Genomic DNA, 57,671 nt, shown 5'->3' with positions numbered 1-57,671 from the left:
AAGTTGCAGGAGTGAGGGGAGAGCCTCACGGTTCCCTGCAAGGCACTGGAGTGCCCGCTGCCCTTGCGCTTGGCGTCGGTGCCGATCGGCTAACAGCGGTAGAATGGCTGTAGCCAAGGCTGTGGGCTCTTGAACTAGGGTGAGGCCTCCTGCTTGCTGCAGCTGTTGACAGATCACCTTAAAGTTAACATAGTGGGGCCCCATCAAGATGGGTAGGGCATGGGCTGCGGGCTCTAGTGGGTTATGTCCCCCTTGTGCGACAAAGCTGCCGCCGACAAAGGCCAGATCGGCAACACCATAGAGTAGCATCAACTCTCCAAGGGTGTCTGCCAACACCACCTGTGTTTCTGCAGTCGCGGTGCTGCCACTGCTGCGCGTGATCATCGGTAGCCCACAGCGTTGGATGAGACGCTGGATGGCTAGAAAGCGCTCAGGGTGTCGGGGGGCCAAAATCAGTAACAGAGAAGGCACTGTGGTCAATAGCTGCTGATGGGCAGTGATGATGATCTGCTCTTCACCGGCATGGGTGCTGGCAGCCATCCAGACCGGCCGTTGCCCCGCCCAGGATTTTTTTAGCGCGGCGGCTTGCAATTTTAAGGTGGGCGCTAATGCCAGCTCAAATTTCAAATTACCCAGAAGCACAAGCCGTTGTGGCGGGAGGCCCAAGGCCTTAAAGCGCTCTGCCGAGGCTGGATCTTGGGCCGCGACTAAAGAGAGCTGTTGCATCATGGCGCTCCCTAATCCGCCCAGTCGCCGATAGCCCTTAAAAGAGCGCTCAGAGAGTGCGGCATTGGCAACGACCACTGAGATGTGCCGTTGCTGCAGCGCCTGCAGTAAATTGGGCCAGAGCTCTTTCTCTAGCAAAATCACTAATCGGGGCCGCAGGTGATCCAGGAAACGGTTCAGGGCTCCAGGAAGATCATAGGGAAGATAACTGTGGTAGACGCTGTGGCCTAATAGGGAACGGACCTGTTCAGAGCCTGTGGGCGTCGTGGTGGTTACGGTGATCGCTAACTGTGGATAAGTGTGACAGAGGGCTTGGATCAACGGCAGAGCAGCTCGGGTCTCTCCCACTGACACACAGTGGATCAACAGCCCGCCAGGGGGAATCCGATCAGGGATAAACCCATATCGCTCCAGCCATCGTTGGCGATAAGCGGGCATTCGATAACTGCGCCACAATAACCGCAGTATGATCAGCGGTTGCAGTAAATAAAACCCTAGCGTGTAAAGATGACGCACGTTAATCAAAGTCGGTGAGAAACTCTGGAGAATAAGGGATGGTCGGACCGGCAATGACCTTTTTCTCGCTGGCCCATTCACCCAGATCGATTAATTGGCAGCGTTGGCAACAAAAAGGTCGGTAAGGGTTTTGGGGGCTCCACGTCACCGATTCATGGCAAATCGGACAGTGCACTACCGTCAATGCGATCATCATCGGTCTCTTTATTTCAGATCCTGAAGAGAAGAGGGGTTAACAACAGGCTAGGCCGAAAGAGAGCTGTTCCGGAATTTTTTCGGTGTTGCCTGGGGCGGCGAAAAAAGAGATTGCAAAACAATTTTTATGCGCAGAAATTTGTGGAAATAGCTTCTGTTGGCACTCTAATTGTAGCCGGAGCAAAATACCCACTTCCGTTTTATTTTTATAGAACCCTTGAGTCGCTTGTTGTTGGCGAAAGGGAACGGCTTGGCGTAACAGATTTAGATACAATTTTAGGGCACGCTGCAGGGGTTGTAGGGTTGCTAACCAGGCAGTGATCTGCTGCTCATGGTCTCCTGCTGGTGGTTGGTGTAGCCAGTAGTGCAGCATGGGAAGATCAAAGGAGTAGCCATTGCCTGGGGTGATCAAACGTTGGCGTATCGTACTGAGCAGCGGATCTTCTCGCAATGCCTGTCCTAATCGCGATGCCGCTAGCAACTCACTCCGACAGTGGCTGAGCTGCTGCTGTAGCTGGCTGAGGCGGGGCATATCAACCCCAGGTAGATTCGCCCATTGAGAGAGCTTTTGTTGTTGAATTTCTAGGGCTTTGAGTAAATCACTCCGGCTATCGTAGCGCTCAAGAATATCCAATAAACTACTCAGCATCTGCAGAAAAAACAGCAACTGGGAGTGTCCAACTAATGGCGTATTATTGAAAAGATGTCGTAATATAGACTCTAGTCGCAACCATGTCCGCATTTTTTCATTGAGCGGGTATTCAAAAATAATCATTGTGGAGAGCATATTCATCGGTTTTCAACTTTGCTAACGTGGGTTGCCGCCAACTGCAGATACCGTTGATGTAGGCCAAGCACTTGTGGTAGTAACTCCGTGCGTGGACCGTGGTTATCGATAACATCGTCTGCTGCTGCCAGGCGGCGGTGGCGATCACACTGTAGTGCTAATAGTGCTTGTGCCTGCTCGGGTGAAACCTGATCACGCTCGATTAATCGAGCCAGTTGCTGCGCTGAGCTACTGTCGACCACTGTGGTGCGTTCGGTCCCTGCCTGCCATCCTTGCTCAACCAACAGTGGAACTACCCACAGAGCATAGGGTCTCTTCACCGCTTTCAGCTGCTGCCAGCTCTCTTGGTAGATTAAGGGATGTAACAGCTCTTCTAACCACGCTTTTGTCGTAGGATGGTTGAACAGGAGCTGGCGCAAGTAAGCGCGGTCTAATTGACCATTGGCACGCACTACACGGGGCCCAAAGTGGTTTACTATCGCTGTAAAAGCGGGCATTCCAATGTCTACTAACTGACGAGCGATCTGATCACTCTCGATAACAGGAACACCCAGTGCTGAGAAAAGCGCTGCAACGGTACTTTTCCCGCTGCTGATGCCACCGGTTATTGCAATAATAATAGCCATTGTCTAGTTAACGTGCTCAACGATGTTTTGATGATAACCTGTTTGTCAAGCAATGCAAGGCCTCTCACCCATTCTATTGAGATAGGCTTAGGGTGCTGTCACAATCAACGTTATTGAGTCCATGATCCTCAATGAATCACCTCCCCTAATTGAAAAATGGGTAGATACAGCGCTAGCACCACCGCACCAACCACCAGCCCTATGATGGTGATCATCAGCGGCTCTAATAATTTTATCAGATAAGCCGCCTGCTCGTGAGCTTGTTGTTCATAAAAATCGGCCAGTGGGGCTAAGGTTCGTTCTAAAGCCCCGGTACTCTCTCCCACTGCGATCATTTGCTGTAATAGCGGCGAAAACAGGGTGTGACGATTAAAAGCTTGTTTCAGTGAAGTGCCGTTCTGGATAGCCTGAGCAATAGTGGCTGCAGCTTGTTGATAGCAACCATTGCCGCTGCTGTCGCCCGCCGCTTGTAGACTGGTCAGCAGTGGAAGCCCTGCCGCCTGGGTCATGGCCAAGGTTCTAGTAAAGCGCGCACAGCAGTGCTGTTGGAGCAGTGCTCCCAGCCAGGGTAGTTGTAGTACGAGGTTTTGTTCGTGAGCCCGCCAAGCGGGGTGAAGCTGGCGACCTACGGCATAGCCAGTGAGTAGCAGCATGATAACGATCAATAGGGTTAAGCCGTGCTCCGTGAACAGGTGAGAGAGTGCGACGATGCCGCGAGTCAACAGCGGTAGCGGCGTATTAAAACGCTGGTAAATCACTTGAAACTGCGGGATGACGACCATCAGCATGAACAGGGTGACTATCAAGGTGATAGCTAGCGTGAATACTGGGTAGAACAGCGCCTTGTGTAAACACTGCTGCAGCTGTAACTGTTTCTCTTGTTGTTGTGCGAGTTGTAGACAACACTGGTCCAGCTGCCCGCTCCACTCACCCACGCGGATCAGCGAGCAATAGAGCGGTGTAAAGAGCGTTGGGTAGCGCTGTAGCGCTTGCGAGAAAGGGCTACCGGTGGCGATTTCTTGAGCAATTTGTTGTAATAACCAGCGCCAGGCGGCTTTCTTTTCGCTCGTCTTGAGCAACAAGAGTGCCTCTTGTAGCGTCACCCCACTGTGGAGCAGCAAGCCTAGTTGCCGGGTAAAAAAGAGCAGTGCCGTTTTATGGCCAAAGGAGGGTGGTAACCGTGCGATTCGTCGCACGGTTAAAGGGAATTGACCTTGTAGCAGCAAATAGTGTTGTGCCTGCTGTCGAGAGTGTGCTGCAATTTCTCCCAGGATAATCGTTCCATCGAGCGTTTGAGCTGACCACTGATATAGGTGGGAAGGGCTCATAATCTCTGGCCCAAGACGCGCTGAAGTTCAGCGGTCGTCGTCACCCCTGCCAGGATCAACGGGTGAGCAGCCTCTGCTAATGTCTGCATGCCCTGTTGTCGCGCGAGCTGCATGATGGCAGCATCACTAGCCCCCTGTAATAAGGCGGCGGTGATCTCAGGGGTGATCACTAGGGCTTCATAGAGCCCCAGCCGACCTTGATAGCCCCCATGGCAGTGTGGGCAGATCTGACTGGCTTCAGCAGGCAGGAGCGGTGGCAGGGGTTGCTCTCGATGGTGTGCTGCTGCCGAATGGCAGTGGGGGCATAATCGACGCAGCAGGCGCTGTGCAATAATCAAGGTGAGGGCAGCGGCCAGTTGATAGCGTGCTATTCCCAACTGGAGCAAGCGCGTCAGCGCCGCAGTAGCTGAATGCGTATGCAGGGTTGAGAGGACCAAATGGCCAGTCTGCGCGGCTTTGATGGCCATTTCAGCGGTCGTTCGATCACGGATTTCACCCAGCATGATAACATCGGGATCTTGCCGCAACAGGGCACGCAGTACCGTATCAAAGGTGAGGCCCGCCTTGGGATGGATCTGTACCTGATTAATACCCGACAGGGGAATTTCAATCGGATCCTCCGCGGTGCAGAGATTGTTTTCTGGTCGATTCAACTGCTGTAAACCGCTGTAGAGGGTGATCGTTTTGCCGCTGCCGGTGGGTCCGGTGACTAAAATCAGTCCCTGCGGAGACGCTAGTGCAGCACGGTACTGCTGTTCCACTGTCGGTGGCATGCCCAGTTGCTCAATGGTCAAAGTTCGCTGGTGGCCATCGAGCAGCCGTAACACCACTTTTTCTCCCCAGCGGGTGGGGAGTGTTGCCACCCGCAGCGCTACTGTTTGGTGGGTACCCGGTAGCAGCACAGTGAATCGACCATCTTGGGGGAGACGGCACTCCGCAATGTTTAGACCACTGATAATTTTTAATCGGGCAGCAATTCTGGGCGCTAGTGCTGGTGGGGGCTGATCTTGCTACCCTTTAACGGACACAACGAAGAGGAACAAAGCGTATAATTTTTTGTTACTTTTTGAGGTGAAGTTATGAATCAAGGGGAATCAAGGAGCTATGATAAGGAATTCAAGCTGAATGCGGTAAAGCTGTATCACAGCACTGGTAAAACGCTCTGTCAATTGAGCGAGGAATTGGGAGTTCCCAAGAGTACATTGGCAGGGTGGGTCCATCAGCATAACAAGGATGGTGCAGAGGCTTTCCCGGGCAAAGGATACCTGAAAGCGTCTGATGCTGAGCTCAGTCAATTGCGGAAAGAATTGGCGATAGCACGCGAAGAGAGGGATATCCTAAAAAAAGCCTTGGGCATCTTCTCAGTGGCCCGCAAGTAAAATACCAGTTTATGCAAAAGCATGCTGGGGAATTCAGCGTAGAGAGGATGTCCAACGTGTTAGGTGTATCCCGCAGTGGCTATTATCAGTTTATCAAGGCTGAGCCATCCAAGCGCTATTGTGAGGATGAGCGTTTAATATCTGAAATTAAAGAGGTTTATACCATAAGCAACCAAATTTACGGTAGCCCACGTATCCATGCTGAGTTACGAGCTAGAGGTGAGCGCTGTTCACGCAAACGGGTTTGTCGGCTAATGAAAGCAGCCCATATTGCGGCTAAGATGAAAAAACGATTTAAGGTAACCACAATAGTCGATCCAAAGGCCGCAGTGGCGCCTAATTTACTCAAGCAGAAGTTCACAGCCACTCGCCCTGATCAATACTGGGCAGCAGATATTACCTATATTCCGACCCAAGAGGGATGGTTGTATGTTGCTATCGTACTGGACCTGTTCTCTCGTAGTATCGTGGGGATGGATATGCAAGCTCACATGACCACCGAGTTAGTAGCCGCAGCATTACGCCAGGCAATAACACGGAGGAAGCCTGCTGCAGGTCTCATCCACCACTCCGACCGAGGCAGCCAGTATACCAGCAAAGGATTCAAGGCTGTATCGGCGCATCACCAGATAACGCTTAGCATGAGTAGTACGGGCAATTGTTATGACAATGCAGTAGCAGAGAGTTTTTTCCATACCTTAAAAACAGAGCACACCCACTTTGAACGTTTTGAGAGCAGAGAACAAGCCAAATTGAGCATTTTTGAATACGTAGAAGTGTTTTATAACCGACAGAGACGGCACTCAACGCTAGGCTATCTGTCTCCTGTAAATTTTGAAAAAAATTGGTTATCCCAGGTCGCTTAAGGTTTCTCTTCTCTGTGTCTAAAAAAAGGTGGCAAGATCAGGCTGCCACGAAGGGTTTTTCCATCGATAGCAATCTGCTTTCTAGCCAGTTCTGGCAAGCCTGAGCTCACCCACTCACTGAAAACAGCCGCAAAAGCCGCTCGATCAATGCGACCTATCACATCGCTCAACGTATCATGAGAAGGTATACCATTGGGTAGCTCTAAAAAACCCCGTAACCACGCTTCATTTTCACAGCCAAAGTCCTCTATACTGACCCAGTCCTCACAACCGCTTAATACAGACACTACTGTGAGCATCACAATATCTACCAATTTATGCAGCTTATTGCGAGTTTCTCGCCGTGGATCGATTAATTGAGCAAAGTATGGCTGCGGATCAGATAGCATCGCCTCAGTTCCTTCAGGGAAAAAGGGACGTCTACCTTATCCGCTTGAAATTTACAACCAGTTTATAGCGCGATTGCCCTGAAGGAGATCACTGGTTCCTTTACAACCCGCGTATTCATCCTGTACTATAGGGGGCCACCCATTGTTGATTATTAACCATATTTGAAGAGGAATTTATAAACTGTGTTCAGAATGAATGAAATGGTTCCAGAATCTGTATTTAAAAAATCCAGAAATATCCAAAGATTTTTTGGAAACCCTGATGATAATCCAACAAGGTTCGAATGTTTATACGATATAAATATAAATGATCTTGAAATTTCACCATTAGAGAGGACGCTTATCATTGCAGGTATTAAATCTTATTTGAAGCAAAATGACTTTAAATTAAGTGATACTACCTTAGAAACATTACATATCCAGGGTATTACTGAAAATGAACTGAGGGCAGCTCCAAATTTACGTTGCGGTTATGAACAAGCCCGTGCGTCACCTCAGTGCATGAGCATTGAAAGTCCTATTGTTCACGCGATATTAGATCATACAATGACATTTATTGGCCTTGATTCAAGTAAATATTTAAGTAGCCTTTTGTTGGGAAAAGCTCGTATCAGCAGAGAAGGTTCTAAGTTCTTAGGGCAAGTCGTCTTACAGGAACCTAATTTGTTACTTAGGATTTTTCACTCCGGTAGTATACCTAGTGATACTATTTTTAAAGAAATCACTGAAGATCATATTATTCAATCACTTAAATTAAATCCTGAACTCAAAAAAGATTACATATTTAAAGTATTTAATGTTAAAGATTTAGAGGGTTTAGTCAATGTGGTAATAAGAAAAATTTCTCAAAGAACTAGAAAAGAAGAGGATGAATTCTTGCTAGAGGCTGCAGTTGATGTTTTGCAACTTAAAAATAAAATTGCGAAAATTATTAACATCAACACAAATATAAAAAATGATACAAAACCCATCTGGCTTAATCAGGATGTTAACCTAATTTTATTAGACTATTTACCTAGTCAAGATATAATTTCTCTTATTGAAATAGCCATTGAAGCAGTAGTGGCAAGTCAATCTCTTAACCTTATCAATACGCCCCTTTCCAGTCGTCAGGATGTCAGAAATTTAGAACACCAGATGAGCGCACTAGGCCTAGAAGATCAAGAAAGTAGCCGTGGCAGCAGCAATAGACTGTCGGTAGAGCCTCTGATGGACGGTTCTGTTAAGTGCTCTATAAAAATGAAATGCAATGAGTTATGCTAAAGATATGAATTTTCACTCTGCATGCTGTTGCCCAATGAAATTGTCCATAAAATTGACAGAAACTGAGCGCTTTACATTACAACAACTATCTTTAAACCATCATTATAGAGAGACCAGGATGCGAGGAGCTGGACTGTTACTACTAGCCAAGGGACTCAAACCGGTTGAAGTTTCCAAGGAGCTTTTGGTTAGTTTTCGAGCGGTGTATAACTGGATCCATAGGTGGCGCCGAGCAGGTATTTGTGGCCTGCTTTGTCAATATAACGGCGGCCGACCACGAGCGCTGTCGCCAGAAATGGTTGCCAGTGCTGTCGACGCTGCATGCTCGGAATCATTGAGTTTAGCAGGCATAGCCAAACGAGTGGAAGCTGAACATGGTGCCTTACCTTGCACGCTAGAAACACTCGCTTCGGCGCTTAAAGAGCAAGGGCTCTCCTATAAAAGATCACGTTATTCACTTAAAAAAAACGTGATGAAGCCTGTTACATTGCAAAATCAGCTGTACTCTCAAGGCTCAAATTGCTCTCCCGTGAAGACAACAAATATCGTTTGATCTATTTTGATGAAAGTGGTTTTTCCTCTACCCCTCCTGTTCAGAATGGTTGGGGACCTAGAGGGCAGCCGCATCGGGTAGAACCAAAACCACACTGCAGACGTTCGGTACTGGGGGCTTTAGATTTTTCAGCTAACACCTTGTCCCATAAGATTATTGAGCAAAATGTGACAAGAAAAGAGGTCGTTGACTTTTTAGAGGATATTGCCCAGAAGGGTGAGCAACGCTATACCTTTGTGGTATTAGATAATGCCAGTATTCATCATGGCATTGAGCAAGAGACATTGAAACGGTGGTTCGTGGAGAACAATATGGTACTTCTTTATCTTCCCGCTTATAGTCCAGAGCTTAATTTGATTGAGATAGTTTGGAAACAAGCTAAGTATCATTGGCGCCGCTTGGTAACCTGGAGTAAACAAACTATCAATACAGAAATTAACCGCTTGTTGAGCTCTTATGGCAATATTTTTGCAGTTAATTTTTCGCGATAACTTAAGATAGTGGCTGAAACCAGGCAATTTTCATAGCAGGATGGCTATGGTCATCAGCGGCTTCAGGGCAATCGCGCTATGAATTTTCTGTAACAGATTGGCCAAACAAGAGCGTCTCCCGATAAGCTAAATTGGAGAACGCCCGCCTTTTACGACGCCGGATACTTCGTTTATCACTACTATTATCCTGTTGCAATAGATTCAAAGCAGTACGGCGAATGAGTTCAAGGTTAGCGGCTGAGTGATCTTTGCGTCCACGGTGAGCATCCTCGGGAAATGGTACATCTAATATCCAATGTTGCTGGTTTTCAATAGACCCATGACGACGGATAGTCTCTGCAATAGAGGCCACCTTGGTGATTGAGCAGAGGTAATCGCGTCTCTGCTCACTCGTTTTCCCGTCAATTTCACGTGTGGATGCAACCATGGCTACTGCTTTTAGCCCAGGCCATAGCCCCTTCTGTTCTAGGTAGTGTTCTATAATGACTGATAGTGAAATTTTTCGATAGAGGAACCGATCACCTTTTCATGGCTTTCTATGGATTTGGAAAAACAAATTGTTCGTCTAGCCAAGCGCTTACTATGCGTTCGGGTGGTGGGTTTCATGAACTATTCAAATATCATCAAATTGTAGGTTCGTTTCCAACAGGTCTAATTGGAAATGAGCTCAAAAGCGGGAATGATCTCAAACATTGATGGCTTTTGGATAGACGTCTTGGGGCATGCTCTTGTGTCTCTATATTTAATGAAATAGTAGTACCCAAAAATTTTGTACTCATAGAAGCCATCTGTTGAATGAGTGGGTGTTCTCTAATTTCCTGAGGACTGGTTCCAAAAATGGGTGTTAACCATCGGCTACTAAGATCTGTAGATCCCTGATTATGACTAGTTAACACCTCAACTTTTACCCCAGATTGTAATAAATCAGCCATTGCTGAAAAGTTATTTACGTAGTAATTCAAACCAAGGCAATCAATAAACTGCAGATCAGTTAGTTTTGGCAAACCCATAAAAATAGACAAGTCGATGGGGCTTTCTACACCGGTGAATTTCGCCTGTTTTAGACCAGGATGTATCATATCCTTTAATCCATGGATGATTTTAAAGCTTATCTCTAAGCTAGGTGCTAAAATACTATCACCAGTGGCGTCTAAGTACTGACCACTCAGTATTATTTTTTTGCCTTCTATAATCATAAAAACCTCGTTTTGATAGCAATCATAACACATCAGTCAAGAGAGGACACCACCGACCAAGCGCTGGTTTTGCTTGGAAAGCTCAATGAATTGGCTTTAGATGATCAAGCTGATGCCTGTGAGCAGCTCCATGAGCAAGCCGAACGCTTGTATCAAAATCTTGCCGAATCCTTGTCGGAGTAGCTAGATGTCTAAAAAAGATGACCTATCATCAGAAACCCAAGAGTCTTCAGAGCTTTCACAGCCTTACGATACCTGGTTTAAACGCTCGATGCAGGAAAAGAAGGTTGCTATCGATCTGCTGCGATCAAAATTGCCTGAGGCATTATTAGCCCGGATGGATTTGTCGACGCTGACGCTAGTCAATGGCACTTCTATTCTGAAGGGATTAGAGGTTGTGCATTCCGATTGTGTTTACCGCTGCACTATCGGAGATAGTGATGGTTACATTATCATCGCATCGGAGCACCAGAGCAGGGCGGAGAAGTTGATGGCTTTTCGTGTTTTTCAATACACGGTAGGCATCATGGATAATCATCTGTCGCAGGGCCATGAAAAGTTACCGGTTGTAATCTCCTTGGTGATCTACCACGGGATTCAGTCACCTTATCCTTACCCAACCGAGATATGGGACTGTTTTGAACAGCCAGAGCTAGCCAAGCAGTGGGCACTGAAGCCCTTTCAGTTGATTGATTTGACTGTAATGAATGATGAAGAAATTAATCATCATGGACTGGCCTCGATGATGGAGCTGTTACTTAAGCACGCCAGAGAGGAGCAAGTCCTCGCTTGGGTGAAAAAGATGCTTAAGGAAGGCAATTTGGCTATAATTTACTCAGAAATTGGTCCTGGGTATATTCAAGAGGGCTGGAAGTATATCGTCAAGGCATGCGGCTCTGATAAGCATCCAGAGGAACGAGATCGGGTCGTGCTAGCATTAGCCAGTGCTTTCCCGGAAATAGGAGAAGAGATTATGACGTTTGCTCAACAATTCAAGCAAGAAGGTATACAACAGGGTATACAACAGGGCTTACAGCAAGGTCTACAACAAACCGCTCTACGGATGTTGAAAAAAGGAACACCATTAAATGAAATTGAAGAAATCACCGGCCTTTCGAAAAAAGAGCTGTTGCACCTACATTAAGTCCCTAATTCCTGCTTAAAAAGGGCCTCTCTGGGCCTTTTTTGACCATCATTCCAAATTTTTAAAAAAGTGTAACAGTGGTTGTTTTTCACTATTTGACGCTGATTTGTGAGATGGATGAACAATGGGGGTGGGTTGGCAACAAACGTCAACAGCACTGGCTTTTTGATGGTTTTGATATTAAGCGTAAAAAGGTGCTTGCTCCTGTTTTTGGGCCAAGAACCACTGAAACCTTACGACGCTGACTACAACTGCTTAAGAGATTTTCAATGGGGAGGTTCACTACCGATGGTTGGCCAAATTATCAGCAACAGCTTTCCCAATGGAAGCACCTAGTTGGCAAGGTTTTGACTCAACGCATCGAACGCCATCATCTAACGCTGCGTGCGCATATCAAACGCTTGGCTAGACGAACTATTGGCTTCTCTAAATCTGTAGAACTTCATGAAAAAGTTATCGGTGCTTCTATTGATAACTTTCACTGTCGGTCATTATGACCCACTACCCTCAATTTTTATCATCTAATCCATAGTGATGTAGGGCTCGGTTGAGGATCACGTTTCCTAATTTAAAAACCTACAAAACAACTGTTGATTTTAACATTTAAGCCAAATTGATAGTAATAGTAAGCGTCCTGCCGGGTAGTACTTCTGATTATCAAGGTTATGTTGAGCCCGTGGCGGCTGAAAAAAGGAAATTTTCATAGCAGGATGGCTGCTGGTCATCAGCGGCGCCTCTTCGCTAGACAATATCCGGTGATTCTGCTAACGTTCTCCCAATTTTTTATAGGGGGGATAGGTTCACCGGTGCGGAGTACGCTAGGGTAGCGTCTCGTAAAATCCCCGTCTTATCAGGGTTTTGATTAGGGTAGTTCGGGCTATCGAGCTTGAGCTGAACCGCTAGGCACCAGGTTGTAGTGCGCCGTGTTATACAGTATCCCCCTAGGCCTCAATCACGCATTGGCCATTGGCCCCTTGGAGAGTGATCCGGGCCCATCGCTCGGATGAGTCGCCACGCGGGCGGCAGCGATCACCACCATCACGCAGGGAAACAGTGGTATAAGGGTGTACGATACCGGCTGCCAGCGAGATCCTGATTCATCAAACAGAGCTGAAGGAAACCTCCCATGTCGGAAAGAGTACAGGATGATGTGGATCCTATCGAGACCCGCGAGTGGTTGCAGGCCATCGACTCAGTGATTCAAACAGTGGGTGTGGAACGCGCGCACTTTTTAATGACACAGCTGCAGCAAAGGACGGCCTTGTCGCTCTCTGCAGGCGTGACGGCTAGCACCACCGACTATGTGAATAGCCTTGCAGCGGATCAGGAGCCAGATTATCCAGGAGATTTAGCGATAGAGCGGCGAATTCGGGCGGTGATTCGCTGGAATGCTGCCATGATCGTATTAAGAGCTTCAAAAAAACAGCTCGATCTGGGTGGCCATATCGCTACATTCCAATCGGCGGCGACGCTGTATGAGGTGTGTCAGCACCATTTTTTTCGGGCTGCCAATGCACAGGATGGGGGGGATCTCGTCTATTTCCAAGGCCATAGTGCTCCAGGCATCTATGCCCGGGCTTTTGTAGAGGGGCGCTTAACCGCAACACAACTCGATAATTTCCGCCAAGAGGTGGAGGGCCAAGGATTGCCCTCCTACCCCCATCCACGATTACTCCCTCAATTCTGGCAGTTTCCGACGGTCTCGATGGGACTTGCGGCAGTCTGTGCTATCTATCAGGCACGCTTCCTGAAGTATCTACAGCATCGTCAATTAAAAGAGACCTCAGCACAGACCGTGTATGCTTTTTTGGGTGATGGTGAAATGAATGAGCCTGAATCCAGAGGAGCGCTGTTTGCAGCAGCGCGCGATAAGCTAGACAACTTAATTTTTGTGATCAACTGCAATTTACAGGGCTTAGATGGGCCGGTGCTCGGTAACGGGAAGATTATCCAAGAGCTAGAGGGCGAGTTTCGAGGGGCTGGCTGGGCTGTTATCAAGGTGATTTGGGGCAGCGGCTGGGACAGCCTGCTGCAGCGCGACCACAGTGGTAAATTGATCCAGTTGATGAATGAAACCCTTGATGGGGATTACCAGACCTTGAAGTCCAAAGATGGCGCTTATGTTCGTACCCATTTCTTTGGGAAATATCCTGAGACTTTGGCGCTGGTCGCCGAGATGAGTGATGAAGCGATCTGGGCTTTGAATCGAGGGGGCCATGATCCACAAAAGCTGTTCGCTGCCTTCAAGCAAGCCAAAAGTATTCAGGATCAGCCGGTGGTGATTTTGGCTAAAACCATTAAAGGCTATGGTATGGGCGGCAGTGCACAAGGTCAGAACATTGTGCATAATGTCAAAAAGATGGATCTAGTCGCGATTCGTCAGTTTTATGCGTACTTTAACATCCCCTTGGATCCCCAGCAGATTGAATCACTCCCCTATCTCACCTTGGAACACGACGCGGCTGCCGAAAGCTATCTCCATGCACGCCGCCAGGCGCTCAAGGGCTATGTGCCCACGCGGTTAGCCGAGTTTACTCAACCCCTACCAATTCCTGCGCTGGAGGCTTTTCAATCCCTATTAACGGAACAAAACCGTGAGATCTCGACTACCCTGGCCTTTGTTCGGGTCTTGAATGTATTGCTGAAACAGCCCACGCTGGGTCCACGCATTGTGCCTATTATTGCCGACGAAGCGCGCACCTTTGGAATGGAGGGGCTGTTCCGCCAAATTGGCATTTATAACCCACAGGGGCAGCAGTATACCCCGTCCGATCGTGAGCAGCTGGCGTATTATAAAGAGGATCGTCAAGGACAGGTCCTACAAGAAGGGATCAGTGAATTGGGAGCGGGGGCCGCTTGGCTGGCGGCAGCCACGAGCTATAGTACCCATGATTACCCGATGATCCCTTTTTACATCTACTACTCTATGTTTGGTTTTCAGAGAATTGGTGATCTATTATGGGCTGCAGGGGATCAACAAGCGCGAGGTTTTTTGATCGGTGGGACCGCGGGGCGTACGACCTTAAATGGCGAAGGGCTGCAACATGAAGATGGCCACAGCCATATCCAAGCGTTGACCATCCCTAACTGTCGTGCTTACGATCCCGCTTACGCCTATGAAGTTGCCGTGATCATACAAGCCGGTCTGCGGCAGATGTTGGGTGAGCAGCACAATGTGTTCTACTACTTAACCACCTTAAATGAGAACTACCAGCAACCGGCCATGCCAGCCGGGGTTGAGCAGGGGATCTGTCAAGGGATCTATCGCTTAAAAAGCTTGGCGGGAGAGGAGCTTAAGGTTCAATTAATGGGCTCTGGTGCTATCTTACGGCCTGTTCGTCAAGCCGCCAAGATTTTACAGCAGGAGTATGCCATTGGTTGTGATCTCTATAGTGTCACCTCTTTTACTGAGCTGGCGCGTGAGGGCCAAGTCTGTGTACGCTGGAATCGGCTACACCCGACCAACTCCCCCCGTATCCCTTATGTGGCCCAGGTGCTGAACGATGCCCCAGTGGTCGCTGCGACCGACTATATGAAACTGTATGCGGAGCAGATCCGGGCCTATTTACCGACCAGGGACTACGCTGTGTTAGGGACGGATGGTTTTGGTCGTTCTGATAGCCGAGAAAACCTGCGTCGCCACTTTGAAGTGGATGCCTATCATGTGGTCATCGCCGCGTTGAGTCTCTTAGCACGGCGTGGTGAGTTGCCGCCGCACACCGTGGCAGAGGCGATCACGCGTTATGGGCTTAATGTCGAAAAAATCGATCCGTTGTATGCATAAGAGACAACCATCATGATACAAACTATTTACCTTCCTGATATTGGCAGCGATGAGGTTGAGATCACGGAAATTCTGGTGGCCGTAGGGGATCAGATTACCGCTGAGCAGCCGTTAATCATCGTTGAAGGAGACAAAGCCTCCATGGAGATCCCAGCACCCAGCGCAGGTTGTGTGCAGGAGCTGTCGATTAAGGTGGGCGATAAGGTCGCGACTGGTTCGTTACTCTTATCACTGAAGCATGCCGCTGCGGCCTCTGAATCAGCCGGCGTGCCGAACAGGCCCTCACCCTTGCCTGTTGAGATAGCAGCCGAGGCTAAGATTCAGCGAGAACCAGTCGATCCAGCATCGAAACCTGAAACGGCGCCAGTTTCGATACCGACGCTTGACGGGGTAGTGACGCCCCACGCTGATGTGCATGCCTCTCCCTTGGTACGGCGTTTAGCCCGTGAATTTGGTATCGATGTGAGCCAAATCATTGGCAGCGGCCCGAAGGGGCGTATCGTGCCGGAAGATCTACAAATTTATGTTAAAAGTGCCTTACAGCGTGCGAGCACCACACCTCCCCCGGCAGAGGGTCCTGGTCTGCAACTACTGCCCTGGCCACGGGTTGACTTTAGCCAATTTGGACCGGTAGAACGGGTAGATCTCAGTCGCATCAATAAGTTAACCGGTGCCAACTTACATCGCAATTGGGTGCAGATCCCCCACGTGACGCAATGGGGCAGTGCTGATATTACTGAGCTAGAGGCCTTCCGTCAGCAGCAAAACCGGGAAGCTGAACAGCAGAAATTAGGGATCAAATTGACACCGTTGGTCTTTATTATGCAAGCGGTTGCCAAAGCCTTGACGCGCTTTCCACGGTTTAACAGCTCCCTGTCACCCGATGGGCAACAGTTGATCCTAAAAAAATATATTCATCTGGGCATTGCCGTGGATACCCCTCAGGGATTGGTGGTCCCCGTGATCCGCCAGGTGGACCAACAAGGGATCTGGCAGTTATCACAGGCGGTGGCGGAAACGTCACAGCGCGCACGGGCAGGGCAGTTAACGCTTGCTGATTTTCAAGGCGGCTGTTTTACCCTCTCTAGTTTAGGAGGGATTGGTGGCACTGCCTTTACCCCCATTATTAATGCCCCTGAAGTGGCTATTTTAGGGATTTCACGCGCTGCACAGCAGCCGCAGTGGGATGGCCAGCAATTTATTCCACGGCTAAGGCTGCCACTCTCCCTCTCTTATGATCATCGGGTGATTGATGGGGCTGAGGGGGCTCGCTTTATGACGCTATTAGAGCAGTTATTAGCGGATATCCGTCGTCTACTGCTGTAATCAGGCTCTACACCCACTGAACCCTGCGCCGTCAAGGAGAGCGTATTGGCTCCTGCCTTGAATGATCAAACTACAACACTAGCCCCTCTGAGGTGATAGATGAGTCAAGCGATAAATACCCAGGTCGTGGTACTGGGTGGTGGACCTGCCGGCTATTCGGCAGCTTTCCGCTGTGCCGATCTAGGATTAAAGACCGTGATGGTTGAGCGTTACGCAACCCTTGGCGGGGTCTGTTTAAATGTAGGCTGTATCCCCTCTAAAGCGCTGCTGCACGTTGCCAAAGTAATTACCGAGGCTAAAGCAATGGCCACGCAGGGGGTCTGTTTTGGTGAGCCGAAAATCGACCTTTCGAAAATTGCTGCTTGGAAAGCACAAGTGGTTAGTCAACTGACGACCGGCTTGGCCGGCATGGCTAAAAAGCGACAAGTGGCGGTGGTACAAGGATCAGGTCGTTTTAGTGGCACTCATCAACTCACAGTAGAAGATGCCCAAGGCGCTTTGACCACCATTCAATTTGAGCACGCTATCATTGCTGCCGGTTCACGGCCGATTCAACTGCCCTTTATTCCTCATGAGGATCCACGAATTTGGGATTCAACGGCCGCCCTAACCTTGCAAACGGTCCCCAAACGCTTACTGATTATGGGGGGAGGGATTATTGGTTTAGAGATGGCGACGGTTTATCACGCCTTAGGATCACAGATCGAGGTAGTTGAAATGGCTGATCAGCTGGTTCCTGCCGCCGATAAAGATGTAATGAATCTCTATACCAAGCAAGTGTCCCGTTACTTCACACTGCTATTAGAGACGCAAGTGACTGCGGTGCAGGCCCAGCCTTCCGGCATCGAAGTGACCTTCAGCGGCAAGAAGGCCCCCCCCACGCCGCAGGTCTATGATGCTGTGTTGGTTGCAGTCGGTCGTCAGCCCAATGGTTTCCCTATTGCTGCCGATCAAGCGGGGATCAGAGTGGATGAACGGGGATTTATTCTAGTCGATAAGCAGCAGCGAACGAATGTAGCGCACATCTTTGCCATTGGCGATATTGTGGGACAGCCAATGTTAGCCCATAAAGGGGTGCATGAGGGACATGTTGCAGCGGAAGTGATTGCCGGGAAGAAACACTACTTCGATCCTAAAGTGATCCCCTCGATTGCCTATACTGATCCGGAGATTGCTTGGGTGGGGTTAACTGAAAAAGAGGCCACAGCACAGGGAATAGCGATTGAAACGGCTACTTTCCCCTGGGCTGCTTCGGGACGTGCCATCGCCTCTGATTGTGCTCAGGGGATGACTAAGTTGGTTTTTGATCAGCAGAACCATCGCGTGCTTGGCGGGGCGGTTGTCGGCAGTCATGGGGGTGAACTATTAGGCGAAATTGCCTTGGCGATTGAGATGGGTTGTGATGCTGCTGATATGGCACTGACTGTGCATGCGCATCCGACGCTCTATGAATCCATTGGCTTGGCAGCAGAGCTATTTGAGGGGAGTATTACCGATTTACCGAACCCTAAAGCCAAAAAATTTGATGCTGCTTAATAAGCCTATGTATGGGTCTCATGGCCAGCCCTGTTAAACGGCCACTGGCTGGCCATCACCGCTACTGTTTGATGGCGCTTTAGGGTTGTAGGGACTCTATGGGTGTTTTTCTGGGTCGGTTTTCTGTGGCCCCAATGTTAGATCATACAGACCGCCACTGCCGTTACTTCCATCGCTTATTAAGTCGCCATGCCCTGCTATACACCGAAATGGTCACTCCCGAGGCCATTTTGCGGGGTAGAGGTGATTTTTTAGCCTATAGCCCTGAAGAGCAGCCGCTAGCACTGCAGCTAGGTGGCAGCGATCCTGACACTTTGGCTGCTTGTGCACAGCAAGCGGAACAACTCGGTTATGCTGAAGTGAACTTAAACGTCGGGTGCCCCTCCAGCAGAGTGCAGGAGGGGCGTTTTGGTGCCTGTTTAATGGCGGATGCACCTCGGGTAGCGACTTGTATCAGGGCGATGCAGACGCGGGTGAGGATCCCGGTTACGGTGAAAACCCGTCTGGGTATCGATCAGCAGGACAGCTACCCATTTTTAGCGGAGTTTGTACGGACGGTAGCGACTGAGGGGGGCTGTAACACCTTCATTGTCCACGCCCGTAAAGCCTGGCTCAATGGTCTGAGTCCCAAAGAGAACCGAGAGATCCCACCGCTGGATTACTCCCGAGTGTATCGACTTAAACGGGACTTTCCGCAGCTGAAGATCGTGATCAACGGGGGGGTGAAGAGTGTGATAGAGGTAGAAACGCACTTGGAGCAGGTTGATGGGGTGATGATGGGTCGCGAAGCTTATCATAACCCACGCTTATTAGCTCAGATCGATCAAACACTGTTTGACCCATCGGCACAGGGATCAGAGCCCGAGGCGGTGGTTGAAGCGCTCTATCCCTATATTGAGCGAGCCTTGCAACAGGGCACACCACTCAACCGCATCACTCGGCACCTGTTGGGATTATTCCATCAATTACCAGGTGCTCGACGGTGGCGCCGTTATTTGAGTGAACAGAGCTCGATGCCGCAAGCCGATCTCTCTGTCGTCATACAGGCATTGGCTCTGGTCACTGCCGCACGTGGTTAGGTGAGGACGCTGGCAGGGTTTTTTACACCAGGACAAGCCTTATTGGTGGAGTGAGCAATCTGCGATTTTTTGTTTTAAGAAAAAATAAAGCGTGTATTTATTGGTAGGGGCTGCTAGGATGATAGCCGGCTTGTGGAGACATGAGCCAGAAACAGCCCGCCAGGCAAAGGGCTTTGTAAGTTTATTTTTTTTTCAGGAAACACCCATGTCCAAGTCCCAAGGAACCGTTAAATGGTTCAATGAAAGTAAAGGTTTCGGTTTTATCCAATCAGAGGGTGGCGAAGATGTTTTTGTTCATTTCTCTGCCATCAAAAGTGACGGCTTCCGTACTCTGAAAGAGGGGCAACGCGTTATTTTTGATCAAATGGATGATAAGCGCGGTAAAAAAGCAGAAAATGTCGAGGTTGCCTCCGCATAATAGCAGCGCGTTCGAATGGATAGCTGTCAAGAGTCTCTTATAAGCTAGGATTGCTCTTCAGCATCGCTTTCTTAAGCGAGCCCACGTCACCGCGGGCTCGCTTTTTTTCGCTGGTTCATTTCCCCCAGCCACGCCTAATTTCAGCCTGTGGTTGATTTCACTCAGTGGTTAAAGTAGAGGGGTGGTATTCGTCAAAGATGAGCAATGATATGCTTAACCAGTGCCGGCCCGTGATAGATTAGGCTAGAGTAGAGCTGAAGTAGAGTAGCGCCCGCTTGCAGCTTTTCCCGCGCGGCGGTCAGGGAGTCGATGCCACCGACGCCGATAATCGCTGTTTTCCCCTGCAGCTCTTTGGCCAGTAGGGTGATAATCTGGGTACTACGCTGCTGCAGGGGGCGTCCACTCAGACCCCCCTGTTCATTGCAATGCGACAGTCCACGCACCAACTGACGATCAAGCGTAGAGTTGGTGGCAATCACCCCGTCGATCTGGTGGCGTAGAACAGTGTCGGCAATTTGGATAATCTCTGAGATTTCAAGATCAGGCGCGATTTTAATGGCTATCGGGACTGTGCGCCCATGTTGCTGCTGGAGTGCGGTTTGTTGTGCTTTGATAACCGTTAATAGGTTGTCTAAGGCTGCGCCATATTGCAAGCTGCGCAGTGCAGCAGTGTTAGGTGAGGAGAGATTGAGTACCACATAACCGGCGTAGGGGTAGACTTTCTGTAGGCAGTGGAGATAGTCATCGTGTGCCTGTTCAATCGGCGTATCGGCGTTTTTGCCAATATTAACACCAATAATTCCATCATAACGGCTATTTTTCAGTCGTTCTACCAGATAATCCACCCCTAGGTTATTGAAACCAAGGCGATTGATGAAAGCTTCCGCCTCTTTGATCCGAAATAGACGGGGGCGTGCTTGGCCATCCTGTGCCCGTGGGGTCACCGTCCCCACTTCAATAAAGGCAAAACCCATGGCACCAAAGGCTTCAATCGCCTCCCCATTTTTATCTAGGCCTGCGGCCAGTCCTACGGGATTTTTAAAATTTAGCCCCATGCAGGTCACCGGTTTCACGGCCACCCGCTGGCGCAATAGCCATAGCAGCGGGGTTTCACTGACTTTTCGTAACAGTTTAATGGTCAGATCGTGAGCATATTCTGCATCTAACTGCAGCAAGAGTGGTTTTAAGAGCGAGTAGAGCATTGACTCTCCATGAAGGTTATTTGATTTTTTAAACGATCAATCAGTGAGGTACGCCCAGTAAACCTGGGCATACCTCACCGCCTATCTTAGCTGTTGGTATTCAATAAAGTAAGTTCCCGCATGGCGACCGAAAATTTAGCGAATTCATGCGCAGTAGCGAGCTTAAATTCGGTGAGTATCTTGTTCCAGCGAGACAGTTGCGCTTCATTATGCGTGATCCAGGCTGTTAACAAGGAGGATACCGTTTCACCGTCCCCGTTGCCAGTGGCTAATACCTTAGCCGTCAAACAGCGCTGATGCCAATGGAGCTCCTCTCGTAGTGAGGCACGCGCCAAGGCTTGCCAATGGTTTTCAACGCGCTGCGCTTGGATCTGCGCCAAAAACCAATGGAGGTGTAGTTCAACACTCAGTTTATAGTAGAGGGTAGCGACCTGTGAGACTTCACACTGCTGTTGTGCAGCAATCTCGGCGATATCCATAGTGGCATAGAGATTAGCACTTTGCGCAATGCGTAACGCTAGCGCTTCCGGGACTCCAGCGGCTTGATAACGGTCCGCTTCCTCTTGATGTTCAGTTTGCTGTTCTACGGCTAAATAGTGGTTGAGATTAGCATTCAGGGATAGAAATACCGGGCGAAAGAATTGAATCATCTCCGTTGGCGAGGTGTGGCGGCTCCGGTTGCGTAAAAACCAGCGGGTTGTGCGGCGGATCAGGCGTTGGCAGGCGACCAACAGGCTATATTGCGTCTCTGGGGGTACCTGGTGATTCAAGGCTTCAATATCAGCCAGTAGAGTATCGAGATCAAAAACCGTACGAGCAACTGTATAAGCATTGACCATCTCTACCAACGAGGCGCTGGTCTCATCCTGCATTCGAATACAAAAATCGGCACCCATCTCATTGACTAAGCGGTTAGCGAGTTGTGTTGCAATGATCTCTTGTCGCAGGGGGTGCTTCACGATTGCCGCCGCAAAACGGCTCTGTAGCACCCTTGGAAAGTTTTCGAGGAGTACTTGATGATGGACAGGCTCTTCAGTGATGGCTGGGGTGACTAAGGCTTGTTTGAGTACCATTTTACTATAAGCGACCAATACCGCCAATTCAGGGCGGGTCAATCCTTGGTGGTGCAGTTGTCGTTCGTTGAGCTCTTCGTCGGTAGGCAGAAACTCCAAAGCACGATTCAGCTGATCACTATTTTCTAAAGCATGGATCAACCGAGTCATATCTCTCAGCACTTCACCCCCACGGCTCTCAGTCACTGAGATGCCACGAGCTTGCTGATCGGCATCCTTTAAGACAATGGCGGCAATCTCCTGGGTCATCTCCCCCAATAGGAGGTTACGCTGCTTGAGGGTAAGCTCACCAGCATCTATCAGGGCGTTCAGGAGAATCTTGATATTGACCTCATTATCAGAACAGTCAACCCCCCCCACATTATCGACAAAGTCGGTATTGAGTCGGCCTCCAGCAAGGGCATACTCAATACGCCCCCGCTGCGTTAGCCCAAGGTTACCACCCTCTCCGACTATTTTAGCCTGTAGCTGTGATGCGCTGATCCGCAGCGCATCATTGGCACGATCACCGACGTCACTATGAGTTTCTTGGGTGGCTTTTACATAAGTTCCAATTCCGCCATTCCATAATAGGTCCACCGGTAGCTGGAGCAAAGCCTGGATGAATGCATGGGGTGATAGGGCCGTTTGGGTGGTTTTGAGCAGTGTTTGCATCGGTAACGATAGGGGGATGGATTTTGCCGCTCTGCTGAAGATCCCACCACCACTGGATATGAGGTGACTATCATAATCACTCCAGCTCGAACTGGGCAGATTGAAGAGACGTTGACGCTCTTGATAGCTGCGTTGGGTGTCTGGCTCAGGATCACAAAAGATATGTTGGTGGTTAAAGGCGGCGATAAGGCGAAGATGGGGTGACTGTAGCAGCCCATTGCCGAAGACATCACCGGCCATATCGCCGATACCAATCGCAGTAAACTCAGTCGTTTGGCAATCAATGCCCATTTCCCGGAAATGCCGCTTGACAGCCTCCCAAGCACCCCGTGCGGTAATGCCCATTTTCTTATGGTCGTAACCGTTTGATCCCCCGGAGGCAAAGGCATCCCGTAACCAGAAGTGGTACTCTTCAGCGATCGTATTGGCCAGATCTGAGAAGGTGGCGGTTCCTTTATCGGCGGCAACGACTAAGTAGGGATCATCTTCATCATGCCGCACGACCTGTGGTGGAGGCACTACCACACCCTGTACGATATTATCAGTAATATCCAGCAGTGCTCGGATAAAGGTTTGGTAACAGCGTTTGGCTTCAGCGAGCACTTGATGTCGATCTTGTTCTTGATCTTGCAACAGTGCTTTACAAATAAAGCCGCCTTTAGCACCTACAGGCACAATCACGCCATTTTTGACCTGCTGGGCTTTCATCAGCCCCAAGACTTCATAACGAAAATCTTCATGCCGATCAGACCAGCGAATGCCTCCGCGTGCCACTTTGCCACTGCGTAGATGGATCCCCTCTAGGTTCGGCGAATAAACAAAAATTTCAAAACGGGGCAAGGGAAGTGGCATATCGGAGAGCTTCTCCGGCAATAGTTTAAAGCTAACCCAGCTTTTACGACCATCGTCTGGTAATGTCTGAAAGAAATTGGTACGAACGGTCGCCAATATTATCTCCACATAACGGCGAATAATCCGATCCTCATCGAGGACAGAAACCGCTTCTAAGGCTTGGTCGATTTGCCGGACAACCTGCTGCTCTACTAGGGAATCATAGGGCTTTGCAGGATCAAAGCGGCCATCAAATAGGGCGAGTAGCATCCGAGCCACATCGCTGTGACGGGTTAATGCTCGTTCGATATAACTCTGACTAAAGAGTGCCCCTGTTTGCCGTAAATACCGGGCGTAGGAACGCAGAATAACCACTTGGCGTGCGGTTAGATCGGCGCTCAGGACTAACCGATTAAAGCCATCGTTTTCATAGCGACCAAACCAGATCCCTTCCAACGCCTCTTGTAAGCGTGTTTGCGCTTGGGTTAAGTCCAGGGTAGCTATCTGCTGTGTCATATGAAAATCGAGGATCCAGTAGCAATGACCATCAGCAGTATGGATTGCGTAGGGGACCTCACCAATCACCCGTAACCCTAAATTTTCTAGGACTGGCATGATGTCAGAGAGTGGTAGGGGATCCTGCTGTTTGAACAACTTGAGATTGATCACGGTCGTGTCGGTCTGCAGCTCTTGCGGTCGGTAGAACAACAATCCCAATGGAGTCTGCTCATTCAAGGTGGCTAATTGAGCAATGTCAGCCACAGCAGCACTAGGTAGTACGCTGTCTTGATAAGCGCGCGGGAAAGCATTCCCAAAAAGCTGTTTAAGCTGCTGACCGGCTAGATCACCAAAATGGGCGTTCAGCGCTTTATCAAGCTTATCTTCCCAAGTATTGGCTGCTTCTATGAGATTTTGTTCAATGGCCTTCACGTTGACCTCAATATTATTATCAGTAACCCAAACAATATAGTGTGTGCGGATAAGTCGTTCTCCGGTTGAAAATGGATGGTATTCAGCCGGTTGTTCACTATTGAGTGCTTTCTGGAGGATGGTTTGGGTTTTCATTCTGAGCTGGCTGTTATAACGTTTTCCAGTGAGGAATACCAAACAAGAGAAGAAGTGGCCGTAAGGGTCACGTCGAATAAACAGCCGAGTGGTATCCTGGTTCTGCATCTGATAGACCCCGATAGCGACCTCAGCCAGCTCCTCTTCATGGGCCTGAATCAACTCGTCGCGCGGTAGACTCTCTAAAATAGTGATCATCGATTTATAAGCGTGGCTGCCAGTCCTTAAGCCGATTTGCTCTAAAATCCGTTGGACTTTGTAGCGGATTAAGGGGATCTGCTGGGCGCTCTGTACGTAGGTTGATGAGGTATACAGTCCAATAAAGCGCTCTTCACCAATCACCTGTCCTTGCTCATTGAATCGTTTGATCCCGATATAGTCGAGATAAGCCGGTCGATGAATACGGCAACGGTGGCTGGATTTGGTCAGAATCAACAAGGTGGGGCGATTCATTTCCCGTCGAGCACTTTCTGGGAAATCCGCTAAACAGACGCGATGTTTCTCATTGCTGCGCCGAGCAATCCCTAGCGCACTACCTCCTTCAGGTTGTAGGCAGTAGTCACCCTGAACAGGGTGTAATAACAGTCGTTGGTAGCCTAGTAAAATAAAATTACCTGCCAAGATCCAGCGGATAAACTCATCACTTTCCTGTTGTAGGGTGTTGTCTACTGGCAGGGTTTGCTGTTTAAACCCCTCAGAGATAGTTTGAAGGCGTTCACGCATCTGTGGCCAATCATCCACTGCCAGGATCACTTCGTTCATCACCTGGCGTAATTCACGCTCCAGCTGGTGCAGGGTAGCTTCATCTAATAAGGTATTGGCCTCTACCTGGCAAATGGTGTAGTAGGTGACTCGCTCCGCTTGGGAATCAAAGCCGACGACGCTTCCTTGTGGATCACGAACGAGAGGAAAAGGCCCATGCAGTAACAGATCAATCGGGATGTTTAACCGTTCCAGCACCATGCGTACGGAATCCACCACAAAGGGGCGGTCAGGCAGCATGATTTCGATGATAGTGTGGGGTGATTGCCAACCATGTTGCTCTATCTGGGGATTGTAGATGCGAATAGACAGGGCATTGGTTCTAGTGGCCTGTACATGTTGCCAGAGGCTGATTAAGGCGCCATACAGATGGCATTCACTGCGCTGGTACCAATCCTCCAAGGGTAAGTTTCTGAAAAGTGTTTTTGCAAAGTAGATCACCTGTTCCGCTTCAGCAGGTGGAAGTTTATCTTTAACCCGTTGCGGAATTTTTTCAAAAAGGGTCGAAGAGAGGATATCGTTGGATGCCATCAACGCCTGTTCCTTAAATGAATGAGTGGTTGGCCAATTAGCACTAAATCGCTATTAGAGCAAAAAAATCATTTTAAAGATGTGATCTGGGATGGGAATAACGTAAAAAATCGGAAAAGAACAGCAGTTCTACCGGGTGATTCTATAAGGATTTAGCTGGATGATTTCAGCTTTATTGTTACTTAAATGTAAAAATTATGTGATAAAGATCACAAATTTTGATATTTATGAAGATAGAACCCATTATTTATTTTACTATTTTCGTTATAGAAAAATTTGACTCAAATAGTTCTCATAAAAGTAAAAAATTAAAACTTACAAGTATTTTTGAGTCCAATAGCTCTGTTTTATTTTCTCTTCGGGCTACTGCAATTCGTATTCACCTGAATGATTTCATAAAGCTTAATAACAACAAGCTATTAAATGCTATTAGCTTTTTTACCTTAATGATACTCAACTAGGAAACGGTTATTTATGCAAAAGAGAAGACAGCTAGCACTCCTCATGCTAGGGGTACTGGTGAGTACCACCACTAACGCTGACGACAGTGCCATTAGTTATAGTTACCTCTCTGGTGGGGCTAATTATGATAAAAACGGCTGGAATAGACCACTAGCGGAATTTTTTAAAAATGGCATCGGTCCTATCGGTAATAGCCTCACTCACCAGACTTTAACCCCTAAAAGCTCCAGCCTAGGGGGCTATTTGCATGGCAGTTATGCCCTGGATGATAATCTCTTCTTAGAGGCGAAATTACGCTACCTGGGTGGCCGAAAAAATGGCTACTTTGTTGGAGTCGGCTATCACCTAGCCGTGGCTGACAATGCTGATTTCTATGTTACAGGGGGTATCAGCCAGCCTGATCTGCCGAATAAAGTACAATTGAATCAGCAGGGAAAAGTGCTAGTGCAGGGTTATCCAGGGAGTGTGGCTTCGGAATTGATGTCCGTGAAGGTGGGTGAGATTACGGATTATATGCTGCAGGCTGTTGGGCCTGAAGTAATCGAACGTGTGCAGGTATCTCTTCGCTTAATGGGGTTAGTGAAACCAAAAAGTTATCAGATCACCGTGGGAGAGTGGATGACAGACAATAATTTTGACCCAAATGATGTAGTCAATCAATGGACAGAGGTCATTAAGAGCAATTTACCGCTCAAAAAAACAATAGATGATTCAGAGATCAGCCTAAAAAGCCAGCTAGCGCCCACGCTAGAGGTGGGGTATCGAATCAATTTCAATGATCAGCTGGCGGCCCGGGTAGCCTACCGCGGTAGTTATGATTCAGTGCGGATGCAGGGAAAGTTGTTTAATCCTATTAATGGAAAAACCACCGCTATCGATTGCAAAAAACGCGGGTTAAGCCATGAGGGGACATTAGAAGCGACTTATGCGTTTACCCCCAATTTGATGGCAGAAGCTGGGTATACGATTAGCCAGATGTTCAAAATTGATACTATCAAGCCAAAGATTGGTCATCAATATACTGTCGGTTTACGCTACGCTTTTTAGTTTAGGGGGTCGCTTGATGGCTACTCTGGATCGGGTAGCAGGATAGAGAGGGTTAATGCTCTTTATCAGCCGTTTCAAATAAAAAAACCGTGCGGTGTTCTGCAGCACGGTTTTTTTATGCTTGCAGTGTTTTATCGACTATTTTGAACATTTTTTTGATGGTTTGGATCAGGCGTGAACAGGACAACCCTTCATGGGGGTGGGTTTAACAGAGTATTGGGGGTGCACTCGATCGGAATGATGTATAGAATAAAGCGTTGTGCAGCAGATCTTGCCGGCGATTGGAGTCGTTGCTGTGAGCAAAAGAGGAGATAGCTGCGTGTATAAAGCGATGGTACAGGGATCGTGAGGTCTCCTGTGAGGTGGTGCGAGCAGGGGTTGATCCGGCCATGACGGCTGATCGTAACTTTGATGACTTGGCCGATAAGTTTGAACACCGTATCTACGGTACCCTCAAAGGGGAGATCCGTCAGGCCGTATTGTGGCAAGATCTCACCGCAGTATTCCCTCGATTACCAGCCACACCTATCAATATTTTGGATGCCGGCGCTGGATTAGGCCAGCTGTCGCAACGATTGGCGGCTTTAGGGCATCAGCTGACGCTCTGTGATATCTCCAGCGAGATGTTGCAGCGTGCCCAACGTTCTGCTCAACAAGCAGGCCTGAGTCAACAGTTGCAATTTGTACACGCCCCGCTGCAGACTATACAATACCATCTAGCACAACCTGTTGATCTGATACTCTGCCATGCCGTAGTCGAGTGGCTGGCTGATCCTCAAGCCGCGCTGCGGCACTTGGTCGCCTGCTTAGCTCCGGGTGGGATCCTGTCGTTAATGTTCTATAATAAGGGTGGTTTACTACTCCGTAATTTATTGCTGGGCAATATCCAGTTAGGCGCTGTGGCAGTGCCTAAGCGCTCACAGCGCTCCTTACAACCGGTCAATCCCCTGACATTGGAGCAGGTCACGGGGTGGCTCACGGCACTACAGCTAACAACCATTGCCACCAGTGGTGTCAGGGTGTTTTCCGACTATTGGCACCACGGCGTGCAACAAGCGTTCGATCGGCAGACCGTGCTGGCCTTAGAGCAGCAGTACTGCCGAGTCCCGTCGTTGGTCTCTATCGGACGTTACATTCATTATCTGGCTCAGAAACCACACTAGGAGCAAGCTTGGTTAATCAGTCAGGAGACCCCATGAGCGCTCTGGAGCAGACACTGCCGGAACTGGTGGATTGGGTCAAGCAGCAGGATCTCAACTTAGCCTTATCGACCGATAAGATCGCTTTTCTATTAGCGCTCTCGCTGGGACCCAGTCAACCATTAGAGGATGAGTTAGGTGAGGCGGGGCTGATCGATCGCTTTCGCCAAGTAGCTCAAGGCTTTGGCTACGCTGATGAAACTCTCGCGGCTCGGGCCAACCAGGCGATTAATGATCTGGTTGGGCAGCACTTATTGAATCGCTTTATTAGTGATCCCGTGGCTGGTGAAGCACGCTACCGTTTGACCACCTTGGGGATTGCGCTCAGTCACTATTTTATGCGCCAGCGCGAGTTTTCCACCCTGCGGTTGTCATTGCAATTGGCCTTAGTGTCCCAAGAGATCCAGCGAGCGGCTGAAGCAGCTGAACAGGGTGGGGATGAGCACCATTGGCGGCAGCAGGTGTTTGCGGTACTCCATTATTCGGTAGCGGATATTTTCGATAATATTGATATGACACAACGAGCGATGGATGGGCAGCAGCAAACGGTGAAAGAGACCATCGCTGCCCTATTGAATCAAGCGTGGCAAGCGGCCATCAGCAGTTGTGAACGCTTATTGAGTGAGACTTCACAGACCTTATGTGAGCTACAAGAGACCCTAGAAGCCGCTGCTGATCAGCTACAGAGCCATTTATTACGACTCCAACGAGTCGTCAGCCAGCAGCCGCACTTAGCGTTTATACAACAAAAGGTCCTCACACTACAAAACACCCTCGATCGGATTATGAATTGGGGTGAGCAGGCGATTGAGCGTTGGAGCAGTTATGATCGTCATGTGCATCAATTTATTCGTACCGCCATTGATCTGGATAAAAACCGCGTGTTAGCCCAACGGCTGAGGCAATCTATCCAGGAGAGTTTTGATAGGCCGTGGTTGTTGACTACTGTGCAGGTAGAACGCCTGCTAGATCTGCGTGATGAACTGCCAGAACTGGCGCCAGAAGTCACAGGTGAGTTGCCCCCTGAACTGATTTTCGAGTCGGTGGATGCGCTGGAGACTCAACATCAGCAAGCCATTCAACAACTATTGACTCCTTACTGCCAGCAACAGCAGCCGCTGGATTTGGTCTGCTTACTGCAGCGCTATCTGGCCTCTTTCTCGCGCGCAAAGCATTTTGAGATTGCCAGACTTTTCATTGAACAAGCCGCGCAGTTAGGTCTCTCTCACGCTGAGTTCCAGGCCATTCCAGCTGCTTGGCAGCCCGTTAACCCCTATGGTGCTAAGGTCCAGGCTCATGTCATCGACTGCTATTGAAACCACACTATCCGATCAGTTGTTACAAGTTCTGGTCAATCCTTACTTCCCGGCACTCGACAGCGCCCTGCGTGCTGGCCGGCACATTAGTCGGGAAGCAGTTGATTGGTATACCTTGCTACTGGATTTCCAAGAGACGCTCACGCACTTTTATGGACGGTACCAGGTTGAATTGATTCAGGCGCCTGAAGGCTTCTTTTATCTACGTCCACGGGCAACGACCCTGATTGCACGGTCACTCCTCTCAGAATGGGAGATGTTAGTTGGCAAAGTGCTGTGTTATCTCTACCTGAGCCCAGAACGAGTCAATCAACAGGGTTTGTTTAGTCAGCAGGATCTCTATCAGACACTATTTAGTTTGCTGGATCAGCAGAAGCTTCTGAAATGGGTCAATCCGCGGGCCACTGGCTCCGATCGGGATCGCCATAAAGTGATCGAGAAAGTGAAGAGTGCGTTAAACCGATTGCGGCGTTTAGGGGTGGTGGTCATGGCTCCAGAGAGTCAATCCTTTCGGATCACCGAAGTGGTGTTTCGTTTTGCGGCGGATGTGCGCAGTGGTGAAGATCTCCAGATCGCACAACAGCGACTCATCCGTTTAGGAGAGGCGGTGATTCCCCAACCCTCCTTAGAAGCAGCTATGGTGGTTGATCCACAGGATGATGTATTAGAGGATCTAGAGCCCAGTGACGATCACGAGGAGAGCCCGTTATCCAGGGAGAGAGTACCATGCTAGCACGAGGTAAGTTTTGTTCGTTGACCTTGATCAACTGGAATGGCTTTTTTGCTCGCTCCTTTGATCTCGACGAACTGGTCACCACCCTGTCGGGTGGCAATGGGGCTGGAAAATCAACAACGATGGCTGCTTTTATCACCGCCTTGATTCCTGATCTGACCCTGCTGCATTTTCGTAATACTACGGAGGCCGGCACCACCCTGGGCTCCCGCGATAAAGGACTCTACGGTAAACTACGCGCAGGGATCTGCTATGCGGTGGTGGAGGTCATCAATTCCCGCCGGCAGCGGCTGTTGTTTGGGGTGCGCCTGCAACAGATCTCAGGACGTGAGGGTAAAATTGATCTCAAGCCTTTTCTGGTCCAGGATTGTCCTGAGAGTTGGTTGGTTCTGGACCTGCTGATGGAAAAGCTTCAGGGGTCTCAAGTCCGGGTACGCTCATTAGCCTCAGTCAAAGCGCAGCTTGCTGTTACTCATGACGCCGGTTTTAAGTCCTTTCATTCAATCACCGATTACCATGCCGCACTGTTCGATCTGGGGGTGCTGCCTAAAAGGCTGGTCGTTGCTGCCGATCGCCATAAATTTTATCGTCTAATGGAAGCTTCGCTGTATGGGGGTATTTCCAGTGCGATTACCCGATCACTGCGTGATTACCTATTGCCAGACAATAGTGGCGTTCGTAAGGCGTTTCAGGATATGGAGGCTGCGCTACGTGAAAATCGGCTGACGTTGGCGGCGATCCGTCTCACGCAAGCCGATCGGGATCTCTTTAAACACCTGATGCTGCAAGCCACCCACTATGTGGCCGCAGATTATATGCGGCAGGTGAATCAACGTCGAGACCGCTTGCAGCAGCTACTGGCATTACGCCGTAGACTGCATGATCAGCAGCAACACTGGGTTGATCAACAACAGCAGCACACCCTATTGCAGCAGCAGCTCGTTGAACAGAGTGCGTTGGAACTTGCCTGGCACGATCAACTCCAACAGGCACAACAGGCCTACCAGCAAGCCCAATGGGCGGTGCAGCAACAAGTTAAAATCGACCGCTATCAGGCAGAGTGGTTGACGTTAAAAACACAGCACCAGGCGCAACAGGAGCTCGTGGTAGCAGCGAACCAGCAGCTCGAGGACGCCGAAGCACGGCTCGAGGGGCTGGTGCATGAGGTAGACAGCCTCCAGAGCCAACTGGCCGATCAGCAACAAGCGCTCGATCAACAGCAGATCCAGGCTGTTCAATATCAGCAGGCCCTAGAAGCCCTTGAAGCGGCCCGCACCTGCTGTCAGCAGCCGGAACTGCAGCCAGAAACTGTACCCTCCTGGCAGCAGCGGGCCAAACAAGCGCTGCAGTTGGCGACTGAACAGCTGTTAAGCCTGTCGCAGCAGCTCAGTTTGGCCGAGGCCTCGGCCAACCAATTTGAACAGGCTTATCAACAGATCTGCCAGCTGTCAGGGTGTCATGAGCGGGTCACACCAGCAGAGGCTGGTCATCGGGCCAGCGAACTATTACAGCAGCTTGCCGATCAGCAGCGGGTGGCCGATACCTTGCCGATGTTGCAACAACAGAGCGCTGAGTTAGAGCAGCGTCTGCTGCAACAGCAGCAGGCACAACGGTTATGGCAGGTGTTTTGCCAGCAGCACCCAGAATCACAAGAGCAACCAAGCACAGAACAGTTAACGGCGCTGCTACAGCAACAGCGGCAGCAGCAGGCAGCTGTAGTGGCGCAGTTAGCTGAGTATCATGGGCGAGTAGCGATGCTGCGCCAAACTCGGGAACAGCTGACACAGCAGCTGCAGCAACAGCGTTCAAGAGCTCCAGCTTGGCTCGCTGCACAGCAGGCCCTCCAGCGGTTGAGTCAACAGTGTGGGCAACCCCTGACAGATAGCCAAGTGATCAGTGAGCAACTGCAGCAGTTGGCCCGTGATCAGCAGCCACTGCTTCGTCAACGAGAGGCCTTACGAGAGCATCAGCAGCAGCTGGAACAGCAGATCGTGCGTCTACAGCAACCGGGTGGCGTCGAAGAGAGTGAGTTGGTCACGGTGGCTGAGCAGCTGGGGGGCACACTGTTATCGGAAATTTACGATGATATTACGCTGGAAGAGGCCCCCTATTTTTCAGCGCTCTATGGCCCCGCACGTCAAGCGATTGTCGTACCCGATCTGCTCAAGGCGCAACAGCAGCTGCTATCGTTGGGATCTCAGGTGGATGATCTCTACCTGATCGAAGGGGATCCGCAAGCCTTTGATGATCACTTATTCGAGGTGCGTGAACAGCCGCAGGGGGTGATGGTTCAGTTATCACCTCGGCAGTGTCGCTACTCACGCTTCCCCCTGGTACCACTATTTGGCCGTACGGCCCGTGAGAAACGGTTAGAAACCCTGCTATTGCAGCGGCAGGTGTTGGAGGAGGAGTCTGTTAAGCTGTCATCGAAGATACAGCAGTTCGATCGGTTACAACAAGCCTTTAATCAATTGATTAGCCACCACCTAGCCCTGGCGTTTGATGCCGATCCCCAACAGGCTATTCAACAACACCAGCAGCAGCTACACAGCATTGAGCAGCAACACCAGCAGCAGCTGCAGTGCCAGCAGCAACTCGAATCTCAGCAGAGCAGGTTGCAGCAAGCGAGTGATCAGCTCAACTCCCTGATCCCTGTGGCTCCCTTATTGGTGGATTGCAGTTTGATAGCGCGGGTGGCCAAGGCTCGACAGTCATTATTAGTCGCACAACAGGCGCACCGTTGGGTCTCTCAGCAGGCAGATCCCATCCGCCAGCTAGAGCCGCTATTACCGATTTTACAAAACCCCCCGCAGCCACCAGAAAGCTTACGGTCAGCCTACGAGCAAGCAGAACAGAGGCAACGGCAGCTACAGCAACAGTGCTTTGCCTTAGCGGACGTTCTGCAACGTACAGCGCATTTTAACTACAGAGTGCTACCGAGTGGGGAGGCTGATCTGCAAGCCTTGAATGCACAGTTACGTGAGCGGTTAGCCGTGGCTGAAAAGCAGCGTCAACAGGCCCGGCAACAGCAGCAGCAGTGGCAACAGCAGCAGCGGCAGTGTGGTGAAGCACTGGCCGCTTTGAGCAGTAGCCATGACACTAAACAGCAGTTATTACAAGAGCTACAACAAGAGTTAGCCGCCTTACAGATCCCGGAAGGTCCTGCCGGGTTGCTGCAGGCTCAACAGCGTTATGAGGCACTGCAACAGGCAGTCCATGATGGCCGCCAGGCGCGTAGTCAACTAGAAAAAGCGCTGGCTCGCTGCGAGAGTGATTTAGCCCAGCTGCAAGCACGCTGGCATCAGCAGCAACAGGAGCAGAGCCAACAGCGCCAGCAGGTGGTGAGTGCGAAAAAAGCTTGGTGTCAGGTACTTCAGTTAGCCCGGGCACATCGAGTGGAGCCGTTGCTGCACCAGCCGTCACTGGCTTATCAGAGCGCTGACGAATTGCGCTCGATGTCAGATAAAGCACTGGGGGTGCTGCGCCAAGCTGTCGCCGATAATGAGCGCTTACGGGATGCTTTAAAAGCCTCTGAAGGGGCGAATGCCCCGCTAAAAAAGGTGCAATTTTATTTAACTGTCTACCAGCACCTCCAGCAACGTATTCGTCAAGATATTTTGTGTACCGATGATCCGCTGGTGGCTATCGAACAGATGGAGAGTGAACTCGCACGCCTGACTACGGAGCTGACCGCACGAGAAAGCCGCCTAGCCTTGAGTTCGAAAAGTGTTGCGACGATTATCCGTAAAACCATTCAGCGGGAACAGAGTCGTATTCAGCTCTTGAACCAGGGGTTACAGCAGATCACCTTTGGCCAGGTGCGTGGCGTTCGTTTGGTGGTTAAAGTTCACGATAGTCATGAAAGATTATTAGCGGCGCTAGTGGATCAACCGGCACAACATCAGGCGCTATTTAATAATCGGCAGTTCTCCTTTTCTGAAGCACTAGCGACGCTCTACCAACGATTAACGCCTCAAGCCGACCTAGGACAGCGTTCACCACAAACGATCGGTGAAGCGCTGCTAGATTATCGCCATTACTTAGATCTTAACGTTGAAGTACTCCGTGGCAGTGAAGGCTGGCTGCGTGCTGAGAGCGGAACGCTCTCCACTGGAGAAGCGATTGGTACCGGTATGGCGATTTTAGTGATGGTTGTACAGAGTTGGGAAGAGGAGTCTGCGCGCTTACGGGGTAAAGATAGTCTACCCTGCCGTTTGTTGTTGTTAGATGAAGCCGCTCGCTTGGATGGGCAATCTATTAACACCCTATTTGAGTTGTGTGAACGGTTACAGATGCAGTTACTGATTGCTGCCCCAGAGAACATTCATCCAGAGAAAGGAACCACCTACAAATTGGTGCGTAAAGTATTCCAGCAGCAAGAACAAGTGCAAGTGATTGGTTTACGGGGTTTTACTCACACGAGCGAGGATGATCAACCACGCGCAGTGGGTGGCTAGCGCCTGATCAAGCTATCAAGCTGCAAAATACTGTACTATAGGATTCACACGATCTTGCAATACGTAAGCCCTATAAGGAGCAGCCGATGCATTATCACATTATTCCAGTCACACCATTTCAACAAAATTGTAGTTTATTATGGTGTGAAGCTAGTCGGCAAGCGGCGCTGGTTGATCCCGGTGGTGAAGCTTCCAGAATAATAGAAGAGGTTACTCGGCAACGGGTCACTATGACCCAAATTCTGCTCACGCATGCCCATTTGGATCATGTCGGGGCTGCAGCCGAACTGGCTAAACATTTTCAAATTCCTATTGTCGGTCCGCACGCTGCTGATGCTAGTTTATTGGAGGCTCTGCCGTTGCAATGTCAGCTGTTTGGCATCAGCCCTCCCATTGCGCCATTGGTTCCGACCCGTTGGTTAGCTGAGGGTGAAGTCATTACAGTGGGTCAACAGCGTCTCTCGGTGCGGCACTGCCCAGGACACACTCCGGGGCATATTATCCTATTCTGTGCTGCGGCTCATTTAGCTTGGGTGGGTGATGTCTTGTTCCAAGGCAGTATCGGTCGTACCGATCTTCCTGGCGGGGATGGGGTAGCCTTGCAACGCTCTATCCGCGAAAAATTATGGCCGTTGGGGGACGAGATCACCTTTATTCCAGGGCATGGCCCTCTCTCTACCTTTGGTCATGAACGGCGTCATAACCCTTTTGTAAAAGGCTAGATGGCAACTGTTCACGAACCCGAAGGGTTAGATCACCTATGAAGCTAAAGCATCACTATCCCCCTCCCTAGCAGTAGCAGGGTAGAAGAGTGGCACTCCAGAGGGGAGATTCATTGACCAATCCAATCACTATGGAATAATCCAGCACTATTTTATTGACCCAATGGCCGATGTTTTTAGACCACTTGCTAATCTTTTTAAATAGTTAAAATAACTATTTAAATGTTTTTAACAATAAAAAAATGATAGGTTGTACGGTAGGGTAAGATGATCTCTTATGATGACTATAATAAGAAATATTTTCTTACAATAAGTTATGTTAACTGATTAAATAAGTGATGTAGATTGACTAAGTTGTTTGTAAGTTGTTTTTGTTTTCTGTGGTATAGAACGCGTAGATTAGTTTTCTATTGCTTGTTGTTGACCTGGTTTGAAGTAATTTTATGAATCATATTAAAAATAATATTTATTATAAAACAATACGTCGGTGGTTCAAAAGTCGAAGAAAAAAACAGGAGGTGAATAGGGTTGTTTATTTTAGAAGATCACTGTTTTATTTACGTCCTATTCGATTATGGTTAAGCAAAATCACGGTAAGATACAGCGATTCGCCCCGGGGTAGTTCGCTGCGCTGTAGGCAGTCAACGGGTCAACGCTACCATCAGACTATCAAAAAAAATCAGCAAGGGTTACTGTGCTCTCAAAACCCCAAGGGAGATACTCAATGGAATCAGCCTGTAGAAGGAGTTCTGTATTCAAGGTGTTATCAGTATAATAGGAAAACAGTATTTCCTAATAAAAATCAACCTCAAGGGATAAGCTGGCCATTGAAGCAGCAGTGTCCGTATGGAAGAGAACTTACCAGACTATTATTTTATGTTTTCAAAAATACACTATTAACGGGACAGCTTCCGTTTAGAGGAGTTCTGGCGTCAGTAGTGTTGGAGAAAAACTTATCAAATATAGCAATATCATTAACAGTTAAGATGAATTTTACAGATCTGCTGGCGCTAGTAGTGAGGGAGCCTAATCCATTAAATAGACTATCATCCATGAGTTCTAGTCAACAGAAAATAACAGTTAATTATCCTCTCTGGTTTGTACGTAATGAAAGGGTTGAAATACTTCAGAACATCCAGATGAAAGAAAATAAATTGAATAGGCCAAGCGGTCAAGAGAACAAAAGCAAAAAGGCTTGGTGGCCTGGCTTTAATTGGAACGATGCATGGGATTCCGACTGGGATCCTAATGAAGGTGGTATGCATGGAAGATTCAGTTCTGTTATGGCCTGGGATAGTTCTCATTGGGGTGATTCAGAGAATAATAACGGTGAACCTAAGAATAAAGAAAAAGAGATCTGTACGATAAGGAATCATTGGGAGCTTTCTAGTGAATTAGAAAAATTTTTAAAGGTCAATATTGAACAAATACCTGAAAAAGATTCTACAGAATACTCACAACGTATCTTTAAAATTTATCAGTATTTACATACGGGTTCTAACAATCCTCCAAAAATATTAGAGGGTTTAGCTGAAAAAAATATACTAGATTGGCCGTGGAGTATAGAGGCGTTAGGCAATCTTGTGAATTATTTGAGCAACTTGCAAACCCAGAGTTTACACGTGGATTCTCATAAACCTTTAGCTAGAAAAAAATGTCGAAAATTTACACGATTTTCTCCATACAAAAGGAACTCCAGAGATCTTGGAACGGGAAGGGGTGATAGACAGTTGCAACTTAACCAATTGCTTCAGTCATCAAGCTTATTGGCCACAGATGACAGGGATCTCAGCGGTGTCGGACGGATAAACAGTGAGATAGACTATGGCAGTCGCAACGTATCCAAGAGTAACCTAACGCTGGATTCACGCAATAAGCGCAACACAGCGTCCAGTATATGAACCCACCCTTCAATCAATAGCCCGTTGCACTTACTCTGTTAATCCAGCCTCAGGTTAATTAACTATTGTTATATCAAGGATTAATAACTATGGTAGATGAAAACATTATCAACGCTGCTAAACAAGGTGATATTGGTGCTTTAATGAGTGCACTAGAACAAGGTGCAAATATTCATACTCAGGATCATGAGGGCAGAACAGCTTTTAGTTGGGCAGCTGCCAATGGTCATATTACTATTGTCAATAGGTTAGTAGATCTAGGCGCAAACATTCATACTCCGGATCATGAGGGCAGAACACCTTTTGTCTGGGCAAATGAAAACAATCATATCAATATTATCAATAAATTATTATCTCTAGACACAAATTTTTATATTCCGCCTGAGGTGCTCACAACGCTCCTCAGACGGAGCGTTGATCATGGCTATACCGATCTTGTGCATCGATTACTCGATCGAGGGGCAGATATTAATACGCAGGATATCGATGGTAGAACTCCGATTAGAGTAGCGATTGAAAATGGATATTCCAATATTATTAATCTATTACTAGAACGAAACGCAAACATTAATATCCCAGATAATCAGAATATAACCCCTATTATACGTGCAGCTCGTGAGCGTCTTACGGATGTTATCACATCATTACTAGAACGAGGTGCAGAGATTTTTCCCGACATCAACCTACTGTCCTGGGCTGCTGAAAACAGTCGTATAGATATTATCAATAGAGTAGTAACGCTAGGCGTAAATATTAATACTTTAGATAGTTATGACATGCCGCCTATTATATGGGCAGCTGGAAATGGTCATCTCGATGTTGTCAATAGATTAGTAGCGTTAGACGTTGACATTGAGGCTCAGGATGAGGAGGGCAGAACCCCTTTGAGTTGGGCGGCTGCAGAGGGGCATATCGACGTCATCAATGCGTTAGTCAATCTAGACGCAGATTTTCGTGCTTCCGATTACAGTTCTAGAACACCGTTGAGCTGGGCGGCCGGCAATGGTCATCTCGATGTCGTCAATAGATTTGATCTTGCCACCTTTTTTTAGACACAGAGAAGAGAAACCTTAAGCGACCTGGGATAACCAATTTTTTTCAAAATTTACAGGAGACAGATAGCCTAGCGTTGAGTGCCGTCTCTGTCGGTTATAAAACACTTCTACGTATTCAAAAATGCTCAATTTGGCTTGTTCTCTGCTCTCAAAACGTTCAAAGTGGGTGTGCTCTGTTTTTAAGGTATGGAAAAAACTCTCTGCTACTGCATTGTCATAACAATTGCCCGTACTACTCATGCTAAGCGTTATCTGGTGATGCGCCGATACAGCCTTGAATCCTTTGCTGGTATACTGGCTGCCTCGGTCGGAGTGGTGGATGAGACCTGCAGCAGGCTTCCTCCGTGTTATTGCCTGGCGTAATGCTGCGGCTACTAACTCGGTGGTCATGTGAGCTTGCATATCCATCCCCACGATACTACGAGAGAACAGGTCCAGTACGATAGCAACATACAACCATCCCTCTTGGGTCGGAATATAGGTAATATCTGCTGCCCAGTATTGATCAGGGCGAGTGGCTGTGAACTTCTGCTTGAGTAAATTAGGCGCCACTGCGGCCTTTGGATCGACTATTGTGGTTACCTTAAATCGTTTTTTCATCTTAGCCGCAATATGGGCTGCTTTCATTAGCCGACAAACCCGTTTGCGTGAACAGCGCTCACCTCTAGCTCGTAACTCAGCATGGATACGTGGGCTACCGTAAATTTGGTTGCTTATGGTATAAACCTCTTTAATTTCAGATATTAAACGCTCATCCTCACAATAGCGCTTGGATGGCTCAGCCTTGATAAACTGATAATAGCCACTGCGGGATACACCTAACACGTTGGACATCCTCTCTACGCTGAATTCCCCAGCATGCTTTTGCATAAACTGGTATTTTACTTGCGGGCCACTGAGAAGATGCCCAAGGCTTTTTTTAGGATATCCCTCTCTTCACGTGCTATCGCCAATTCTTTCCGCAATTGACTGAGCTCAGCATCAGACGCTTTCAGGTATCCTTTGCCCGGGAAAGCCTCTGCACCATCCTTGTTATGCTGATGGACCCACCCTGCCAATGTACTCTTGGGAACTCCCAATTCCTCGCTCAATTGACAGAGCGTTTTACCAGTGCTGTGATACAGCTTTACCGCATTCAGCTTGAATTCCTTATCATAGCTCCTTGATTCCCCTTGATTCATAACTTCACCTCAAAAAGTAACAAAAAATTATACGCTTTGTTCCTCTTCGTTGTGTCCGTTAAAGGGTAGCAAGATCAATTAACCTCAGTTTGGGAACTCGTACGCTTGGATATTCCTGACAATGATGGCAGAACACCCTTTAGCTGGGCAGCTGCCAATGGTCATATCGCAATGATTAGTAGATTAATAGAGCTCAGTGCCCACAGGAATACGCCGGATCATGATGGCAAAACACCTGCTATTGGAGCTGACGAAAATGATCATAAAGGGGTTGTCAATACATTAGATGAGCTACACGGCAACAGGAATACTCCGGATAATCCTGGCAGCATACCTGTTATTGGGAATGCTAGAACCTTGCTCAGTTGGATTGCTGAAGTAGATAATTGGGACACTGTCGTGGATCTGCTAAGAAAAGGCGCAAATATTAAAGATTTAAGTCTCGAGGAGTGTGAATTATTAAAAAAACATCTGGAAAAAAGTGACTACGAAGACACTCCACAACTTCTGACACTCATTAAAGAACGTTTATCGATATTACCGATAGAGCACTTAGTAGAATTTAGAGCGCTATCAGAGTCTGTTGGACTAGAGGGGGTAGAGGAGAATCCTAGCCCTGGCTGCTCACACTGGCCGCGCAGACGCCGTGACCTGGCTGCTTGTATGGATGGAGATGAACGGGATCGTCCTTTATTTCCCTACGAGCCTTTGCAAGAATACGGCTCAGTTGAACAACGTCAGGCCGCCAGAGTGTATAGTCAGATCGCTGCGGCGATCGCCTGGCAGCAAGGGGAATCGCTGGATAATCTATTACGCTATCAGCGCAATCTGGGCGATATTTTAGATGAGGGGCGGCTTAACCAGAGTCCGCGGGAGCAGCTGCTGCTAGAGAACCACTATCAACAGGCGCAACAATTTTTTCAAAACACTCCTAAAACAACCCTACTAGAGATCCCGCCAGAGGGCTTCGAACCGTTAGTCGGGCACAGTATGCTCTTTGAGAGTGGCCAGCAGTCGCTGGTGGTGTTCAATGATCTTGCTACCCTTTAACGGACACAACGAAGAGGAACAAAGCGTATAATTTTTTGTTACTTTTTGAGGTGAAGTTATGAATCAAGGGGAATCAAGGAGCTATGATAAGGAATTCAAGCTGAATGCGGTAAAGCTGTATCACAGCACTGGTAAAACGCTCTGTCAATTGAGCGAGGAATTGGGAGTTCCCAAGAGTACATTGGCAGGGTGGGTCCATCAGCATAACAAGGATGGTGCAGAGGCTTTCCCGGGCAAAGGATACCTGAAAGCGTCTGATGCTGAGCTCAGTCAATTGCGGAAAGAATTGGCGATAGCACGCGAAGAGAGGGATATCCTAAAAAAAGCCTTGGGCATCTTCTCAGTGGCCCGCAAGTAAAATACCAGTTTATGCAAAAGCATGCTGGGGAATTCAGCGTAGAGAGGATGTCCAACGTGTTAGGTGTATCCCGCAGTGGCTATTATCAGTTTATCAAGGCTGAGCCATCCAAGCGCTATTGTGAGGATGAGCGTTTAATATCTGAAATTAAAGAGGTTTATACCATAAGCAACCAAATTTACGGTAGCCCACGTATCCATGCTGAGTTACGAGCTAGAGGTGAGCGCTGTTCACGCAAACGGGTTTGTCGGCTAATGAAAGCAGCCCATATTGCGGCTAAGATGAAAAAACGATTTAAGGTAACCACAATAGTCGATCCAAAGGCCGCAGTGGCGCCTAATTTACTCAAGCAGAAGTTCACAGCCACTCGCCCTGATCAATACTGGGCAGCAGATATTACCTATATTCCGACCCAAGAGGGATGGTTGTATGTTGCTATCGTACTGGACCTGTTCTCTCGTAGTATCGTGGGGATGGATATGCAAGCTCACATGACCACCGAGTTAGTAGCCGCAGCATTACGCCAGGCAATAACACGGAGGAAGCCTGCTGCAGGTCTCATCCACCACTCCGACCGAGGCAGCCAGTATACCAGCAAAGGATTCAAGGCTGTATCGGCGCATCACCAGATAACGCTTAGCATGAGTAGTACGGGCAATTGTTATGACAATGCAGTAGCAGAGAGTTTTTTCCATACCTTAAAAACAGAGCACACCCACTTTGAACGTTTTGAGAGCAGAGAACAAGCCAAATTGAGCATTTTTGAATACGTAGAAGTGTTTTATAACCGACAGAGACGGCACTCAACGCTAGGCTATCTGTCTCCTGTAAATTTTGAAAAAAATTGGTTATCCCAGGTCGCTTAAGGTTTCTCTTCTCTGTGTCTAAAAAAAGGTGGCAAGATCACAATGAGGGGCCGCGCTACCAACTCTATAGCTCAGACTTTAATTACCGATCCCGTTTACAGTCCCGATCTGGTATCCAATGGCCTCAGATGTCTGCCTTGATCCAGGCCTTCTTTCAATGGAAAACCGGTCACCGTGATTACCATCCCTGGGTGTTAAAACAGAATCTTCCAGTGGATGTCCTAAAAACGTTTCAAGAGGCTCCTTTCTGGAAACCGGAGAGCCTGGTGCCTGATAGCGTGCTGTTGGCTCGTCAACAGCCCCAGGGGATTGAAGGGATACCCGTGCGAGAGGTTAGAGCATTAGTACGAGTCAACGGTCAGGTAGTCGATTCTGCGGTCTTACATACCGACTTCTTCCAACAAACCGCAGGGATTCAGTTACGGGTGGAGAATTTACACACGGTATTAGCGGAGTGATCTTGCCACCTTTTTTTAGACACAGAGAAGAGAAACCTTAAGCGACCTGGGATAACCAATTTTTTTCAAAATTTACAGGAGACAGATAGCCTAGCGTTGAGTGCCGTCTCTGTCGGTTATAAAACACTTCTACGTATTCAAAAATGCTCAATTTGGCTTGTTCTCTGCTCTCAAAACGTTCAAAGTGGGTGTGCTCTGTTTTTAAGGTATGGAAAAAACTCTCTGCTACTGCATTGTCATAACAATTGCCCGTACTACTCATGCTAAGCGTTATCTGGTGATGCGCCGATACAGCCTTGAATCCTTTGCTGGTATACTGGCTGCCTCGGTCGGAGTGGTGGATGAGACCTGCAGCAGGCTTCCTCCGTGTTATTGCCTGGCGTAATGCTGCGGCTACTAACTCGGTGGTCATGTGAGCTTGCATATCCATCCCCACGATACTACGAGAGAACAGGTCCAGTACGATAGCAACATACAACCATCCCTCTTGGGTCGGAATATAGGTAATATCTGCTGCCCAGTATTGATCAGGGCGAGTGGCTGTGAACTTCTGCTTGAGTAAATTAGGCGCCACTGCGGCCTTTGGATCGACTATTGTGGTTACCTTAAATCGTTTTTTCATCTTAGCCGCAATATGGGCTGCTTTCATTAGCCGACAAACCCGTTTGCGTGAACAGCGCTCACCTCTAGCTCGTAACTCAGCATGGATACGTGGGCTACCGTAAATTTGGTTGCTTATGGTATAAACCTCTTTAATTTCAGATATTAAACGCTCATCCTCACAATAGCGCTTGGATGGCTCAGCCTTGATAAACTGATAATAGCCACTGCGGGATACACCTAACACGTTGGACATCCTCTCTACGCTGAATTCCCCAGCATGCTTTTGCATAAACTGGTATTTTACTTGCGGGCCACTGAGAAGATGCCCAAGGCTTTTTTTAGGATATCCCTCTCTTCGCGTGCTATCGCCAATTCTTTCCGCAATTGACTGAGCTCAGCATCAGACGCTTTCAGGTATCCTTTGCCCGGGAAAGCCTCTGCACCATCCTTGTTATGCTGATGGACCCACCCTGCCAATGTACTCTTGGGAACTCCCAATTCCTCGCTCAATTGACAGAGCGTTTTACCAGTGCTGTGATACAGCTTTACCGCATTCAGCTTGAATTCCTTATCATAGCTCCTTGATTCCCCTTGATTCATAACTTCACCTCAAAAAGTAACAAAAAATTATACGCTTTGTTCCTCTTCGTTGTGTCCGTTAAAGGGTAGCAAGATCACAGGGCTACCCGGTTATCCACCGTTTTCCTGTACAGAATTTACAGAAAAATCTCATTCTAAATGGAGTTAACTACCAGGTAATCGGTGACCAACTGTACGCCATTGGCGCGCCTAACGGGGTGATAGAGCATAATCAGCTGATTCGTTATCGCACGTCAACAGGGCGAGTAGCGATACGATTGGACAGCACATTGACTAATGCAAAACTGTCACTGGGCAAGGACTCTATCACGATCAATCAGCTCACCCTACTGCATTTCCCAAAACAGAGTGCCATTTACTTGGGTGAGCAAGGTTTTACGCTCCAAGCTTTAAAAGAGAGTGTGCAACGCTCTCGTCAACGGCGTAGCCTGCAGGGGGATAAAGCGTTAGCTTCTTCTGGCGCCACCTCACATAAGCCCTGGGCTAGTGTTCTCTTTAAGCAAGTACCGAACCTACTGAGCGGGGTAAACTGGAAGTGGCTAACCCTATTGCCTGCTTGGCGATCAACAGCTTCAGCAATCCAGGCGACACCTACTTTGGGCTCAGGGAGTAGTCGCCAACTACCCAAAAATCCTCAGATCATCCATACGGTAGAGGAGTACACTTCAGGTCACTTGCAAGGGCTACTTCAGCTACTAGATCTGGGCGTTCGGAAATGGATCGGAGGGCGCTGCTCTCCACTGTGTGCCATCCCGACTAACCCCCTGGCGGAGATAGAGGCGAGGCTGCAGGCTGCAATAGGTATCAGCCATTTTCAGCAACGGTGTGTGAGCTTTTTAAGTAGTGCTGACCTGGCAGCAGATCCTTACAGAGGCCATAGCATTGACAGTGTATTGACCTGGGGACTACCAACCCAATCGACAGATAGTACTACCGGCCCTCCTCAGGCGTGGGGAATTCAGGGTGCGCCCATGCCGGGCGCCTATCATCAGCAAACTAGTCAGCCAATCATAACCAGCGAGCTAATCGGTTGAGATCCGACTGTATGGCCCCCGCCACGGCATCTGGTCGTTGGCTGGGACCCCGGAGTACTAAGGGGGGATCTTGGTAGCAGCGGCTTTCAATCACAAAAACCTGTTCATAGGGTGCCGCGGTGGCCAGCGGGTGTTGCGGGCCCAACGCTTCGATCCCTACACGTGCCCCCTCTTTTAGACTAAATCGAGCGACGTAGCATAAGGTTAACTGGGCCGCTTGAGCGGCCTCAACGCGCTGCTGCAACAGGGGATTCAGTGGATTACTCTGTTCAAAGAACGTTTCCAGTGGCCTGTTGGCTAAACTAGCAGGGACCAAAGATTCAACGCGTACTTGGGTTGCTTCCAGTCGATAACCCGCTGCCCGAACCAGCATCACTAATTGATGGATCACCGGCTCCCCAGAGAGATGAATCCGCGGATCTCCCGATAGTAATCCTTGTTGCCAGGCCTGTTTCACCCATTCCGTAAAGGCGATATTTCCTTCATAGTGTTGAAAAACCCAATTGAGCGCACCATCCAGGGTGCCACTGAGCGTCAATAGCTGATCGCCGCGTTCGCTGAGATCTTGGAGGAGTGCATGGATTGGGAGACCTGCCCCTACAGCCCCACTGAACAGCCAGTGACCGTTTGCTCGTTTAAACGCCTGTGTGAGCTGAGTATGGGCCTCATTGTTTAAGGCACCGCTCAAGCGATTACTGGTGATCACCTGTAATCCCCGCTCAGCATAGGCGTGATAACGGTGGGGTAGAGCAGAATGCGTGGTGGTATCAATGAGGACTAACCGATCAAAGGGATGTCGGAAAAGCCACTGGTCTAAGGAGAGTTGCGACTGTACCCTGGCCTCGTCCTCAAAAAAGGCTAGCGCACGATGAGGCTCTATACCTTGGCCATCAAGCCAGGCACGATCCCCATGAATAACGCCAGCGAGTAGCAGCTGGCAACCCTGCCGATCCCGCACGTGCTTTTGTTGCTGAGCAAACAACATCAGCCACTGACTAGCGAGGGGACCTTGGCCAAACAGCACCACACCAAGGCGTTGCCGTCGTTGAAACAGGGCATGATGTAGCTGTTGTAGCAGCGGTTTAATGGTTTTACAGTGGACAATGGCGGCGATACTGTGACCCTCAGGGGAGAGCCAGCAGTGTTCTAAGGCTTGAGGTTCAATCAGGTGATAGAAGAGATCACGCTGTAAACAGTGCTGGCTGATTCCGTGGCCCACAAGTGCAATCAAAGAGCGTCCAGGGTGCAAGCGTAGTTCACCGGGGAGCTTTGCCTGCTGTAGGTGTTGAAAGGCGCTGTGAGCCACCTCATGCGTATAGCTCCACTGGAGTCGTGCCGGCTTCGGCTGCAGACCCCAAGTGAGCGGCGAAAGCCCCACTTGCTGTAGCTGGGCAGTGATCTGCTGCTGTAAGGGCTGTAGTTCGAGCTGTTCGGACACCTGAAGCTCAATCAAGAACAGGTTATCGTGATGGGTCACGATCTTGGCACCCTGGGCCGAAGCTAATGCCCGTTCAATACGGGTGCAGCCTCGATCTGGGTGAACACTAGAGCGCAATTGGAGTGCCAGCGGGCTGCTTGCGAGCGGTTGTAGGGTACGCGTATGCAACGCCGGAACGGCTAAACGGGCTAATTCACTGGCTTCATCTAGACGTAACTGCGGCAGTAAGCAGGCCTCGGCGACCACACGGGGATCGGCGCTGTAGAGGCCGGCAATATTACGCCAGAGGGTGACTTGGCGTACCGTAGCTAATGCTCCGATTTGGGTCGCAGAGTAATCGCTACCATTACGTCCGAGCAACACTGTTTCACCCGCCTGATTGCGGCTAATAAAGCCAGTGATCACCAGACGTTGCTGGGGATATTGCGCTAAATAGTGGGCCAACAGCGGATAAGAGCGCCCCTCATCAATTTTCGGGAGCACCGCTCGTTCAGCACGGAGGAAGCAACGGGCATCCAGCCAAACTGCCGGTAGCCCTTGCTGGTTGAGTAGGGCCGCCAGCAAACGTGCTGACCACACCTCTCCCTGGCCGATAATCTCCGCCGTATTGGCTTCCAGCGCTGTGGTGGGTAATAGCTTGGTTAACTGTAGCCACTCCTGTTCAAACGCCTCGATCAGGGATTGCGCTCGATCGGCAGTCAACAACCGCTGGATCAAGTGTCGTTGGAAATAATAGAGCTTCTGTGCGGTACTGGCTGCTTTACGAGAGCCGGCACGCGAGAGTGATACCCAGTGGAGCAGTTGATTGGTAGTATGACCAGCGGCTGAGACCACAATGAGATCCTCAGCACCACTCTGCTGTGCTAGGAGTGTGACCACCCGCTGAAAGCTCACGGGATCAGCCAGACTACTGCCCCCAAATTTATGCAGTTGCCGGCCTGATGCTCCAGGGATCGATGATTCAGTAGAGGGGTATTGCATTAACGTCAAAACGGCGTCACAAGAGAGAGCATCTTACTTGCCAATACAGAACTGGGAGAAGATCTCCCCTAAGAGATCTTCTGAAGTAAATCGGCCAGTAATCAACCCGAGACTCTGCTGAGCCAGGCGGAGGGATTCGGCCAGCAGTTCACTAGCCCCCTGGGTTAACAGCTGGGCTTCTCCCTGTTGCAGATGGCTCACCGTCTGTTCCAGAGCGGTTAAGTGGCGCCTTCGTGCCAAAAAACCCCCTTCGGGTGGATTCTGCCAACCGAGTGCGGTTTTTAAATGCTGTCGTAATTGCTCCAGGCCAGCCCCGGTAGCCGCCGACAGACGTAGCAGGGGATAGCCCTGCACCTCACTCAGACCGACAGCCTCTTCGGTCAGATCGACTTTATTGTAGATCACGGTCACGGCGACGGTTGTCGGCAGTTGCTGTGCCAGATCGGCCCCAATAAAGGGGGCATTGGGTGCGGTAGGCTGGGTACTATCAATCACTAACAGGAGATGGTCTGCTTGTTGGATAGCAGACCAGGCGCGCTCAATACCCAGGCACTCAATCTCATCAGTGGCCTCGTGTAACCCGGCGGTATCGACCAGGTGCAGGGGGATGCCCTCAATCTGAATGGAGCGCCGCAGTAGATCTCGCGTGGTACCGGGAATCGCAGTAACAATCGCCGTTTGATCTCCCGTGAGTGCATTCATCAAGCTAGATTTACCGGCATTAGGGCGTCCAGCCAGGACGACCTGGATCCCCTCTCGCAACAAGGCGCCTTGCCGTGCCGAGGCTTGTAACCGCTCAAGGGCTAATAAAATGGTCGCTAGCGCCGTGGCGATGGCCTCATCAGCCCGTGCATCCAATCCCTCATCAGGAAAGTCGAGGGCGGCTTCAACTTGAACACGTAATTGGACCAAGCTCTCTAGACAGTGTTGGATCTGTTGTGAGAACACCCCCTGTAGTGAGCGCATGGCAGCTCGTGCCGCTTGCTGAGAACTGGCATCAATCAGATCAGCAATGGCTTCTGCTTGCGCTAGATCTAACTTCTGGTTCAGAAAGGCACGTTCAGAGAACTCGCCTGGTTTAGCGAGTCGTAGGCCAGGTAGTTGTAACACCCGTTGTAGCAGCCGGTCAAGCACTGCTGCTCCTCCATGTCCCTGTAACTCCAGCACATCTTCGCCAGTAAACGAGTGGGGCTGGGGGAAGAACAGCACAATACCTTGGTCTATCACGTCACCCTGGTCATCATAAAAGCGGCGGTAATCGGCATAGCGAGGTTGGGGACAGCACCGGACAACAGCCTGGGCAACACTCGCGGCTTGCGGTCCAGAAATCCGCAGAATGCCGATCCCTCCACGTCCAGGCGCTGTTGCTTGTGCAACAATAGTGTCAATCATCGTAAAGTTTCAACACGCTCACTACAAGGCGGTTTGCCAGGCCAAACGGCTGAGAAAACAGCATTATAGAGCTAACGGGTCCCATAGACCACGATGGTTTTCCCATGGGCTGAAATTAAGTTCTGATCTTCCAGCATTTTCAAAATACGACCCACTGTTTCACGGGAACAGCCGACGATTTGTCCAATCTCTTGGCGAGTTATTTTAATTTGCATACCATCAGGATGCGTCATAGCATCGGGTTGCTGCGCCAAATTCAGGAGCGTTTGCGCGATACGACCAGGGACATCTAAGAAGGCTAAGTTGCCTACTTTCTGTGAAGTCAGGAGTAATCGATGAGCCATTTGTGCTGAAAGCCGCATCAAGATATCGGGATTGACCTGAATTAAAGCACAAAATTTCTTGTAAGCAATTTCCGCGATCTCACAGGTCATTTTGGCACGAACCCAAGCACCCCGTACTTGGTTATCTTCGAATAAGGCCAATTCTCCAATGAACTCTCCCTGATTCAAGTAGGTTAAAATGATCTCCTTACCCTCTTCATCTTTAAGGAATACGGAAACGGCCCCTTTGACGATATAGTAGAGGGTTTCGCCCTTGTCACCAGCATGGATAAAAGTGCTTTTAGCAGGATATCTGTGAATATGACAATGGGATAAAAACCATTTTAAGGTTGTATCGGTGGGTTGTTTTCTGAGAACCATGCTTTTATCCTCGAATAAATGTGTTGAGCAGCATTGCTCCGATAAAGCCAAACGATTCTCAGACTATAGCTCATTGACTGTTATCATAGTATACGCATTAGTAGCAGTAAGACACCAGAAGAGTGTTGCAGTAGTGTGTTCTTGATGAATCACCAAAATTCTTTCAACCCATTGATATGAAAATATTTTTTCATAGATTATCCGGATAGTATCCACCGAGTATTTGTTAACGAACCGCTTCCTGCTGTTTTTTTTGGAGATCATACTGTTTAGAGGCTGCAAGCAGTTGCTGGACACTGTTCTGCTGAATATCGGCTTTTAGCGCACCTATCTTTTCTTCCGGCCAATACCACCACTGCAAAGCTAATAGCATGGCAATCTCTTGGTCACTAAAACGTTGGCAGACTATTTTTGCTGGATTGCCAGCAACCACAGTATAGGGAGCAACATTGTTGGTCACTACGGCGCCAGCGCCAATGATAGCACCGTCGCCAAGGGTGATCCCTGATAGGATGACCGCACCGGTACCGATCCAGACATCATGGCTGACGACAGTATCCCCTTTAGCACAATAGGAGCGTTGTAAAGACTCCGGATCTAGGAAAGGATAGGTACTGATAAAGGTAGTATTGTGGGTATTATTACCACCCATCATAAAGACAACATCAGCAGCAATTTGTACATAATCACCGATAAACAGGCGATCAAGGTGCCAGAGGGGTTGCCAGCCGGTGTTTTCTAAAGTGGAGTAAGCATCACCGTACAGATATCGAACGGCTACTTCTTGGAAACAGCCGTTGTACGCCCCACTATAGTAGCTGTGCGTACCACAGATGATAATATTGGGATTGGTGACCGTTTTGTGTAAATACTCCACCTGTGACCAGTGATTACAAGCAGTCGTCATGGTACTGTTAACCTAACTTTTTTGTTGATATTGGCCGCATGGTATTAGGGAATTTTGAAGACTAAGCGTTGATTTTCTTCCAGTTATTGCCTGATCCTAGGAAGCTACCTGCTTGCGTCATCACAAAACCGAAGGGTGATCGTCAGCTGCCATGCTGGTTATTTTAAAACTATCCATTTATTCGATGATGAATCAATAAGCCTATTTATAATAACCAAAAGTATTGGTATAAATAAACCTCATTTGTATTATTTCCTCTCTCTTTATTGAATTTTTTTGAAAAGAACAGGCTACTGACGTTTTATTTAGGTATTTATTCTGCATTTATTTAAAAAGCGGCAAATTAATAGAGCAAATTCCACAATAATAAGGATATTAGATTGATCAAAGCGAATGATAGTGGTAGGAACCTACCACGGGTTCTGCCTAAAACAGTAGGAATGACTTGTTTCTACCGGCTGGATATCGGTATAGTGCGGCCTAGTCAAACATAACAGGCATTAACGGCATGGAAAGATGCCACACAAGCGTGGAGGAAGGAGAGATGAAATCACCACTGAAGAGGTTGCTGTGTAGCGCTCTGATGATACTGAGTACTACTGAAGTACGCACGCTGCAAGCAGCGGAAACGGGGAAACCGCTGGCGGCTGTTTTCAAGCATGAGGGACAAAAATCTGCGTATGCCATTGGGATGTTAATGGCGCAGTCGGTGTTGGCGGATCTACAAGCACAACAGCGGCTGGGGGTTGAGTTGCAGGCTGAGGATGTGTTGACGGGGGTACAGGATGGTTTGCGGCAGCAAGGTAAACTCGATCAAGCAGAATTACAGCAGGTATTAAAAGATCTCAACCAGCAGTTTAGTCAGCGTGCGGAGGCTAAAAAGAAACAAGAGGCCAGCGTACAAACGGAACTGGGCGAGCCCTTTCGCCAACGCTTTGCCCGCCAAAAAGGGGTTGTAAAAACCAAGAGTGGTTTGCTCTATCAACGAGTACATCCAGGTCATGGTGCTTTCCCTAAAGAGAGCGATACCGTGGTGGTTCACTATCGAGGAACCTTAGTGGATGGGACCCCCTTTGATAGCTCCTACGATCGGGCTGAGCCAACCACTTTTCTACTGAATCGGGTGATTCCAGGTTGGGTTGAAGGTTTACAGCAGGTTAAAAAGGGCGGAAAAATCAAATTGGTGATCCCACCAGAGTTAGCGTACGGTGAGCAGGGTGTTGCGGGGATCCCGGGTAATGCTACCCTGGTTTTTGAGGTGGAACTGCTGGATATTAATCCAGTCATCGCTAAGCAGGGCGCTACTGAAGGCACGACAGCCGTTAAGAGTAGCGCGCCCGCTGCAGCCGAGCCATCAGCGACGGCAGCTCAGTAAGGGTCGATGTGCCCGTTGCGTTATACGCTGTTAGTCACAGGGCCTCCCTATGGGACCCAACAGGCGAGTACTGCCTACCGGTTTGCTCAAGCCTGTCTAGCGGCTGGTCATGGTTTGTCGCAGATCTTTTTCTATCAGGCTGGGGTTCTCAATGCCAATGGCTTCACAGCACCAGCCAGTGATGAGTTTGATCTCGTGGCCGCCTGGCAGCAGTTGGCGCGGCAGCAGGGGGTCGCTCTACTAGTCTGTTCAGCCGCTGCGTCACGGCGTGGGGTGCTTGATCAGCCACAGGCCTCTGAGCGCGGTCTAGCGCAGGGAAACCTGGCGCCTGGGTTTACCTTAGCGGGACTGAGTGATTTGACGATCGCTGTATTGAACAGCGATCGCTGCCTGCAGTTTTGAGCATTGAACCCTTGAGCTTATGAAACAGATTGCCTTTATTTTTACGCAAGCCCCGCAGGGGAGCGCGCTGGGGCGTGAGGGGCTAGATGCCGTTCTAGCCTCGGCGGCGTTGTGTGAACCTTCACAGATCGGGCTGTTTTTTATGCACGATGGGGTGTTACAGCTTTTACCACACCAGCAGCCCCAGCAGATTTTAGCGCGGGCCTATAGTGAAACCTTCAAGCTGCTGACACTGTATGCGATTGATCAGTGCTACCTCTGCGAAGCGGCGCTATTAGCCCATGGGTTCACTCGGCAACAGCCCTTCATGGTGCCGGTGGTCTGTTTAGCGCCCCAGCAGCTCAGAGAGCGGCTAGCACAATTTGACCACTTATTGACTTTTTGAGCAGAACATCATCATGCTGCATACCATCCCCCATTCACCGACCAGCGATGGTCGGTGGTCAACGATCTTGCCAATGGTGTTACCGAGTGATGTTGTGCTGTTGCTCCAAGATGGGGTTATTGCGGGATTACAGGGCTCGGCGGCCGCGGCTCAGCTGCTGGCTCGGGGTGCTTTGATTTATGCGTTAACGCCCGATTTAATGGCGCGCGGCGTCATGCAGCACCTCGCAGTCGGGATCACCCCCATGGACTACCAGGGTTTTGTGGCCCTCACCGTGCAACACTGGCCACACTGTGCTTGGTAAGGCACCAGAGTCAGTGGCACGATAAACCGTCAACCCTTGGATAGATTTAAGGGGTGTTCCGGCAAAGCTCTTTGCTGTTGGTACAGCACAAAAAAATAGATTGAGGCCACTAGCCTAAGGGCACTGCAGTAGAGGGTCAATCCTATAGTCACCCAGGGATTGGTGCACAGAGAGGCGATCTGCACTCCCCAAGTGGGTATAAACAAGAGTAACCCCAGAAGTAGTTCGGCAACCAAGAGTTGTCTCTGACAGGGTTTGCTCCATTGCCAACTCAAGCGTAGCGTCGTCAATAGCGTAGCCTGTGGCTCAGTAACCACGATATAAGTGGTGAAGAGTAAACGACAATGCAAATACCAAGTTAAGAGCATAGAGGGTAGTAGTGTACTGACGATCCGGAGATAGCAGTGTGGCAGTTCAAGAAGGAACTTAGGCAAGAACAGTCCAGAGGGAGCCGTAATTTTTTCAGTGAGCCCTAATAACAGTACCGAGGCAATGAGTAGGAAGATTGTAGGGATCAGGGTCAAGATCATCATGAGTGAACAGTTAATCACTTGTATGGTGGCTAGTTTAGGAAATAGACGCCTAGTGCGCCTGATCAAGTACGGCAGGGTGATGGTGCGGTGCTGCAGGGTTGCCTGAGTCAATAGGAGCCAGGGTATCGTGATGAGTAAGTGGCTCAAAAGGTATCCAAGCACCACGAGGCTGAAAAGGATTTTTAGTGACTCGACAGTCGGAACCGATTCAACCCAGCGCCTCGGGGTGTAGAGGTAGTAGTCGTTTAGGAGGCTCAGCAGCAAGAAGAGCAGCAACGCCCACCGTTGCTGGCGGACACAATGGGTGGTTTCTGAGAATAGCCTATCGTGACGAGCAGCCAAAACAGTACTCTCCTTGCCGAATAGCACGACACTATTGAAAAGATCCAACAACCAGTAGTATGGTTCATACAGCAGAGAGCTTCAAGGAAGCACCAGCATCCTAGACTACTCGCCTGTGGTGCTAGGTTACCGCTGCGAAGCCGCGCTAATAGCGCGTGGCCTGATGCCATCCCTCGCGGTTGGGATCACCCCCAGGGACTATCCCGGTTTTGTGGTCCGCACAGTGCAAAACTGGCCACACTGCGCTTGGTAATGCGTCAGAGTCAGCGGCACGATCAAGCGTCAATGCTTGGATAGATTTAAGGTATGTTCCGGCAAAGGTTTTCGTTGTTGATACAGCACAAAAAAATAGATTGAGGCCACTAGCCCAAGGGCACAGGAGTAGAGAATCCATCCGATATTCACCCAGGAATTGCTGCGCAGAGAGGAGAGCTGTAGCCCATAAGAGGGCACATAGGTTAGTAGCGCCACGAGCAGTGTGGCGACCAAGAGATGACACAGACAGGATCGACTCCAGCGCCAACTCAGGCGTACCGTTGCTAATAGAGCAGTCTGCGGCTCAGCAATGACAAGGTAAGTGCTGAACGATAAACGGCAACTTAAATACCATATCAGGAGCAGAGGGGGCAGCAGTGTCCCGCAGATCCAGAGGCGTGAGTTTAGTAGTTGCAGGAAGTATTCAAGCGAGATCATTCCCGAAGGTGCCTCAATCGTCCCCGTGATCCCCAATAGCAGCGCCCAGATAATGGCTGTAAAGATTGTCGTGATCAGGACTAAGATTGTCATGAATAAACAGGTAATCACTTGTACGGCAACTAGTTTAGGGAATAGCCGCACACTGCGCTGGATCAAATGTAGCGAGGTGATGGCCGAGTGCTGCAGGGTGGCTTGAGTTAACAAAAGCCAGGGTACCGTGATGAATAGGCTGCTCAGAAGGTATCCAAGCACTACGCGGCTGAAAAAGAGTGCCCTTGACCCAGCAGTCGGAACCGGGGCAGTCCAGCTCCCCTGGGTGTAGAGGCAGTAATTTAGGAGACCAAGCAGTAGGAAGAGCAGCAACGCCCAGCGTTGCTGACGGGCACAACGGGTGGTTTCTGAGAACAGCGTGCAGTGGTCAGAGGCCAAAATAGTTATCTCCTTGCTAAAGTACCATGACACCATTAAAGAGAGCCAGTAATAGGCAGTATGGTTCGTACAACCGAGAAACTCAAGCAAGGAGGACCGCGCTAGTCGCCTATCACGCGGATTGACCCAGGATTGTTTTGACAAGCGTTGTGATAGGCTTTAGAATTCTACCGCCCTTCCTAGGGTCTATTTGCTTTTTGCCTAGTCAAACGAGGAGTTTTTTTTCAGATGGCAACCATTAATCAGTTGGTGCGCAAACCGCGTGTTAAAAAGGTGGTCAAGAGTAACGTGCCGGCACTGGAGAGTTGTCCGCAAAAACGCGGCGTCTGTACCCGCGTGTACACGACAACCCCGAAAAAACCTAACTCAGCCCTGCGTAAAGTCTGCCGGGTACGGTTAACGAATGGTTTTGAGGTGACCTCTTACATCGGGGGTGAGGGACACAATTTGCAAGAGCACTCCGTGGTATTGATTCGGGGCGGTCGTGTCAAAGATCTTCCTGGGGTCCGTTATCATACAGTTCGTGGTGCCTTGGACTGTGCCGGTGTTAAAGATCGTAAACAGTGTCGCTCTAAATATGGGGTTAAAAAACCCAACGCTTAAATTTAAAGGGTGCAGCGTTCTCCAGGCCTAATATTGTTTAGGGTTGGAAGAAGAGAACGACGAAAAGGGGTCGGTGAACCGAGATCCTCGTCAGTTCAGTAAGGCCAAACAGTGCAGAAAAATGAGATCATCACGCATCGCTGCGTTTTGGAACACCTGAAGTCATTTATGGAGAGTTGTTATGCCACGTCGTCGTGTTATCGGCCAACGTAAAATTCTGCCTGATCCAAAATTTGGATCAGAGCTACTAGCTAAATTCATCAATGTGGTGATGGTTGATGGTAAAAAGTCACTGGCTGAAGGTATCGTCTATACCGCCTTGGAGTCGGTCGCCCAGCGTGTGGGGAAAACGCCCCTAGAGGCCTTTGAGATTGCACTAGATCATGTCCGTCCAACCGTTGAAGTGAAGTCCCGTCGGGTGGGGGGATCCACTTATCAAGTGCCAGTTGAAGTTCGCCCAGTGCGCCGCAGTGCTTTAGGGATGCGTTGGTTAGTGGATGCTGCGCGTAAACGCGGTGACAAGCCGATGTCAGTACGCCTAGCGGCGGAGCTGGCAGATGCTTTGGAAAACAGAGGGGCTGCGGTTAAAAAACGTGAGGATGTGCATCGGATGGCTGAAGCTAATAAGGCTTTTGCGCACTATCGGTGGTAGCGATTCATCGCTCCTGATCAGCGAATAACCCGGAGACATTACGGGCTATAGCCTCCTAGTCATCCCGTTTTTTAGCGTACAATTGAGGAATAAAATGGCGCGCATAACCCCTATCGAGCGTTACCGTAATATTGGTATTAGTGCTCATATTGATGCTGGCAAAACCACCACCACTGAGCGTATTCTCTTCTACACCGGTGTTAATCATAAAATTGGCGAGGTACACCACGGTGCTGCCACCATGGACTGGATGGAGCAAGAGCAAGAGCGTGGCATTACTATCACCTCAGCGGCTACTACCTGCTTTTGGGCGGGGATGGCACACCAATTTGAACCCCATCGCATCAATATTATCGATACCCCTGGCCATGTGGATTTCACGATTGAAGTTGAACGTTCGATGCGGGTGTTGGATGGTGCGGTGATGGTCTACTGTGCCGTGGGGGGCGTGCAGCCACAATCGGAAACCGTGTGGCGTCAAGCGGAGAAGTACAAAGTCCCGCGGATCGCTTTTGTGAATAAAATGGATCGCACCGGGGCTAATTTTCTACGGGTGGTGGAACAGATTAAAACTCGCCTGGGTGGCGTTGCCGTACCGATTCAGCTCCCGATTGGTGCTGAGGAGCAGTTTACCGGGGTCATCGATCTCGTCAAGATGAAAGCTATCAATTGGTGTGAAACCGATCAAGGCGCTACTTTTACTTATGAAGCTATCCCAGAATCGCTTCAGGAATTAGCCGCCCACTGGCAGCAAAATTTAATGGAAACGGCTGCAGAAGCTTCAGAAGTGTTGATGGATAAATATTTGGGGGGCACGCCACTCACCGAAGAGGAGATCAACACAGCACTGCGCCAACGCTTGATCAACAACGAGATTGTGCTCGTGACTTGCGGATCAGCTTTTAAAAACAAGGGCGTGCAGGCCATGCTGGATGCGGTGGTGAACTACCTGCCATCCCCTATCGAGGTGCCGCCGGTTAAGGGGCTCAAAGAAGATGCCCTCACCGAGGATCAGCGGCAAGCGAGTGATAAAGAACCCTTCTCAGCATTGGCCTTTAAAATTGCCAGTGATCCTTTTGTTGGCACACTAACGTTCTTTCGGGTCTACTCGGGTGTTGTGAAATCTGGTGATACGGTGCTTAATTCTGTTAAGCAGAAACGGGAGCGCTTTGGACGTATCGTACAGATGCATGCCAATAAGCGGGAAGAAATTAAAGAGGTACACGCCGGGGACATTGCCGCTGCGATTGGATTGAAGGATATCACGACTGGAGATACCTTGTGCCAATTAGAGAGGCCGATTATTTTAGAGCGTATGGAATTTCCTGAGCCGGTGATTTCGGTCGCTGTTGAGCCCAAAACCAAAGCCGACCAGGAAAAGATGAGCACCGCTCTGGGGCGTTTAGCACAAGAAGATCCCTCCTTTCGGGTACGCACCGACGAGGAGTCGGGTCAGACCATTATTGCCGGCATGGGTGAGTTGCATTTAGAGATCCTGGTTGAACGTATGCGCCGCGAATTTAAAGTCGAAGCTAATGTGGGTAAACCTCAAGTAGCTTATCGGGAAACGCTGCGGCACTCGGTTGAACAGGAAGGGAAATTTATTCGTCAATCGGGCGGGCGGGGTCAATATGGTCATGTCTGGTTGCGCCTGGAACCGCAAGAGCCAGGTAATGGTTATCAATTTATCAATAAAGTGGTTGGTGGGGTCATCCCGAAAGAGTATATTTCGGCCATCGATAAAGGGGTCCAAGAGCAGTTAAAAG

45 protein-coding genes and 8 pseudogenes (2 of these 53 cut by a window edge) are annotated in these 57,671 nt (G+C 49.2%); 33 read left to right on the top strand and 20 right to left on the bottom strand.

The window, feature by feature from the left end; genetic code table 11:
* From waaA to NL324_RS03730, 6 genes and pseudogenes are all read right to left on the bottom strand, one after another.
* On the bottom strand, positions 1-1,242 hold the 5' portion of the coding sequence (waaA, locus tag NL324_RS03755) for a lipid IV(A) 3-deoxy-D-manno-octulosonic acid transferase (RefSeq protein WP_253306398.1). It extends 21 nt beyond the left edge of the window; 1,242 of the gene's 1,263 nt are visible here — the first part of the coding sequence; the start codon lies at positions 1,240-1,242; the stop codon falls past the left edge of the window.
* A 1-nt stretch (position 1,243) separates the two neighbouring features.
* Entirely contained in the window at positions 1,244-1,435 is a 192-nt protein-coding gene (gene yacG, locus NL324_RS03750) for a DNA gyrase inhibitor YacG (protein ID WP_436298255.1), read from the bottom strand.
* Between the two features lie 39 nt (positions 1,436-1,474).
* The gene (locus NL324_RS03745; protein WP_253306396.1) at positions 1,475-2,230 is read right to left on the bottom strand and encodes a cell division protein ZapD; all 756 of its coding nucleotides are present in this window, start codon (positions 2,228-2,230) and stop codon (positions 1,475-1,477) included.
* Positions 2,227-2,850: a dephospho-CoA kinase gene (gene coaE, locus NL324_RS03740; RefSeq protein ID WP_253306395.1), complete on the bottom strand. Its 624-nt coding sequence runs from the start codon at positions 2,848-2,850 to the stop codon at positions 2,227-2,229. Before coaE ends, NL324_RS03745 begins: the two co-directional genes overlap by 4 nt.
* A gap of 128 nt (positions 2,851-2,978) precedes the next feature.
* Positions 2,979-4,178: a protein transport protein HofC gene (gene hofC, locus NL324_RS03735; protein ID WP_253306394.1), complete on the bottom strand. Its 1,200-nt coding sequence runs from the start codon at positions 4,176-4,178 to the stop codon at positions 2,979-2,981.
* A pseudogene (locus NL324_RS03730) lies at positions 4,175-5,170 on the bottom strand (GspE/PulE family protein); the annotation flags it as partial. The gene hofC and the pseudogene NL324_RS03730, both read right to left, overlap by 4 nt.
* Positions 5,171-5,257: 87 nt before the next feature.
* Here NL324_RS03730 and NL324_RS03725 point away from each other — a divergent pair.
* Both NL324_RS03725 and NL324_RS03720 read left to right on the top strand, forming a co-directional pair.
* Positions 5,258-5,557, top strand: a complete 300-nt coding sequence (locus NL324_RS03725) for a transposase (RefSeq protein ID WP_253305847.1) — start codon at positions 5,258-5,260, stop codon at positions 5,555-5,557.
* The gene (locus tag NL324_RS03720) at positions 5,473-6,423 is read left to right on the top strand and encodes an IS3 family transposase (RefSeq protein ID WP_366516351.1); all 951 of its coding nucleotides are present in this window, start codon (positions 5,473-5,475) and stop codon (positions 6,421-6,423) included. Before NL324_RS03725 ends, NL324_RS03720 begins: the two co-directional genes overlap by 85 nt.
* On the opposite strand, the gene NL324_RS03715 is transcribed toward NL324_RS03720, so the two are convergent.
* Entirely contained in the window at positions 6,420-6,812 is a 393-nt protein-coding gene (locus tag NL324_RS03715; RefSeq protein ID WP_253306393.1) for an ISAs1 family transposase, read from the bottom strand. The two genes, NL324_RS03720 and NL324_RS03715, sit on opposite strands and share 4 nt — an antisense overlap.
* Positions 6,813-7,004: 192 nt before the next feature.
* Here NL324_RS03715 and NL324_RS03710 point away from each other — a divergent pair, with 192 nt between their 5' ends.
* From NL324_RS03710 to NL324_RS03700, 3 genes are read left to right on the top strand one after another with little or no spacing between them, the layout of a single operon-like run.
* Positions 7,005-8,075: a hypothetical protein gene (locus NL324_RS03710; RefSeq protein WP_253306392.1), complete on the top strand. Its 1,071-nt coding sequence runs from the start codon at positions 7,005-7,007 to the stop codon at positions 8,073-8,075.
* A gap of 34 nt (positions 8,076-8,109) precedes the next feature.
* On the top strand, positions 8,110-8,628 hold the full coding sequence (locus NL324_RS03705) for a helix-turn-helix domain-containing protein (RefSeq protein WP_253305868.1): 519 nt from the start codon (positions 8,110-8,112) through the stop codon (positions 8,626-8,628).
* The gene (locus NL324_RS03700; RefSeq protein WP_301282740.1) at positions 8,595-9,119 is read left to right on the top strand and encodes an IS630 family transposase; all 525 of its coding nucleotides are present in this window, start codon (positions 8,595-8,597) and stop codon (positions 9,117-9,119) included. Before NL324_RS03705 ends, NL324_RS03700 begins: the two co-directional genes overlap by 34 nt.
* Before the next feature lie 76 nt (positions 9,120-9,195).
* On the opposite strand, the gene NL324_RS03695 is transcribed toward NL324_RS03700, so the two are convergent.
* The 3 genes and pseudogenes from NL324_RS03695 to NL324_RS03685 form a co-directional block, all read right to left on the bottom strand.
* The gene (locus tag NL324_RS03695) at positions 9,196-9,600 is read right to left on the bottom strand and encodes an ISAs1 family transposase (protein WP_301282773.1); all 405 of its coding nucleotides are present in this window, start codon (positions 9,598-9,600) and stop codon (positions 9,196-9,198) included.
* Positions 9,597-9,716: pseudogene (locus tag NL324_RS03690) on the bottom strand (IS1 family transposase); the annotation flags it as partial. The gene NL324_RS03695 and the pseudogene NL324_RS03690, both read right to left, overlap by 4 nt.
* Positions 9,717-9,742: 26 nt before the next feature.
* The gene (locus NL324_RS03685) at positions 9,743-10,315 is read right to left on the bottom strand and encodes a hypothetical protein (RefSeq protein WP_253306390.1); all 573 of its coding nucleotides are present in this window, start codon (positions 10,313-10,315) and stop codon (positions 9,743-9,745) included.
* A gap of 12 nt (positions 10,316-10,327) precedes the next feature.
* On the opposite strand from NL324_RS03685, the gene NL324_RS03680 reads away from it, so the two are divergent.
* The 8 genes and pseudogenes from NL324_RS03680 (at position 10,328) to NL324_RS03645 (ending at position 19,602) form a co-directional block, all read left to right on the top strand.
* A complete protein-coding gene (locus tag NL324_RS03680) occupies positions 10,328-10,498 on the top strand; it encodes a Rop family plasmid primer RNA-binding protein (RefSeq protein ID WP_253306389.1) in 171 nt (56 codons plus the stop codon).
* Positions 10,499-10,502: 4 nt separating this feature from the next.
* Entirely contained in the window at positions 10,503-11,459 is a 957-nt protein-coding gene (locus NL324_RS03675; RefSeq protein ID WP_253306388.1) for an Rpn family recombination-promoting nuclease/putative transposase, read from the top strand.
* Between the two features lie 113 nt (positions 11,460-11,572).
* Positions 11,573-11,956, top strand: a pseudogene (locus NL324_RS03670) (IS1 family transposase).
* Between the two features lie 629 nt (positions 11,957-12,585).
* On the top strand, positions 12,586-15,243 hold the full coding sequence (gene aceE, locus NL324_RS03665; RefSeq protein WP_253306387.1) for a pyruvate dehydrogenase (acetyl-transferring), homodimeric type: 2,658 nt from the start codon (positions 12,586-12,588) through the stop codon (positions 15,241-15,243).
* Positions 15,244-15,267: 24 nt separating this feature from the next.
* Positions 15,268-16,569, top strand: a pseudogene (gene aceF, locus NL324_RS03660) (dihydrolipoyllysine-residue acetyltransferase); the annotation flags it as partial.
* 99 nt (positions 16,570-16,668) lie between these two features.
* Positions 16,669-18,105 carry a dihydrolipoyl dehydrogenase gene (lpdA, locus tag NL324_RS03655; RefSeq protein WP_253306386.1) on the top strand — a complete coding sequence of 479 codons (1,437 nt, stop codon included), beginning with the start codon at positions 16,669-16,671 and terminating at the stop codon, positions 18,103-18,105.
* Between the two features lie 98 nt (positions 18,106-18,203).
* Positions 18,204-19,184, top strand: coding sequence for a tRNA dihydrouridine(20/20a) synthase DusA (gene dusA / locus NL324_RS03650; protein ID WP_253306385.1), 981 nt, complete (start codon positions 18,204-18,206; stop codon positions 19,182-19,184).
* 205 nt (positions 19,185-19,389) lie between these two features.
* Positions 19,390-19,602: a cold-shock protein gene (locus tag NL324_RS03645; protein ID WP_253307121.1), complete on the top strand. Its 213-nt coding sequence runs from the start codon at positions 19,390-19,392 to the stop codon at positions 19,600-19,602.
* A gap of 191 nt (positions 19,603-19,793) precedes the next feature.
* Here the strand turns inward: NL324_RS03645 and pyrD are convergent, their stop codons facing one another.
* On the bottom strand, positions 19,794-20,804 hold the full coding sequence (gene pyrD, locus NL324_RS03640) for a quinone-dependent dihydroorotate dehydrogenase (RefSeq protein WP_253306384.1): 1,011 nt from the start codon (positions 20,802-20,804) through the stop codon (positions 19,794-19,796).
* Between the two features lie 86 nt (positions 20,805-20,890).
* On the bottom strand, positions 20,891-25,720 hold the full coding sequence (locus NL324_RS03635; protein WP_253306383.1) for an NAD-glutamate dehydrogenase: 4,830 nt from the start codon (positions 25,718-25,720) through the stop codon (positions 20,891-20,893).
* 474 nt (positions 25,721-26,194) lie between these two features.
* On the opposite strand from NL324_RS03635, the gene NL324_RS03630 reads away from it, so the two are divergent.
* From NL324_RS03630 to NL324_RS03595, 8 genes are all read left to right on the top strand, one after another.
* Complete coding sequence (locus NL324_RS03630; protein ID WP_253306382.1) at positions 26,195-27,229, top strand: hypothetical protein; 1,035 nt, start codon at positions 26,195-26,197, stop codon at positions 27,227-27,229.
* Positions 27,230-27,594: 365 nt separating this feature from the next.
* On the top strand, positions 27,595-28,392 hold the full coding sequence (locus tag NL324_RS03625; RefSeq protein ID WP_366516340.1) for a methyltransferase domain-containing protein: 798 nt from the start codon (positions 27,595-27,597) through the stop codon (positions 28,390-28,392).
* 32 nt (positions 28,393-28,424) lie between these two features.
* Positions 28,425-29,744: a chromosome partition protein MukF gene (gene mukF, locus NL324_RS03620; RefSeq protein ID WP_253306381.1), complete on the top strand. Its 1,320-nt coding sequence runs from the start codon at positions 28,425-28,427 to the stop codon at positions 29,742-29,744.
* A complete protein-coding gene (gene mukE / locus NL324_RS03615; RefSeq protein ID WP_253306380.1) occupies positions 29,725-30,477 on the top strand; it encodes a chromosome partition protein MukE in 753 nt (250 codons plus the stop codon). The genes mukF and mukE overlap by 20 nt, the downstream gene beginning before the upstream one ends.
* Positions 30,471-34,934 carry a chromosome partition protein MukB gene (gene mukB, locus NL324_RS03610; protein ID WP_253306379.1) on the top strand — a complete coding sequence of 1,488 codons (4,464 nt, stop codon included), beginning with the start codon at positions 30,471-30,473 and terminating at the stop codon, positions 34,932-34,934. Before mukE ends, mukB begins: the two co-directional genes overlap by 7 nt.
* 86 nt (positions 34,935-35,020) lie before the next feature.
* Positions 35,021-35,656, top strand: a complete 636-nt coding sequence (locus NL324_RS03605) for an MBL fold metallo-hydrolase (RefSeq protein WP_253306378.1) — start codon at positions 35,021-35,023, stop codon at positions 35,654-35,656.
* A gap of 443 nt (positions 35,657-36,099) precedes the next feature.
* Positions 36,100-37,557: a hypothetical protein gene (locus NL324_RS03600; RefSeq protein ID WP_253306377.1), complete on the top strand. Its 1,458-nt coding sequence runs from the start codon at positions 36,100-36,102 to the stop codon at positions 37,555-37,557.
* 89 nt (positions 37,558-37,646) lie between these two features.
* On the top strand, positions 37,647-38,609 hold the full coding sequence (locus NL324_RS03595) for an ankyrin repeat domain-containing protein (protein WP_253306376.1): 963 nt from the start codon (positions 37,647-37,649) through the stop codon (positions 38,607-38,609).
* An 18-nt stretch (positions 38,610-38,627) separates the two neighbouring features.
* On the opposite strand, the pseudogene NL324_RS03590 reads toward NL324_RS03595, so the two are convergent.
* Positions 38,628-39,793, bottom strand: a pseudogene (locus NL324_RS03590) (IS3 family transposase).
* 102 nt (positions 39,794-39,895) lie between these two features.
* Between NL324_RS03590 and NL324_RS08345 the strand changes: the two are divergent.
* The 4 genes and pseudogenes from NL324_RS08345 to NL324_RS03565 all read left to right on the top strand — a co-directional run.
* Positions 39,896-40,066: pseudogene (locus NL324_RS08345) on the top strand (ankyrin repeat domain-containing protein); the annotation flags it as partial.
* A gap of 84 nt (positions 40,067-40,150) precedes the next feature.
* Complete coding sequence (locus tag NL324_RS03580) at positions 40,151-40,843, top strand: hypothetical protein (RefSeq protein WP_253306375.1); 693 nt, start codon at positions 40,151-40,153, stop codon at positions 40,841-40,843.
* A 58-nt stretch (positions 40,844-40,901) separates the two neighbouring features.
* A pseudogene (locus tag NL324_RS03570) lies at positions 40,902-42,067 on the top strand (IS3 family transposase).
* 14 nt (positions 42,068-42,081) lie between these two features.
* Positions 42,082-42,525: a hypothetical protein gene (locus tag NL324_RS03565; RefSeq protein ID WP_253306374.1), complete on the top strand. Its 444-nt coding sequence runs from the start codon at positions 42,082-42,084 to the stop codon at positions 42,523-42,525.
* A gap of 37 nt (positions 42,526-42,562) precedes the next feature.
* Here the strand turns inward: NL324_RS03565 and NL324_RS03560 are convergent.
* Positions 42,563-43,728 (bottom strand): annotated as a pseudogene (locus tag NL324_RS03560) (IS3 family transposase).
* A 197-nt stretch (positions 43,729-43,925) separates the two neighbouring features.
* Between NL324_RS03560 and NL324_RS03550 the strand changes: the two are divergent.
* Positions 43,926-44,762, top strand: a complete 837-nt coding sequence (locus NL324_RS03550) for a hypothetical protein (RefSeq protein ID WP_253306373.1) — start codon at positions 43,926-43,928, stop codon at positions 44,760-44,762.
* Here the strand turns inward: NL324_RS03550 and metL are convergent.
* The 4 genes from metL to NL324_RS03530 all read right to left on the bottom strand — a co-directional run bounded on the left by metL (position 44,737) and on the right by NL324_RS03530 (position 50,184).
* Positions 44,737-47,181: a bifunctional aspartate kinase/homoserine dehydrogenase II gene (gene metL / locus NL324_RS03545; RefSeq protein ID WP_253307119.1), complete on the bottom strand. Its 2,445-nt coding sequence runs from the start codon at positions 47,179-47,181 to the stop codon at positions 44,737-44,739. The two genes, NL324_RS03550 and metL, sit on opposite strands and share 26 nt — an antisense overlap.
* 33 nt (positions 47,182-47,214) lie before the next feature.
* Positions 47,215-48,573: a tRNA uridine-5-carboxymethylaminomethyl(34) synthesis GTPase MnmE gene (mnmE, locus tag NL324_RS03540; protein ID WP_253306372.1), complete on the bottom strand. Its 1,359-nt coding sequence runs from the start codon at positions 48,571-48,573 to the stop codon at positions 47,215-47,217.
* A gap of 71 nt (positions 48,574-48,644) precedes the next feature.
* Entirely contained in the window at positions 48,645-49,277 is a 633-nt protein-coding gene (gene crp / locus NL324_RS03535) for a cAMP-activated global transcriptional regulator CRP (RefSeq protein WP_253306371.1), read from the bottom strand.
* Between the two features lie 226 nt (positions 49,278-49,503).
* Positions 49,504-50,184 carry a CatB-related O-acetyltransferase gene (locus tag NL324_RS03530; RefSeq protein ID WP_253306370.1) on the bottom strand — a complete coding sequence of 227 codons (681 nt, stop codon included), beginning with the start codon at positions 50,182-50,184 and terminating at the stop codon, positions 49,504-49,506.
* Between the two features lie 508 nt (positions 50,185-50,692).
* On the opposite strand from NL324_RS03530, the gene fkpA reads away from it, so the two are divergent.
* From fkpA to tusB, 4 genes are read left to right on the top strand one after another with little or no spacing between them, the layout of a single operon-like run.
* Complete coding sequence (gene fkpA / locus NL324_RS03525; protein ID WP_366516339.1) at positions 50,693-51,559, top strand: FKBP-type peptidyl-prolyl cis-trans isomerase; 867 nt, start codon at positions 50,693-50,695, stop codon at positions 51,557-51,559.
* A 6-nt stretch (positions 51,560-51,565) separates the two neighbouring features.
* Entirely contained in the window at positions 51,566-51,961 is a 396-nt protein-coding gene (tusD, locus tag NL324_RS03520; RefSeq protein WP_253306368.1) for a sulfurtransferase complex subunit TusD, read from the top strand.
* A 19-nt stretch (positions 51,962-51,980) separates the two neighbouring features.
* Entirely contained in the window at positions 51,981-52,346 is a 366-nt protein-coding gene (tusC, locus tag NL324_RS03515; RefSeq protein WP_253306367.1) for a sulfurtransferase complex subunit TusC, read from the top strand.
* Between the two features lie 13 nt (positions 52,347-52,359).
* The gene (gene tusB / locus NL324_RS03510; protein ID WP_253306366.1) at positions 52,360-52,650 is read left to right on the top strand and encodes a sulfurtransferase complex subunit TusB; all 291 of its coding nucleotides are present in this window, start codon (positions 52,360-52,362) and stop codon (positions 52,648-52,650) included.
* Between the two features lie 29 nt (positions 52,651-52,679).
* Here the strand turns inward: tusB and NL324_RS03505 are convergent, their stop codons facing one another.
* The gene (locus NL324_RS03505; RefSeq protein WP_253306365.1) at positions 52,680-53,525 is read right to left on the bottom strand and encodes a hypothetical protein; all 846 of its coding nucleotides are present in this window, start codon (positions 53,523-53,525) and stop codon (positions 52,680-52,682) included.
* A gap of 282 nt (positions 53,526-53,807) precedes the next feature.
* A complete protein-coding gene (locus NL324_RS03500; RefSeq protein ID WP_253306364.1) occupies positions 53,808-54,650 on the bottom strand; it encodes a hypothetical protein in 843 nt (280 codons plus the stop codon).
* Positions 54,651-54,878: 228 nt separating this feature from the next.
* On the opposite strand from NL324_RS03500, the gene rpsL reads away from it, so the two are divergent.
* The 3 genes from rpsL to fusA all read left to right on the top strand — a co-directional run.
* Entirely contained in the window at positions 54,879-55,253 is a 375-nt protein-coding gene (rpsL, locus tag NL324_RS03495; RefSeq protein ID WP_253306363.1) for a 30S ribosomal protein S12, read from the top strand.
* 181 nt (positions 55,254-55,434) lie between these two features.
* Complete coding sequence (gene rpsG / locus NL324_RS03490; protein ID WP_253306362.1) at positions 55,435-55,905, top strand: 30S ribosomal protein S7; 471 nt, start codon at positions 55,435-55,437, stop codon at positions 55,903-55,905.
* Positions 55,906-55,999: 94 nt separating this feature from the next.
* Positions 56,000-57,671: the 5' portion of an elongation factor G gene (gene fusA, locus NL324_RS03485; RefSeq protein ID WP_253306361.1), read on the top strand. It continues 431 nt past the right edge of the window; the window shows 1,672 of its 2,103 coding nt (coding positions 1-1,672); the start codon lies at positions 56,000-56,002; the stop codon falls past the right edge of the window.

This window comes from unidentified bacterial endosymbiont, assembly GCF_918320885.1.
Lineage (GTDB): Bacteria > Pseudomonadota > Gammaproteobacteria > Enterobacterales.
Note: the sequence above shows the minus strand (reverse complement) of the source record. Positions and strands in the feature narration are given on the sequence as shown.

Bases quoted from the DNA above. Each gene is read 5' to 3' on its own strand.
- yacG (WP_436298255.1), bottom strand. From the start codon at position 1,435: ATGATCGCATTGACGGTAGTGCACTGTCCGATTTGCCATGAATCGGTG.
- NL324_RS03745 (WP_253306396.1), bottom strand. From the start codon at position 2,230: ATGAATATGCTCTCCACAATGATTATTTTTGAATACCCGCTCAATGAA.
- coaE (WP_253306395.1), bottom strand. From the start codon at position 2,850: ATGGCTATTATTATTGCAATAACCGGTGGCATCAGCAGCGGGAAAAGT.
- hofC (WP_253306394.1), bottom strand. From the start codon at position 4,178: ATGAGCCCTTCCCACCTATATCAGTGGTCAGCTCAAACGCTCGATGGA.
- NL324_RS03725 (WP_253305847.1), top strand. From the start codon at position 5,258: ATGAATCAAGGGGAATCAAGGAGCTATGATAAGGAATTCAAGCTGAAT.
- NL324_RS03715 (WP_253306393.1), bottom strand. From the start codon at position 6,812: ATGCTATCTGATCCGCAGCCATACTTTGCTCAATTAATCGATCCACGG.
- NL324_RS03710 (WP_253306392.1), top strand. From the start codon at position 7,005: ATGAATGAAATGGTTCCAGAATCTGTATTTAAAAAATCCAGAAATATC.
- NL324_RS03705 (WP_253305868.1), top strand. From the start codon at position 8,110: ATGAAATTGTCCATAAAATTGACAGAAACTGAGCGCTTTACATTACAA.
- NL324_RS03685 (WP_253306390.1), bottom strand. From the start codon at position 10,315: ATGATTATAGAAGGCAAAAAAATAATACTGAGTGGTCAGTACTTAGAC.
- NL324_RS03675 (WP_253306388.1), top strand. From the start codon at position 10,503: ATGTCTAAAAAAGATGACCTATCATCAGAAACCCAAGAGTCTTCAGAG.
- aceE (WP_253306387.1), top strand. From the start codon at position 12,586: ATGTCGGAAAGAGTACAGGATGATGTGGATCCTATCGAGACCCGCGAG.
- lpdA (WP_253306386.1), top strand. From the start codon at position 16,669: ATGAGTCAAGCGATAAATACCCAGGTCGTGGTACTGGGTGGTGGACCT.
- dusA (WP_253306385.1), top strand. From the start codon at position 18,204: ATGGGTGTTTTTCTGGGTCGGTTTTCTGTGGCCCCAATGTTAGATCAT.
- NL324_RS03645 (WP_253307121.1), top strand. From the start codon at position 19,390: ATGTCCAAGTCCCAAGGAACCGTTAAATGGTTCAATGAAAGTAAAGGT.
- pyrD (WP_253306384.1), bottom strand. From the start codon at position 20,804: ATGCTCTACTCGCTCTTAAAACCACTCTTGCTGCAGTTAGATGCAGAA.
- NL324_RS03635 (WP_253306383.1), bottom strand. From the start codon at position 25,720: ATGGCATCCAACGATATCCTCTCTTCGACCCTTTTTGAAAAAATTCCG.
- NL324_RS03630 (WP_253306382.1), top strand. From the start codon at position 26,195: ATGCAAAAGAGAAGACAGCTAGCACTCCTCATGCTAGGGGTACTGGTG.
- mukF (WP_253306381.1), top strand. From the start codon at position 28,425: ATGAGCGCTCTGGAGCAGACACTGCCGGAACTGGTGGATTGGGTCAAG.
- mukE (WP_253306380.1), top strand. From the start codon at position 29,725: ATGTCATCGACTGCTATTGAAACCACACTATCCGATCAGTTGTTACAA.
- mukB (WP_253306379.1), top strand. From the start codon at position 30,471: ATGCTAGCACGAGGTAAGTTTTGTTCGTTGACCTTGATCAACTGGAAT.
- NL324_RS03605 (WP_253306378.1), top strand. From the start codon at position 35,021: ATGCATTATCACATTATTCCAGTCACACCATTTCAACAAAATTGTAGT.
- NL324_RS03600 (WP_253306377.1), top strand. From the start codon at position 36,100: ATGAATCATATTAAAAATAATATTTATTATAAAACAATACGTCGGTGG.
- NL324_RS03595 (WP_253306376.1), top strand. From the start codon at position 37,647: ATGGTAGATGAAAACATTATCAACGCTGCTAAACAAGGTGATATTGGT.
- metL (WP_253307119.1), bottom strand. From the start codon at position 47,181: ATGCAATACCCCTCTACTGAATCATCGATCCCTGGAGCATCAGGCCGG.
- mnmE (WP_253306372.1), bottom strand. From the start codon at position 48,573: ATGATTGACACTATTGTTGCACAAGCAACAGCGCCTGGACGTGGAGGG.
- crp (WP_253306371.1), bottom strand. From the start codon at position 49,277: ATGGTTCTCAGAAAACAACCCACCGATACAACCTTAAAATGGTTTTTA.
- NL324_RS03530 (WP_253306370.1), bottom strand. From the start codon at position 50,184: ATGACGACTGCTTGTAATCACTGGTCACAGGTGGAGTATTTACACAAA.
- fkpA (WP_366516339.1), top strand. From the start codon at position 50,693: ATGGAAAGATGCCACACAAGCGTGGAGGAAGGAGAGATGAAATCACCA.
- tusD (WP_253306368.1), top strand. From the start codon at position 51,566: ATGTGCCCGTTGCGTTATACGCTGTTAGTCACAGGGCCTCCCTATGGG.
- tusC (WP_253306367.1), top strand. From the start codon at position 51,981: ATGAAACAGATTGCCTTTATTTTTACGCAAGCCCCGCAGGGGAGCGCG.
- tusB (WP_253306366.1), top strand. From the start codon at position 52,360: ATGCTGCATACCATCCCCCATTCACCGACCAGCGATGGTCGGTGGTCA.
- rpsL (WP_253306363.1), top strand. From the start codon at position 54,879: ATGGCAACCATTAATCAGTTGGTGCGCAAACCGCGTGTTAAAAAGGTG.
- rpsG (WP_253306362.1), top strand. From the start codon at position 55,435: ATGCCACGTCGTCGTGTTATCGGCCAACGTAAAATTCTGCCTGATCCA.